Here is a 55,741-nt window from a genome sequence, read left to right as displayed (position 1 = left end):
TGAACGTGGAGGTGCTGTCCAGCGACGGCATGTCCATCGAGATGCGCGACACCGACGAGGACGTCTTCCGCGCGGCAGAGGAACTCGGCATCGACCTGTCACGCCGCCCCAACGAGGGCACCCTCACCATCGACGAAGTCTGACCCACCCCGGCGGCCGCTCCCCCGCGGCCGCCCCTCTTGCCTCGCTTGGCGTCGCCATGTTTCGGTGGGTTTCGTGGCGGCCGGCCGTACCGGTCCTGTCAGGCGAGGCTGAACTCCCACCCCGGCTGCCAGTCGAACGGCGCGTCCACCAGCTCCTCCAGCGGCACCCCCGCGAGCAGGTTCTGCAGCGCCCACCGATTGGCCGAATGGGCGATCACCAGCACGGCCATGCCCTGCCACTGCTTGGACAGGTCCTCAAGAAACCCCGCCGTCTCCGCCACAACCTGCCGATAACTCTGCCCGCCCGGCCACGGCGTGTCGATGTAGCGACTACGCAGCATCGCCACCTCACTCACGGGCCGCCCGTTGTATATCCCGTAGTCACACTCACGCAGCCGCGAATCGAGCCTGATCTCCTTGCCACCGTCGAACGCGATCTCAGCGGTCTGTACGGCACGCCGCAGATCGGAGGAGTACACCACGTCCACGTCGCGCCGCCGGGCACCCATCTCCTTGGCCAGCTCGCGCCCCGACCTGGACAGCTCACCCGGCAGCCATCCCGTGGCGATCCCCGTCTCGTTGTCCACGGTGATCGCATGCGTCTCATAGATCAACCTGACCGCCATGCCAAGACGCTACCCGCCACACCACTCCCCCGCCCCGAGAAAATCTCACGTTCCCGATCGCCCATGGCGAAGACATCGCGCAGCGCCCACATGCAGGGGTGGGAGCATGGAATGATGTCCTAGCGGGATCCGAGCCCTAGCGCGGGGCAGCCTCAGATGCTCTACCCTTAGCCAGCACGCTCGATCCACGCACGCACAACTGAATCCAGGGGCGGTAGCTCAGCCGGTCAGAGCATCGGACTCATAATCCGTGGGTCGTGGGTTCAAGTCCCACCCGCCCTACCGACATCGCCGCAGGTCAATGGCCTGTTTTGGACGATGCCAGCGGGTCGCTAATGATCACCTCAAGATCATGTTCCCCCGATGTTCCCGCATCTCGCCATGCGGCAGTCGACATTTGATCATGCTCCGCGCGTCCCGCCACCCGCCATCCCCTGCGTCCGTCACCATGCCAACAGCACGTCAAGGGGGCACAGGTGGCGAGAATCATCGAACGCACGGCCAAGAACGGCGCGAAGTCCTGGCTGGTCAAATGGCGCATCGGCGGCGGCAGGAACAGCAAAGAAGACTTCGAGACCTGCTACGACCGCCAGGTCGCCGACAACTTCTCCGCGCTGGTCACGCTCAGCGGCGAGAACAGGCCCCACGGCTACCCCAAAGGCTGCCACGGCATCGAAGACCCTAACTACGACCCCACACACGACCCTGAGATGCCGAGCTTCGAACACTACGCCCGCCACAACTACGCCACCCGCCTCGGCGCCTCCCCCACCCAACGCGCCACCTACCTCGCCGAAGCCGAACGCCACGTCTTCCCCCGCTTCGGACACCTGCCACTCGACCAGGTCACCCGCCGCGTACTGCGGGAATGGGTCGAATGGATGCTCACCAAACCCTCCGCCGGCAACCAGCACCAACCCCGCCCACCTCTGTCCAACGAACAAGCCGCACGACGATGGGCACGAGCCAACAACATCGCCGTCAAAACGACCGGCCGCATGTCCCCCGAGGTGCTCCGCCAATGGCAATCAGCAGGCTCACCCCAACCTGCAACGCCGGACGAGGGCACACTGTCGGCCGCCACAGTGGCGAAGGTGTACCGGGGAGCGATCAAACCCGTCTTCCGCGCAGGCCTTCACCAAGGCGAAGACGGCGAACCCCCGCTGCTCACCTCCTCCCCCTGCTCCGGCTTCCACCTGCCGACCGCACCGGTCGCCACCCGAGCCGTGCTCTACGGCCCTGAAGTGGCCCTCTACCTCACAGCCGTGCATGACATCGACCCCGACACCGCCCTGTTCATCATCACCGAAATGGCCACCGGCCTCCGCTGGGGCGAAACCGCCGGCCTCCACGTCACTCACCTTGATTCGGCAGGCCGTCAACTTCACGTCGTCCAGACCTACGCCTACCTGCTCGACGAGAACACCGGCCGCCGCCGATGGCAGATCAAGCCCTACCCCAAGGGCAAGAAACAGCGTGTCGTCCCCCTCGATCCGCATCTCGCAGCCCTGCTGACCCGGCACACAGAAGGGTGCCACGCCGACCAGCCGCTCTTCCGGAGCCGTACCGGCGGCTACACCGATTACAACAACCAGCGCAACCGCGCCCTCCAACCAGCACTCACCCTCGCCCGGGAACGCGGCCTGGCCAAACAGATCACCCCACACGCCCTCCGCCACACCATGATCACCATGCTCCGCGACGGCGGCGTCGCCCCCGGCATCATGCAACTCATCGCCGGCCACGCCTCCTACCAAACCACCGCCACCTACTCCAGCCAGCACACCCCCGCCCAACGCACCCTCATCCTCAACGCCGTCCAACCCGTCATGACTGCAGCCGACGCGCTGTTCGGCTTTCCAAGGGCCTAATCTGTCTGCCCAGATGAACGACTCTCGGATGGAAAGTCCGCAGAGTTAACGGTTGGCCTGCTGGCGGCCACTCAGCAATGACCGGCAATCCCCCCAATGCCGCACGGTGTCTTCACTTGGGAGCATGTCCGCCAAAACGGGAAAGGCGCAATCAGCCCTGGGAAGCAGACATCTGGGTGACCACTGCGGACGCTGCCAGCACAGGCTCGTCCGTTACGAGCAGGACCGCCGCGCCCGCGCAAGTCTTCGCTGCGAGTACGTGGCCTGCGGGCCATAGCTCCCGATGAGCCGAGAAATACTTCCTTGCCAGGACCGCCTCAAGTCTCGTCGAGTGTCAGTCCCATCCTCTAACGTAACCGCCATCGGGCAGCCTTCTGATCGGCTTGTACCGGCAGCTACCCATCGGCCGAGGTATCCCAAATACTCCCTTACCCCCGAGGAACTATGAAAGCGGACACTCGTACACCTGCGGAAATCTTCAGTGGTCACGTCAGGTACGTCATCCCGCTTTTCCAGCGACCGTATGTCTGGAATCGGACCGACCAGTGGGAGCCCTTGTGGAGCGATGTACGCACGGTCGCCGAACAGGTGCTCGAGACGTTGGCGGCGTACGGTGGGGAGGAAAAAATTCCGCCACACTTCCTGGGCGCCATAGTCCTCGAACAGCAGTGGATTCAGACCGGGTTCATCTCGGTGCGCAACGTCATCGACGGCCAGCAACGACTGACCACCCTCCAGATCCTGATCGACGCCGCTCAACTTGTGGCCGAGCAGTACGGGCAGCCCATCGATGCCAAGGGTCTTGAGGCGATGGTCCTCAACCCGGCCGATCTGACACAGCACCCCGACGAGGTCTTCAAAGTCTGGCCGACCGACCGCGACCAGGACGCTTACCGTTCAGCGATGGACAACGGTCAGCAGGTTCCGGAGGATCTGGCCAACAGCAACATCGTTCTCGCCCACGGCTACTTCGTGAAGGAAATGATGGAGTGGGTGGAGCCCGACGGCGACGAGGAGAAACGCCGGCAACGGATCACCGCCCTGACGTGGACGCTGCACAGGCACTTGAAGCTGGTCGTCATCGATCTTGAGCCTGGCGACAACGCGCAGGTCATCTTCGAGACGCTCAACCACCGTGGCACGCCTCTCCTGGCCGCCGATCTGATCAAGAATCTGGTCTTTCAGCTCGCGACTCAGCAGAAGGACGATCTGAAGGGCCTCTATGACCAATATTGGAGGCCATTCGACTCGAACAGGTGGCGACGGAACGTCCGGCAGGGCCGGCTCTACCGGCCCTACGTCGACATCTTCATGAATTACTGGCTGGTCACGCGGCTGCTCAGCGATGTACCGGCCGATCGCGTCTTCACCGAGTTCCGTGACCACGTCCGGCGCATGCAGTTGTCGGCCAGGGAAATCATGCGGGACATCGCTGCCGACGCCGACGTCTACGCCGGGCTGGAGCACCTGCCCTGGGACTCCCTGGAAGGCACCTTCTTCTACCGGGTGATCTCCGTGATGGAGGCCTCCATCGTCGGCCCCTTCCTGCTGTGGATCCTGCGCTGGCCGGAGGAGCGGATGCCGGTCGAGCAGCGGCACAAGGCGCTCAGCACCATGGAGAGCTGGCTGGTCCGCCGCATGTTGTGCAAGCTCACGACGAAGAACTACAACCGGATCCTGCTCGAGCTTCTTCGAGAACTCGACCAGGCCGGCCCGGAGCTCGCGGGTGACGCGACAGAGAGCTACCTCACCAGAAGCACTGCCTCGGCCGTCTACTGGCCTTCCGACGAAGAGGTGGTCCTGGCGGCGCAGACCATCAGGATCTACAAGGATCTGACCAGAGGACGTCTCCGGATGCTCCTCGAAGCTCTGGAGGACAAGACCAGAGACAAGTACAGCGAGCACCCGCACTGCCCGCGCGGGGTACTGACGGTCGAGCACATCATGCCGCAGAGCTGGAGCCGGTACTGGGACCTGCCCCCGCAGGATCACGAAGGCCGGCACCGCCGGGACATCCTGGTACAGACCCTCGGCAATATGACCCTGGTCAACGAGTACTTGAATCCCAAGCTGTCCAACCGTCCCTGGACGGATACGGCCGCGGTCTCCGAGGAGGTGGAACCAGCGTTCGGCAAGCGAACGCTGCTCACCAAGTACAGCTTGCTGAAACTGAACGCCGAGATCGTGGAACAGCATCACGAGTCATGGACGGACGCGGCGATCCTCGAACGCTCGACCATCCTGGCGCAGCGCGTCATCCAGATCTGGCCACGACCCCCGATGGAGCCCCCAGAGTAATCACCCGGGCGCTTGACGAGATCGAGCAGCGCCCGGCCGACCGGTCGAGGTGCCCAAGCGACCACGCGATCGGCCGAGCCGGGATGCCCTCGAATGGCCTTTGATCGAGGTATCCCTCAGGAGTTGATCGGCTCATGCACCCGGAGGTGGACACTGGGCTTCGTCACCGCGTACGACCCGCTTCCGTGCGGGCGACGGATGACTGCGACGCCGTGCCAGCCGCCGTCCCGCCCTTGGCGCCATTCTGCAGCACCGCGGCGGAGTGCCAATGTGCACCGAGCCGCACGTGGCATAGTAGGTACGTGAAATTGCTCTTGTAGCGCCGCGCGCACATCGGGCACGCCGTAAGCGTCTGGAGAGCGCGTTCGAGCTCGATCGCAACAAGGCTGCTCTTCAGCCCAAGGCTCTCCACCAGTTCCAGCGTCCGCCACAGAGCCTCGCACTCGCGGGAGAGGTGGAAGGCCGACCTCGGCCTGGCGCCGGGGACGGTGTAGGCCGTACGCCAGGAGTTCGGCGGGGGAACGTGGGTGTCATAGAGCTCGGCGTGAGGGTTGCGCGGGGCCTGGGCGTCGAAACGGCGAGTGAATTTGCCTGCCATCGTCATGCCTTTCGTACATGTCGCAGCTTGATGTGGGCAGCCTCATCGCCACCACAGTTAGTGATCACCTGGAAATGAGCTGCGTTAAGCACGCCGACAAGGGCGGAAACGCGCCGCAGCTAACTCAACGAAAGGACGTACGGGACGTCGCTGAGGATTCGGATCAGAGGGAAGGCCACGATGCCACGACAAGCATCTCTTCGTGTAGGCATCCTTGATCTCACTTACGACTATACCCCCAAGGTCTGGCGCTTCCACAAGTCTTGACACGTCGCTACGGTTGAAGAAGATCTCGTATGCGGCGGTCCTGGAGGCAGGTTCTGAACGGCGAGTGGTACTTCGAGCGGCGCAACCACCAGGGGTGGTACGGCGAGTGCTTCGTGCAGGCCCTGGCTGGCGCCGCCGGGCTGCAGATGGGCAAGCCGTACCCGGACGTCACAGGCATCGATTACGACTTCACCTTGACCTGGGAGGTCGACGGGGATTTTCCTTGCCTGAAGGCACAGGTCAAGTCGTGGTCGGCACCGAAGCTGGTGGATGGCTTCTGGAAATACCGGGGCTTAACGGAGAAACAGTTCAATGCGCTCGCCGGGCAACGACGTGTTCCCCGCTACCTCTTCGTCGTGGTCGTGCCCGACGATTTGACCACGTTCATCCACGCCGACAAGCACCGGTTGCAGCTCAAGCAGGCGGCCTACTGGATCTCCCTGGCGGATCGGGAGAGAATCGCCGGTGCGCGTGCTGATCGCAAGGTCGAGGTGCTCATCCCCGAGGACAATCTGCTTACGGTGGATCGCCTGCTCGGCCTGCTCGACCCGGGAAGGGTGGTGGAGGCGCTATGAGCGAGCCCACGTCCACCGTCAATCCCGAGGAACTGAGCGGATATCTCGCCAGCCGCGGCTGGAGACGCGAGGGCACCTGGCGCGGAGCCACCGTATGGAGTCGTGAGAGCGCTGGCCGGGTGCTCATCCCTAGCAGCCTGGAGTATCCGGACGATAGTGAGTTGCTCGATGAGGCGGTCCGCAAGCTGGCCATGTTCGAGGCTCGGCCACAGGAGGAGATCCTGCTCGACATCGCCGAGCCCCTGGTGGACGTGCAGTCCTATCGCCTCCAACCCGAGACGCCGTCCGGCACGATCCCCCTGCCCTCGGCCGTCAAGGCGGTGCAGGGCATTCATGACGTGCTGAAGTTCTCGGCCAGGACGGTGGAGGCGGGTCCTCAACTGCTCTTCCGCGACCGGCGCAGCAAGGAGGTCGACGGTTTCCTACAAGGTGTGCGTCTCGGCACCACTACACCCGGCAGTTACATATTCCACGCGCGGGTGCCGGTCGCTCCTCCCGGTCCCGATCCGCTCTTCGGCGCGCCGGTCGTCGGGCGTCACGTCCTGACCGTGTTGCACACGGCGCTCCAAGCCGCGCGCCAGGCCGCTGCGCAGGTGGTGGAGCTGGACCGACCGCCGGGCGTGTTCGACGACTATGTGGAGCAGGGCGTGTCGGCAAACCTGTGCGCGGCGCTGGCCGGCCTGGGCGGCGCCGGACGCAATCAGCCGTTCGAGGTGACCTTCTCCTGGGCTCGGGACGAGCCCGTCAACCTGTCCCCCGCACCGATCGCCTTCTCCGCTCCGATGGTACGGGCCATTTCCAAGGCAAGCAGCGAGCTGGAAGCCCTGGCGAAGTCGGAGACGGGGACGATCACCGGCAGGGCGGAGACGCTGCGCGGCAGGGTCAGGGGTGAGGCGCCGCGCATCAAGATCCAAGGGGAGCTGCGCACGGCGTCGGGGGTCTACCGCAGGGCCGTGTGGGTGGTGGTCGGGGAGGCCGACTATCAGCGGGCCTTCCACGCCCAGATCAACGAACGCGTTCTGCGCGTCAGCGGCCGGCTCGTGCCCGATCAGAAGCGCCTGGAGCTGCGCCCGGACGGCGGCCTGGAAATTCTCCCCCGCCAATAGGGCTCACCCGGCAGCCGACGTGACCCGGCGCACCGGCTTGATCTTGTCGAGGTATTCCCCCACCACGTCGGCCGGCCGCACCGCGATCTGGGTGAGCGCGTCCCGCAGCAGCGCGGCGTCCGCCGGAGAGATCTCCAGAAGCGGCCTGCGCAGCCGGATCGACCAGGCTCCGTCACGCTTGTCGGGGAACGCCGCCAGGCGTGGGACGAACGGCACCAGCTCCACGCCCGTCAGGTAGGGGTGAGGAGGTCGAAGGTGAGATCGCAGCCCCTGGTGAACTCACGTTCGGCGATGGTGATCGGCGTTTCGTACGTCCGGACGGCGGAGGTCACGTGCGCCCGGCCGATCACGCGGGTGCGGTCGCGTCCCGGGTTGTGCCAGCAGCCCCGTGTGGTCACCACGAGCAGCTCGTCGCCGATCTTCAGGCCGTTCACCTCGCGGCGGGCCGTCGGGGGGAAGGCCATCCGCGACTCCCGTAGCACCCAGGCCACGGCCTCGCGTTCACCGAGGATGAGCAGGTACGGGGTCATGCCAGCCACCGTAGCGGGTTCCGGTGAGTGCGCAGATTCCCATCCTTCTGGCGCAGAGCACGCCGTTGCTGCTTGCCGAGCAAGGGCGCGGACTGCCGCTGGTCCGGGGGCTGTCTCAGGGCTACTGCCGGACCTATCCGACGATGATCACCGCTTACGCCGCCCCGGGCAAGGCCGTCGCCTTCGCTCTTCCCACCCGGTCGGGGACGCGGCTGATGTGCCCGTCACTGCTCGATTTCGGCCGCCGCCTCCGGTCTTCATGAGCGGGGCTGGTGACGCGGCCCCTGCCCCGGTGGAGGGTTCAGCATTGTCTGGTACGGCTTACCGCCCGCGATGGCGTCGCCCATCAGGTCGTAGATTTCGAGGATGGCCTTCTTCGTGCGGACGAAGCGTTCGGGGGCGTTGTTCTGGAAGGCGCGGAAGGAGTCCATGATGTATTTCACGTCCTCTCGCTCGACGCCGTAGAGGTGGAAGTACGCGGCATCCAGCTCCGCTCGCAGCCAGAACCGGCGCTCATCGTCCCAGCGGTACGGCGGCCCTTCGTCACCGTGGTCGCGGGCGAATGCCTCCACCTGGGCGGAGGTATGAGAGAGCTCCAGTGATCGCGTCTTGGTCCACGACTCCAAAACATCGCTAGGCAGCCATGGACAAGGACCCTTATATGTCGTAGGCGGCAGCATAGGCATTTGCTTGAACAGGAAGAAATTCAGGGACGTCCCAGCCATTTTTTGGCGGGCAACGAAGTCGAACACCATGGCTGTCAAGTTGGCCTGCAAGAGAGGCGCAGATGTCGGCACAAGCGCGATGAGGAACTTGTTGTTAACGGCTACTCGCGGTATGACGCCGGCGATGACTGTGCGTTCGTCGGAGCTTCGGCAAGTTTCTCGCCAGCCGAGGAGCCAGCCCTTGCCCCAGCCCTTGGCGTTGAGGCGCTTGTCGACCTCCGCTTCCTCCACCCAGTACCGAGGCAGCACGACATAGCTCGGATCGTCCTTCTCCTCGGGCGTCGACCGAGGCAGGGTGCCCATGTTGGCCTGCGCCTGCGTCTGCCCCTCGTAAGTGCCGAGCCGGTGGTCGAAGTGATGGACCATCTTCGCCTCATACAAAGGCAGCATGCGCTCACGACCGTGCACGAAGACATTGCCTTCGAGCCGCCAGCCCGCCGTTTCCAGCGTCTCGCGCTCGTGGAAGATGTCGGAGTCATTAGCCATGTGCAGCATGGCCATGAACGACAGCCGCCAGGGGTTCCCCTCCGGGCTCTCCTTCCACAGCACCGGAACCCGCTTGTAAATCTTGAGCGTGATCTCGGCATTACGCCGATAGTCGAACACCGGGCAGGTCCCGGTGTTCGGATTGAGCAGCGTGATGTCCTCGGGAGTGAGCGTGAAGCTGCGCTCCTCGACTTGAGGCACCTGCCGCAGCCGGAAGGCCAGGCTGATGCGTTTCTGCTGGGCTTTCCTGCCTGCTGCCGACCAGAGACAGAAACGCACCCGGTGATCAACGTGCGGGAAGATCTTCTCCTCGTTCTCGAAGTCGTAGATCGAGACCAGCGTCCGCGAAGTGACCAAGTCCTTGAAGAAATACTGGGTGGTGGCGTCGGTGGCGATTCCGGTGGGCAGCACCATGCCGACCCGGCCCTCCGCCCCCAGGATGATGCGCCCGGTCTCGGCGAAGACCGCGTAGGTGTTGATGTCGCCGCGTCCGGTAAGCGGGTACCGCCCGGAGGTCCGCAGCACATGGCTCCACCCCGAGGCCACCCGCAACTCGTCCTGGTAGTCGTCCCACAACGCCCGGTCGCGCAGTTCCTCACTTTCGGCCAGTGCCGCAATCATCCTTTTCCGCTGCGCCGCATTCTTGGCTCCGGCGATCTCCGGATCCCGCGCGGCGAAGAACTCCTGCTCCTGCAGCTTCACCCGCTCCCATGGCGGATTCCCCAGCACGCAGGCGAACCCACCCCTCCACCCCGCCGCAGAGTCCGCCCCACCATCGGACGCCTCCTCGAAGACCTCGGGAAACTCCAAATGCCAGTGGAAGAACCGGTACCGCTTCACGATCTCCCGCAGCTCCCCCGCCACCGCCTTGGGCAACGTTCCGCCATCGGCGAGCCGCCGTACCGTCTGGGTGGTGATCGCGGCAGGCGCGTCGGCGTGCTTTCGCCACACAAAGGCCGCACACCAGGCGTCCGCGACGAGACGTTTCCGCTCGGCCGCCTCCTCCATGGCCAGGAACCGCCGCTCCTGCTCCCGCACGTCGGCCACTGACACCACCGGCACGGCGGCGAGCGCCCGCGCCCGCCCGGCGAGGTCCTGGTTGCCCACCCGCACACCGGTCTCGTCGAGGAGCGTCTCCTGCCCGCCCCGCTCGCGGGCGTTCTGCTTCTTCAGGGACGAGGCGACCTTGCGGTCGTCACCTTCGATCGGCTTGAACGCGTCGTCCGGGATGCCCGAGGCGAGCAGAGCCGGAGTGACACCGAGCAGGGAGTTGCCCACCTTGATGTGGGCATCGAGGAAGGCCAGCGGCCGGCCCGGGTCCAGGGACTCGATCCACAGGGACACCTTGGCCAACTCGGCGGCCAGCGGGTTGACGTCCACCCCGTACACGCAGCGCGCCACGACCTCCCGCATCGCCTCCCGCACGGCTGAGGGCACCGGCTCGTCCTCGCCGGTTTTGATCGCGGCCAGGCGTTTGGCGATGCGGCGGGCGGCGGCGACGAGGAAGTGGCCCGATCCGCAGGCCGGATCGCAGACGGTGATCTTGAGCAGGTCCTCGCCGCCCAAGACGTACCGGTCGATGACGGGGTCGAGGGTGGTGTCGAGGAGGGACTCGATGAGCGACGAGGGCGTGTAGTAGGAGCCGGTGGTCTTGCGGTCGTTGCCCGCGACCTTGTCCAGCAGCGCGAACTTCGGCTCGGCGAGGTCGGGGTCTGGCACCAACTCCAGCAGAGATTCGTACACGCTGCCCAGCTCGGCCGCGCCCAGGTGCTGGAAGTCCACCTCGCGGGGGCGGCCGTCCTTACCCCTGACGGTGGACATGTTCCTGATCGCGGCGAGCAGCCGGTCGTTGGGCAAGTCGCAGGCCAGGAGCTGGTCCGGGTGCGGGTCGGCGGTGAGCGGGTCGATCGTGGGCGAGGTGCGGAAGAACAGGCCACCGAGGCCGGACAGAGCGAGCGAGGGCAGCCCGTTGTCGTCGCCGAGCGCTGCGACGACCTTGACGAGGGTCTTCCAGAGGTCGGTGTGGCGGTCGCCGGTGCGCTTGGCGGCCAGGCGGCGCAGGCGGCGGGTGGAGAAGTAGGTGGTGTAGCGGTCCTTCGCCTCCTGCGGAGCCTCGGGGAACAGCAGAGCGGCGCGGTCCTCGGCGACAAAGATGAAGATGAGCTGGTAGGCCAGGCGCAGCAGCTCGTGGTGGAACTCGTCAGGATCGAGGTCACCGGCTTCGAGCTGGTCTCGTAGTAAGGGGTTGGCGATCAGGAAGCCGGTGCCCAGCTCCTCCAGCGCCCGCTGGACGCCGAAGCGCATCTGCTCCCGGGCCTGCATGCCGGTCTCGGCCGCGTAGGCGCGCCAGCGTTCCAGCCAGCAATCGGCGGGCGTGGGTGACGACCCGTCCTGCCGTACGGGCAGCTCGAACCTGGAGGCGTGCAGCAGCGTGTAGAGCAGGACGAACTCAGCGTACAGTTCGCCCGCGAACATTGCCTCCAGATCGAACTCAACGTAGGCGGATCCGATGAGCGAGGTGGAGTCGCGCAGGATGCGCAGGCGGCGCCCATTGGACAGGATGCCCCACAGATGGTCGTCGGACAGGTTGAGGAACTCCTGCAGCATCGACTGCGGCGCGCGCTTGGTGACTCCGGAGGTGGCCCGGTCGAGCTTGACGTTCCAGCCCACCAGGTGGACGGGGACGTGCTGCCACAGATGGGAGACGGGGAACTCCTTGTCCCCGGCCCGCATGCCGCCCCGCACGTATGGAATCTGGCCGAAGCCCAGCTCGCTGAGCAGGATCAGCGACCAGCGGTCACGGGTGAGGGCGGTGGCGGGCTCGTCCTCCGGGACCCGGTCGTGGAAGGCCCGGTACGCGCCCAGCAGGTAGTCCCATTTGCGGCTGGCCGCGTCGCCGAGCCGCTCGGACGCGGCCAGGTGGTAGTCCTCGGGCCGGATGCCGGGCAGGTCCCGGTCGGCGACACCGATGCGGGACAGCACGTCGTGCGGGATGAGGCCGCCGGCCACGTCGACGGTCGAGTAGGTGGTCTCCCTCATCGGGCACCGCCCATGGGCAGGTAGACGTACATGCCGAGCACGTCGGCGGGGGTCGTGGCGGTCACCTTGAGCCCTCTCACTCCGGCGCCGGAGGCGCCGCGTACCCGCAGGTGGGATGCGGCCAGGCGCTCGGCGATCGCCCGGCCGTGCTCGTCCAGGTCGGTGAGCACGTCGTCCAGTTCGGCCACGACGCGCTGGGCCATGCGCTCGATGAGCTCGCGCATGGTGTTCTCGGGACGGGCGGACAGCAGCGCCGTCACCTCGTCCGGTGACAGCCATTCCCTGCCGGACGAACCGTTGCGATAGGCGAGAGTCTGGGCGTCCTCGGCGACGACCGCACGGTCGGAACGGCCCGGCAGAGTCAGGTGGAAGCGGTAGCGGACCAGCAACACCGTGGTACGTGCGGCGACCGACGCGGTACGGACGACCCCGCAGCGGCGGGCCGGCCCCTCAGCATCGAGGGCGGAGTCCAGGACGGTACGCGCCAGCGTGCGGACCATGGGATCGGTGCGCACCAGCGGATGTCTGCCGGGCGGGGCGGGAATATCGAGGTGGAAGGCCAGCCGGTCGGCTCCGTTGAAGCCGAGCGCGTGCCGTACCGAGAGAGGTAGCTGGCGGGTGTCGGCGTCGAACCCGTCAGGGCGAGCGTCGATGATCGCGCCGAAGCCCGAGAGTGCCTCCCTGACGAAGCGGAAAATGTCTCCGGGGGCGCCCAGCGCGGCGCGGATGTCGGCGACCTCCCGCTCGACCTCGTCGAGCTTGACGCCGGAGTGGGCGTACTTCGTGACGGCCTTGGATTCACGCTCGGCGGCGCTCTCCCAGGAGCGGTGGAGCTGGTCGCGGGTGCGGGTGACGCCGAAGTCAAGGTCGAGCTGTTCCTGGGCGGAGTCGTCGCGCAGCAGCAGGCCCTCCACCAGCGCCTTGACGACGTCGTCGCCGCCGGCGGGCACCGGGACGGCCACGCCGGTCTGGCGAGCGATGGTGCGGTGCTTGCGGATGAGCACGTCCAGAACGACACCGTCGATGCCGTTGTCCAGCCCGTACATGGTGAGCGCGCGGACGATCTGCTTGCGCTGGCCGAACCGGTCCACGCGGCCTTCGCGCTGCTCGTGCCGGGTCGGGTTCCAGGCCAGGTCGTAGTGAATCACCGCCTGGAAGTGATCTTGGAGGTTGATGCCCTCGGACAGGCAGTCGGTGGCGACCAGGACGTGGTGGCCGGGCTCGGTCCCCAGCTCCTCGATGGCGGCCACGCGCGCGGCTGGCGGGAGCTGGCCGGTGACATGCCGGACGTTCGCCTTCTTCCCGAGCGCGACGGCCAGGTGCTCGGCGACGTACTGGGCGGTGGGAATGAACCGGCAAAAGACGATCGGGTCGTAACCGTCGGCCAGCAACGCCTTGACCTCGGCGATGAGCGCGGCGAGCTTGGCGTCGCCGGCCGGACCCTCGATCCTGGCGAACGCGCGGGCCAGGCGCTTCAGGCGTTCGCGGTCGGCGGGTGGTTCGTCGTCCTCGCCGGTCCTGCCGCCGGCGGCGGCGTCGATGCCCTCGATGGCCTCGTCGTCGGTATGGTCGAGCACGCTGGAGCGGCCCAGTTCGTCGGCCTCCTCGCGGGTTTCGGCGGCGACCGTGACTGAGCGAGTGGTGAGCGTGGCGGCGGCGGCTCTCGGTGAGGAGGCGACCGCGCGGAGCAGGGCGAGCGCCGACCACCAGGAGACGCGTTGGCGCAGCCCGGTCCCCGGCCGGCGCACGGTCTCTCTCGCGTAGGCGAGCACGTTTCCGGCGAGCTTGGCGTACTCGCCGGTCAGGACGTAGGAGATGTCACGGGTCTGGCGGTCCTGCGGGAAGGGCGTGTCCTGCTGGTACGAGGTGCCCTGCAGATAGCGCCGGATGTCGACCCGGCGGCGCTGGACGAAGTTCCTGGCGAGCCGCTCGCGGCCCTTGGCGCTGTCGAGATCGACGTCGCGCAGCTCCGGGTCGAGCAGGCCGATCAGGTCACGAAAGGCGTCCTCCTTTCCGCTGTGCGGCGTCGCGGTCACCAGGATCAGGTGGCGATGCGGATCGGCAGCGAGTTCCTGCAGGAGCCGGTAGCGGAGCTGGCCCTGACGGCTCGCCGAGCCGGCCGACACGCAAGTGTGCGCCTCGTCCACGATCACCAGGTCCCGGCAGGTGCGGACGAACTGCTGGTAGCGGCGGTCGCTTTTGATGAAGTCGGTGGACACGACCGTGTACCGGTGACGCTGGAAGATCGACTCGTCGATGCGGAGCGCCCGTTCGAGCCGCCCGGCGGTGGAAGGCAGCACGAGCGTGGCCTCGATGCCGAACTTGTCGCGCAGCTCGGCCTGCCACTGCTCGGCCAGTGCCGGAGAGCACAGGACGGTGAGGCCGCTCGCCTCGCCGCGTTCCAGGAGCTCCTTGGCGATCAGGGCGGATTCCACGGTCTTGCCGATGCCGACGTCGTCGCCGATCAGCAGCCGCACGGTCGGCATCCGTAAGGCCAGCAGCATGGGGACGAGCTGGTACTGGCGCGGCTCCACGGCGATGGAGGCCAACGCGCGGAACGGCCCAGCACTGGAGGTGAATCCGATGCGCAGGGCGGTGCGCAACATTCCGGCGGCCACGCTGTCGCCCACCTGGTCGGGACGGGGCGGCGGGAACGTCGCGGCGGACACCTCGTCGGCGAACAGGCACGCCTCGAAATCGGTGTCGCCGTTGAGTGGCCGGGCGAGCAGGAAGTCCGCGTCCGCGGACTGCACGACCCATTCCCTGCCGCGGGCCGCCACCAGCGAGCCCGCGGTGTAGCCGCTCATCGGCCGCTCCGGCCGCTGCCGAAGACGCTCGGGTACCTGCGCACGGTCTGTTCCCACTCCTCGTCGTACCGGAATCTGATGACCAGCCACCCCAGCTCCATGAGGCGGTCCTCCGCCTGTTCGTCGCGCTGCGCTACATACGCGGCGTCGTGGTGCGGCCCGTCCACGAAGATCGCGACGTCGCCGGCCTGGGTGTGGTAGGCGAAGTCGGGCCTGGCCCTGGCGGTGGCCACGAGTTCCTGCGCCGCGTCGGGGAGCCGGTAGTCGCCCTGCCGCAGGAAGGCGAGCAGATCGCGCTCCAGCACGCTGCCTGCTGATTCGCGCAGACCCTCGATGTGCTCGTCCTGCGTGCGCCGGTCGTGGCCGCCGCGGGCGTGCGCGCCGGCGAGTTCGAGCAGCAGATCGCGGGCGCTGAGGCGATCGATCTGAGTGTGATAGCGCTGGTTGGTGTAGGCGAGCAGGCAGTCGTAGCAGCCGCGCTCGCATCTCTCGCGGGCGTCGGGGGCGTGCTCCTCGTCTTCGCCGGTGTCCGGGTCGACGTGGATGATCTGCAGGGCCTGGCGGGCGACGGCGGCGATCGCGCCCGGCTCGTCGCGCAGTCTACGCAACACGCCCGCCCCGCCTTCGGCGCTCTCGATGAACAGCATGCGGCCGCGACGCTCGCGGTCGGGCAGCTCCTCGCTGGTGAGCTCGCTGTCCTCGAGCTGGAATTCGGCCTCGATGCCGCGTTCGAGGGCGTAGCGGAGCGTGGTGGCCACGTGGTCGGGTACGGGCTCGGCCAGGCGCAGCACGAGGATGTTCTTGTGGTCCTCGACGAACGGGACGACCTTGACCACCCGGTTGGCGCTCTCCTCGGAGACCAGCCCCTCCTCCTCGGGGGCTCGGTCGGCCGCTCTGGATTCCGGCTCCCACTTGCCGCGTACGGGGTCGAGCCAGTAGCCGATGTCGTCGCGGTTGCGGCGGCCCTTGAAGCCCCGGTTGATGAGGCGGACGGTGGCGGTGTCGCCGTACACGAGATCGGCCAGTCGGCCACTCTCCCCCTGGACTTCGGCCTCCAGGCGCCCGGAGCGGGCGCCATGGCGGCTGAACTCGTAGGTCGTGATGACCTCGAAGCCGGCGCGGCGGCGCTCCTCCTCGTCGGAGGAGATGCGCTGGCGCCGGATCGTCTGCACGGTCTGGAGCTGCATCAGGTTGGAGAGCAGGCCCGACAGCTCCGAATCGCACTCACCGCAGCGCTCGTTACCCGCCTCCCGCTTGTGCCAATAACCGCAGTTGTGACAGATCCAAGCCTCGGACGTGGCCACGTCCCCGGACTCGCCAGCCGGAACCTGGACGTTGGCCACCTGATAGCGCTGCCCCTCGTGATAGATCAGCGCGCCGGGCCCGAACTCGCCGATGGCGATGAACCGGGGCCGCTGGATGTAGGCGCCGCGCTTGCGCTGGCCGGGAATGTAGGCGGCCAGCGGCAGCCGAGGGAAGGAGTAGCCGGGCAAAAAACCCTCGGAGGCGAAGTAGCGGTAGGTGTAGAAGTCGCTGAACTGCTGGTCGTTGTCCTCGTTCTTGAGGAGCCTGAGCTGGTTCTCGGCCTGCATGCGCCGCGACTGGGCGCGCCGGATCGTCTGCGGGCTAGAGGCGTGGTCGAGCACGCGCCGGTTCTGCTCGGCCTGCTCGTGCAGGGCCGCCCGGTACAGGCCGCGCCACCGGTCACAGGCCGCGTCGAACCGCCGGGCGGCTCCGCGTACGGTGTCCTCCAGCCATTCCTCCGCCCACCACAGGCTCTGCCCGAGCCCTTCCTTCTCCAGGAGGTCCTTGAGGACGGCCCTGGCCCGCGGCACCGCGCGCCGACGGGCGTTCTCGTCGGCGAGCTGGCTTCCAATGTGGTCGTGGACGGGCAGGTCGGGCTGGGAGACGTCGAGCACGTCCGTCATCTGCCTGCGCAGGTTGGCACCCGTCTCGGCCAGCCAGATGGCGTGAACGTGGGATTCCAGCAGATCCTTGTTGGTCAGGTCCAGCCGGGGTGGCTGAACGCTGCCCGCGACCATCCGCTCGCTGCGGCGGAAGTAGTACTGGTCGTGCGCGTTGCCGGTGGAGCAGTACGTGGTGATGAGCGCCGGCTGGCCGCTGCGGCCCGCGCGGCCCGAACGCTGCGCGTAGTTGGCCGGTGTGGGGGGCACATTGCGCATCGCGACCGAGTTGAGCGTGGCGATGTCGACGCCGAGCTCCATGGTCGGGGAACAGTAGAGCAGGGGCAGATCCCCGTCACGGAAGAACTTCTCGCGCTCCTGGCGGTCCTCCGCGCGCACTTGCGCGGTGTGTTCAGCGGCGTGCAGGCCGGCGAGATCGGTCGCGACGTGCGCATACAGATTCTTGAAGAACTCGTTAACCCTGGCGCCGACCGCCGGATCGACGGTCTTGCGCAGCGGGTCCGACGCTCCAGACGTGCCGTCTCCGGCCCGCCAGATCATCGCCGACGCCTTGAGACGGTATCCCCCCTCGTAGTCGATGAGCAGGTCGTACTCCCTGAGCGTGTCAAGGAGGCCGGTAATGACGTCCTGCGCCTCGTCCACCGTGAGCCGTGGACCGTTGCCGGGGCGGCGCAGGTAGCGTCCGAGCGCGGAACGGCCGGTGAAGTTGACCCGGTCGCGGCTCTCCCCCGGACGCCCCGGCCGCGCGAACACGGTGCGCGCGGTGTCCCGGCTCCCGTCCCCGAGCGACCATGGACCGGTCAGGAGCTGCTCGGACTGGTTGTAGACGCGCTCGAACCCCTCCTTCGTGAGCGCCTCCACGTCAACGGCCAGTGCCCGGCGCATCTCGTCCAGCACGATGCGGGACAGCTCCGCCCGTCGCGCCGGTTCGGCATCGCGCAGAACGGGGTGCGCCTTCGGCCAGTGCTCGTCGTCCGCCGCTATTTCGTCGAGGGCCACGTAGTCGAACTTGAGGAGCCCGGTCTGTTCCAGGTTGGGCATGGTGATGCGCCAGCCACGTTCGAGGTCGAGGTAGATGAGGTACGCCAGCACGCCGCGGAACGCCTTGAGGACGGCCTCCTTCTGGCCGAACTTGACCCCGGGGTTCAGGGCGAACGCCTTCAGCGGCAGGTCCATGGCCTTGGCCACCCGCTGAGCCACTTCGTCGTAGGCCAGTCCCTCCGCGCCCGCAGCGAGCGCGGCGCGGTAGAGCGCGCCGCGAAGCTGGGTCACCTGGACGAAGTCGTTGAGGTGACCGGCCTGAAGGCTGGCGTCCTGCCGGTTGTCGACGAAGGTCAGCAGCTTCCTCGCCTGCGGGTCGATCTCCTGCCCGCGAAGGCTGCGGACGATGCTGGTGCTGATCAGCGAGACCGCGGAACTACGGCCCTCGGCGGCGAAGGTGGCCAGCTTGGCGAAGTCCCTGCCTCTGACCTGCTCGTAGGAGACGCGGCAGCGCAGGCAGAAGCGGAAGGGGGACGGCACGTACCAGGCGGGCACCCCCTCACCGTCCGGGCGTTCGGTGCCGTCGGGGGCCAGCCACACCTGCCCGGGCAGATAGTCGATCAGGTTCGGGCGGACCTGTGTGCCGCCGTCGGAGGACGGTTCTAGCCAGGTGTCGGGCAGGCGGCCGGCTTCGATGGGATCGGCAGGCCAGGGGCGTTCCTCGCTGATGTACAGGTAGCCGTTGACGCTGTCGCCGCCCTCCACGATCTGCTCCTGACGGGCGACGAAGCTGCCGTCCCTTCGCTTGACCACCACGAGATACTCCTGGCCGCATTCCCGGCAGAAGGCTAGGGGCAGGAGGATCTTGTCGCGGTGGCCGGGAACACTGATCTGGTATTGGCTGGTGATGTGCCGCTCTGCCTCGGGCTCGAGGCTGACGTAGCTGGTGTCCCCTTTGGACAGGAACTGGTGCAGCCGGAAGGCGAACAGGGGCCGGTTCGTCGTGGGGTGCCGGGTCCTGGCGCCTTCTTGCAGCAGACGCTCGATGGCCTGCGCGCACTCCTGCTCAGAGCGTCCGGTCAGGTCGGCGAGCTCGGCGGCTGCGACGGCGACCTTGGTTGGCGTGCGGCGGATGAGGCGTCCGCCGGTCTCCGTCGTCAGGCCGAACTCCGTCTCGACCCAGCTCGCCAGCGGGTCGTCGGCGAGCTCGGCGTAGGAACGCTCCAAGGAGCCTGCCCTGATGATGCTCTCCGCCAAGCCTTTGGCGTGGCTCAGCTCCGTCGTGGCGCGGACCAAGGTTTCGCCGATGACGCGTTCCTCGGCGACCGGCACGCCGAACAGCCTGGTGGCGACGCCGGCGACCACTTGCCTGGTCTCGTGGAACGTGTCGGAGGTGGCCATCGTGGCCGAGGTGCCCACGCACTGGAGATCGGGGGCATCGCACGCGTCACGCAGGCGGCGGACGAGCAGCGCGACATCGGCTCCCTGCCGGCCCCGGTAGGTGTGCAGTTCGTCCAGCACCAGGAAGCGCAGCCCGCGAGCGGCGCTGATGAGGTCGCGGCGTTCGAGCGGCCGGGTGAGGAGGTATTCCAGCATCACGTAGTTCGTGAGGAGAATGTCCGGCTTGTCAGCGAGGATACGAGCGCGCTCCTCTTCGCTCTCCTGACCGGTGTATCTGGCGAAGGTGACCGGACGCGCATCGCGGGGCAGGCCCCATTGCAGGTAGCGGGTCAGCTCGTGCAACTGGCTGTTGGCCAGGGCGTTCATGGGATAGACCACGATGGCCTTGACACTGCCGGGCTGCGGGTCGCGTAAGACCGAATCCACGATGGGCACCATGTAAGTGAGGCTCTTGCCGGATCCGGTACCGGTCGTCAGGACGTAGCTCTGGCCGTCTCTGGCGGCCTCCACAGCCTCGCGCTGGTGGCGGTGCAGGGTGATGGGCCGCTCCCCCGCGTCGTCCGGGTTGGTCTTGACACGGAACAAGAGCTCGCATGTGGGATGAAGCAGACCGTCGCGGACGGCCTCCGCGATGGTGCCGCCTTCGGCGAAGCTTGGATTGAGCGACACCCAAGGGTGCGGCCAGCGAACCCGCTGGTTGCGTTCCTCCTCCAGGTGCACGGCAATTCGGTCATCCCGAATATGCACCAAGGACATGGTGAAATCTTCGTAGTCAGCGACAAGACGCTCATGCAACTGAAAAACATCCATGTCCTACTTCTTCACCGTATGTCGTTTTTTTCGTGCTTGGGCGAGATCACCGCCGTACATATCTATCATTGATGGCCCCAGGATCCGAGAGCCCTACAGATGTTCGTTCTGTTATGTTCACAGAACGGTATGTGACGACGGAGGAGTGCATGGCGAAGCTCGGCATCTATCGCGATTTCCTCCGTACGTTCGTCAAGCTTGAGAAACAAGTCCAGGACCGCGTCGCGGAAGTGTTCTCGAAGTTCGAAGGCGCGACATACGCCTCGCTTCATCTGGAACCAGTCAAAAACGCCAAAGATCACCAGATGCACACAATCCGCATAAACGATTTCTGGCGTGGGGTCGTTCTCGCACCGGCCAAGGGCGACACTTACGTTCTGCTCAACGTGCTCCCGCATGACAAGGCATACGAGTGGGCCAAGCGGCACCGGGCCACGGTCAACACCGTCACCGCGACCATCGAGTTGCGGGATGTCGTGACGCTGGAAACCACCTCCACTCCGGCGTCCTCAGCCGGAGCCGGCGGCGGCGCCCCACTGTTCGCGCATGTGAACGACGCCGACATGGCGCGACTCGGCGTGGACGCCCAGGTCCTGGCCTGGGCCCGCACATTGACCGCCGAAGACCAGCTGACCACCGCCGGGTTCCTGCCCAAAGCCCAGCATGATGTGCTCACCGGCCTGGCGGCCGGGCTGACGCCTGACCAGGTCTGGGCCGAGCTGCCCATCGGTGCCGAATCGTTCGACACCGAAGACGTCGCCGCCGCCGTCGAGCGTTCCGCCGGGCAAATCCTCCTGGTGCGCGGCCCTGATGAACTGATGCGGGCCTTCACCCAGCCGTTCGCTCTATGGCGTGTCTATCTGCACCCTTCTCAACGCGCCGTGGCGTACGGATCCTTCAGCGGCTCCGCCCGAGTCACCGGTGGTCCAGGCACCGGCAAGACCGTTGTCGCCCTGCACCGGGCCAAGCATCTGGCAGAGCAGGGTGACGGTCCCATTCTGCTCACCACATTCATCAGGACGCTGCCCGCGATCCTGCAGACCGCGCTTGGCAGCCTCATAGAGGACGGCGAGGTCCGCGAGCGAATCCAGGTCAGGCATATCGACGCGGTCGCGCACCGCCTCGTCACCGGCGGCAGCGGCAGACTCGCCATCCTCGGACAGGACGAGGAGAAGGAGCGGTGGGCCCGGATCGTCCGCACGCTAGGCCTACCGGCGCGGTTCAACGAGACATTTCTCGCGCAGGAGTGGCGGCAGGTCGTCCTGACACAGGGGATCGAGACCTTGGAGGGTTTCCAGAGCGCTCGGCGGCATGGACGCGGGCGTGCCCTCGGCGCGTTGCAGAAAGCCCAGGTGTGGGCGGCGATCAGCGACTTTCTCACCGACCTGCGCAATGACGGCGTCTGGACCTATGAGACCGTGTGCGTGGAGGCCACTCGGCTGTTGCATGAGCGCGGGCTGCGACCGTACCGCCATGTCATCGTTGACGAGGCGCAGGACCTCAGCCCCTGGCAGTGGCGGTTACTGCGCGCCGCCGTCGAGCCGGCACGGGACGACCTGTTCCTCGCGGGCGACACCCACCAGCGTATTTACGACAACCGGGTGTCACTGCGCAGCGTCGGGATCGAAGTGGCCGGACGGTCGAGTCGGTTGCGGATCAACTACCGGACCACGGCGGAGATCTTGCGATGGAGCCTGTCGCTGCTGCGCGGTGAGCAGATCGACGATATGAACGAAAGCTTGGAGAGTCTGGCGGGCTACCGCTCTGACATTCACGGTCCCGAGCCCCTGTTGATCAGCGCCAGCGTGCCGCAGAGGGAACTGGACTCGCTCGTACAGTCCGTCCGCGAGTGGATAGATCAAGGAATTCCTCCCGGCCAGATAGGCGTCGCGGCCCGCTCCAACCACTATGCCGATCAAGCACTGGCCTGGCTCAAGGCCGCTGGCATCCCCGCTGCCTCGCTGGCCAGGAAGAATACCGACTCGGAGGTCGGCGTCGGCACGATGCATCGGATGAAGGGATTGGAGTTCCGCTGCGTGGTTGTGATCGGCCTCAACGAGCATGCCGTCCCGCCGCCTTCGGCAGTCACCCCTGCCGCCGACGACGAAGCCTCACATGATCACGACGTACAGCGTGAGAGATGCCTGCTGTTCGTCGCCTGCACCCGCGCACGTGAGCAGCTCACCATTTCTTGGCACGGTACCCCCAGCACGTTCCTTTCTGATACCTGAGGAGAAGTGTCGTAGCTTTACTGATCTAAACGAGAGCCGAGCGCGGCCATAGATACCCTGATTTTGAAAGCACACATTCCGAGAGGTCGGTCAGAGTGGTCCCTCATCGCGCCTTCGAGGCTCAAGGAGAATGGTGGCTGCCCGGTCGCGAAGGTCGGCGAGTTGCGGGAGTATTACGGTTCGATCCGGATGCCGGCTCCGAGCTACGGCTAATCGGCACCTTCCGCGGCATGGACGAAGAAGGGGAGCGGACGGAACGCCGAGGCGCAGTTGTGACCATCACTTATTCGCGCGACTCACTGGAAAACGCCGGCACTTACCCAAGAATCTTGGGACGAGCAGGCGGAAATTCTTACACACTGGAAGACTGTGTACGCAAAAGCGTCCGCAGATCCCTCACCGGCGGCGGCGGGACCGAAACAGTCAATGTCAACCAGATCTATCGAGGCGCCAATTTCGGAGACAGCGAGCTTCCCACGGCAAATTCAGTATCTGTTGACCTTCGTTACCTAACGCAGTGGATCGGGCGACCCGCCATCAAAGAATCCTACACATTCCTTTCCGAGTCCAACCCTGATCTCAAAGCAATAGACCTCAAGGTGGTTCCCCTCGACGATCAAACCGCACTGCTTGCCGACGGCACGCTCCGACTCACTCATAGCATTCGGGTTAGCGGCGACCGTATCACTGGTCGGAGTCTTGCTCAAAAGTTCTACTTCCGGATTGACTCTACACGCGTCGCAGGTACGCAAGACCTGCTCGAGCGCATCAGTGATCTACAGGATCTCGTGTCGATCGCCACTGGCCGGACAGCGGAAATCGATGGATTGCGGTACTGGAATTCCGCCCTGGCTAACCATGAGCGGGATGATAATGCCCATCCCCGACCGGTGGAATTTTTCGCAAAATGGAACAATCGAGACACTAGTAAAACCCCCGGCTCCATGCGCCTCCAAGACATCTATTTCACGTTCGAGCAGTTCGGTGGCGTTGAAGGTGTAGCCCGATGGCTCGACCAGGTCGAGCGCTACCGCAGCGCCCTCGGGCGGGTGGTGAGTAGTCGATACGCGCCCAGCATGTTCACTTCAGATCGCCTGCTCAGCTACGCTGCCGCTCTTGAATTCCTCGATCGGGTTAACCACACAAGCGGCGTTTTCGCACAACGCATGGCACGCTGCGCCACCTTGGCAGGGAGCCCGTTCCTCGCTCTCATCGGCGGCGACGTTCAGCGGTGGATCAAAGCGGTCAAGGATCACCGGAACGACATTGCGCACCATGGCGGGACCCATGTCAAGCAGAGCAACTCCGCGCAGTTCTTCCTTGCCAGGTCCCTGTATTGGGTTTTCGTGTTGTGCATACTGCGAGAGGCGAGAGCCCCCGAGGCAGTTTTTCAGCAGATCACCAAACATGACGCCTTCAATGGACTGGGGCCGAGGCTCCGGGCCACACTCCCACCTCTTTGATCGAGGCCACGTACCGTCGTCCTGATCGTGTGATGGCGACTGTCGGCGATGCTGCTGACCGAGGATGCCAGCGAGGGCGGCGCGGTGATGGTGGACGTGGAGGAAGCGACACTCCGCTGCCTAGGGTGAAGATCGGATTGGTCGGTAGCCTCCGCCCCCTGGCAGCCGGCGCTGCGCACGCTCATGCTGGCGCAGCAGCCGCAGGGTCTCCGGATCGAGTGCCAACGTCCGCCAGCTCGCCACGCATGACTGCTCGGTGGTTGCTCGTCCACGTTTGGCCGCCTTGCGGGTCGAGGCCTCGCGGCAACACATAGCCGCGTCGAGAAAGGGGCGAATGGCACATAATGGCGATGGTCAAGAACACATGGTTGCTCGGTGGTTGCTCGCGTGTACGCGATACAGCACGGCATCCATCATCACTTCGCGACACGACGGCGGGGAGAATTCCGTCCACAACGATAGAAGGTGTCAGTCCGCGGCACCGGGCGACACTGAGGGAACCGACTCATAATCCGTGGGTCGTGGGTTCAAGTCCCACCCGCCCTACTCTCATACACCCCATCCGACCTGCGATTACTCGGTTCTCGCGAGCCTCCGACCTCGTTGTTGATCATGGTTGGTTGCTCGGTGGTTGCTCTTGTGTACGGACCGTGTATCGCGGTAGATCATTTAGACCGCCATCGTTTCAGTCCCGCGGGTGAGCCCCTTCCAGGGAGAGCCCGGCCCGTGGGGCTCTCCCTGGCATAGAGCTCAGCCGGTCGAGGCCACCGCCTCGCGGGGAGAGCTCAACTTGACGGGAGCTCTCCCCTTGCGGGAGTTCAGATGGCCGGGCAGATGGGTGAGGGGTCCGGGGTGGCCGGGTCTGTTACGGCTGGCCGTACCATGTCGCGGAAGTCTAGCGTCAGGGGGTTGGCGCAGCCGGGGCGGAAGATCTTGATGAGGCCGTCGTGGCCGGGGGACCGGAGGAACTCGCCGTCGGCCAAAGGCCAGACGGTCAGGCTGTCGGGCTGCTTCACCCCGTCTATCTCCAGAATCCTGTTCAGGTACTTGTCGCCGAATCGGTGCAGTTGGAACCGATAGGTGTGATCGTCCGGAGCGTGGAAGGTGTAGGGCGTGGTGACGTCCAGGTTCCGGGGAATGCCGGTGTTGAGCTCCTTGATCTTTGTTGCGAAGGTGCTGAACGGCATCTTCGACTTCTCCAGCGCGTAGAAGAACCCGGCGTTCTCGTAGACGCCCGGCTGGACGCCGTTCTTGTTGATCTGGATCGCCACGTGGAAGCCGAGCCCCCCACACTTGTCGGAGTCCAGCAGCAGCCACTGCCCATCGGACTCCGGCCCCAAGCACCGCTGCCAGCGTTCGGGCACCACGCCCTGGAGCCCGCAGGCGAAGCCTCCGGCCACGCATGTGTTGACCACGTCCCGGTCGGGAGGCGTGTGGCCCGGACGGAGGCCGCCGTTGAAGCGGATCAGATCGGCGAAGTTCAGATTTGCCGCGGTGGGCATCAGCGTGGTCGCCTGCCCGTTGCCCCGATGCCGGTAGCCGGTGAACTCGTCCATCCGGTAACCGCTGTTGAGGAACACGCCACCAGCGCTGATCAGGAACGAGGGAGAGCTCGAGTAGATCTCCACACCCCCTTCCGCCCGGTCCGCGTCCGGATGGATCTTCGGCCGGTCACCGTGGTAGAAGCGCTCCTCGTACGGCGTGCCCTTGTTCATGGCCAGCTCGTAGGCGGCGCGCGGCGGCCGGTATTTCGACAGTCCGGCGATGGAGGCCTCGATCCGCCAGTGCCCGGGCAGCTTCCCATCCGTGAACTCCGACAGACCGGTGTAGAGCAGGAAGAACCCGGTCTGTGGGTCGGAGCCGCCGCTGTAGTAGCTGCCGTTGGCCGCGTCGGTGTTGGCGGCCAGCCGCCGGAACGGCCCGGCCCGGCGCAGCTTGTTGCTCGACACGGCGAACTTGGTGGTCGCGTAGTCCAGCAGGATCCGCGCCGCCGCCCGCATCCGCGGTTCCTCGGCGAAGTCGTACAGATTCAGCAGCGCGTTCAGCGAGTAACGCTGGTACGGCCGAGCGTTGAACTCCAGGAAGTCATGCTTGGAGATGGTCTGCAGGAACCGCAGCAGGTAGACGTCCATGCCGTTGACGTGGTTGTCCCAGATGGCGTCCTGCGTCTCGGCGAAGAAGATCTGGTTGGTGAGGTAGCGGGCGCTCTCGATGAGCAGGATGTGGTTCTCCGATTCCGGCGAGACGAAGGCGCAGATCACCTTGCCTTCCTCGCTGACCCGGTGCGGCCCGTTCATCGTCAGCAGCTCGTGGGTGATCTTCTGCCAGACGTCGTTGTCGAGGAGCCAGCGGTCCCGGTAGGCGATGTAGAGGAGACCCTTGAGGAAGGTGTCGTAGTCACCCAGCGTCTTGGGCTCGACCGGGCAGTCGTCGGATTCGGTGCCGACGGGCTTGGTGGGCATGTCCCGCAGGATCTCGTTGACCAGCAGACGGTTGGGCAGCTCGCCGGCGCAGGCGTCGGCGTTGCCCTCGAGCTGGACCCGCTCCATCCGGGTGACCATCGTGGCCGCCTCGTCTTCGCCCGGCTGGGTGCCGTCAAGGTCGACGATCTTCTGGCAGGCGAGCTGCTCGACCACAGCCTTGGTGCGGTTGTCGTGCGTGGCCAGGGCAGTCGCGGGATCGGTCGCGGACATCGCCGAGATGTCCACGTCCTCGCTGAACGAGGTAGGGGTGAAGCCGACCGGGATCGTCCAGCCTTGCCGGCAGGTGGAGCCGCCGATGCCCGTGTCGCAGCCCTCCACGACGAAGGTGATCGGTCCCCAGTTGGGCGGCAGGCCGACCCGGATCTTCCCGCTGGTCCGGGAGCCCTTGATCTCCCGCTGGCCCAGGTTCCTGCCGTTGCTGTCCCACCGTACGATGAAGACGTCGTAGTCGAAGCGGGGCTGGCTCGGCCCCCACTCGAAGACGGCCTGGCCCTCCTGCTGGTAGGCGGCCACCACCATCTTGTCGCCCTGGTCGGGCGACCAGGCGATCTGGCCGTGCTGGTAGTCCTGCCGCTTGCCCCGCCTGCCGGACACGTCCTGCTCGGGGCCGGTCGGGCAGCTCAGCAGGCCGGCCGAGCCGCGCAACTCCTGCCAGCGCTCGCCGATCAGCCCGCCGGCCTGCTGCGTGCAGGCGGCCTGGCCAGGCTGGGCCTGGAGCGTGACGTGGACCGGGATCGTCCAGCCTTGCCGGCACGTCGCCCCGCCGAGGAAGCCGCCCGCGTCGCAGCCCTGGACGACGAAGGAGTACTCGCCCATGCCCTGCAGCCGCCTGGTCCAGCGGCCGAGGTCGCCGTCGCTGGGCGACATGAGCCTGGCCTTCAGCTCGTCCTGGCCCAGGTTCGCGCCGTCCTTGTCGTAGCGGATCTGGAAGAAGTCGTAGGTGAACGGCGTGGTCGGACCCCAGTCCACGCTGACCCTGTTGCCCAGCAGGTAGGCCGCGACCGTCATCTGCGCGCCCTGGTCGGGCGACCAGACGATCTCACCGTGCTCGAAGCGCTGCCGCTTGCCGTGACGGCCGGGCACGTCCTCCGCCGCCGCGACGGCACAGCCCAGCGGGCCGAGTTCGTGGCCCATGCTGTACCACTTGCCGTAGATCTCGCCCTCCCAGGCCCCGATGAAGCATTTGGGAGAGATGCCGTCGTGGGTGCTGCCGGACAGGTCCACGTGCGCGGTGACCGGGATCGTCCAGCCCTGCCGGCACTTGGATGAGCCATAGCGGGGCTTGTCGCAGCCTTCCACGACGAAGACGTAGTCGCCGCTCTTGTCCGGGTTGACCCTGTGCGAGCCGGTCGTCGGGGTGACGAACCTGGCGCTCTCCTGGCCGAGGTTCTGGCCGTCGCGGTCCCAGCGCACCAGGAAGTGGTCGTAGCTGAAGGGGTTGGCCGGGCCGAACTCCACGACCGCGGACTTGCCGAGCTGATAGGCCGCGACGGTGAGGTCCTTGCCCTGATCGGGTGACCAGGCGATCTGGCCGTGCTCGAAATCCTGGCGTTTACCATTGCGGCCGGGCACGTCCTGCTCGGGGCCGGTGGCGCAGCCGAGTGGGCCGTCCTTGCCGTCGAGGAGATCCCACCGGTCGTGGATGAGGCCGATCGGCGTGATCGTGCACGGGCCGCCGGACGCGGTCGCAGCCTGGGCGGGCGGACCGATGACCGCCAGCATGGCGGCGAGCATGGCGAGCAGCGTGAGGAGTCGGGTGAGCATAGCGCCGATCGTGAAACCGGAGCCGGCCCGGCGCCAGAGTAGGCCCTACTCAGTCAGACGCCCGGGGGTCCGATCGTGACCCCTTCAGGCCGGTGTGAGTGACGAAGGCGTCCAGCAGGCTGGATCGGAACTACATCCGCGTACGAGGTCTCCTGACCCGCGGCGAAGAACGGCTGGTTGGTGAGGGGGTTGATCAGGGTGAATTCCAGGCGGGCGTGGAGTTCGGGTGCCGGCCACCACAGGTCGAGGAGTTCTCCCGGGCCGGCCGTAGCACCAGCACGCGGATGGACAGGACAGTGCGCGGGCGTCCCCGCCGCCGAGCAGCACTGGCTGCGGCGTGCCTGCGCCGCAGCAGATCACGATGCCAGCGCAGGATCGTATCAGGGCGGACCAGCAACGTGAGACGCCGCAGCCCATAGGCAGACGATGCAGCAGCCGCGCGAGAGGGAACCGATCTTCCCGTGTGAACGCGGGCTTGTTCACCTGCCGTTGCAGCGCGGTCAGCTGATGCCGGAGCACCAAGATCTCGATGTCCTTGGCGCGATCGCCGGTGGACAGGTTCTCTCGCGCCATCCGAACGATCAGCGCCTTGATCGGGCGGCGGGTGGAGGGGCGTCCTGGGCGCCGCCTGCCAGTGAAGGTCCACTTCCGCGCCACGAGGTTGCGATGCCAGCGCAAGAACGTCGCAGGGGCGACCGGGAACACCTCGGCCCACCGGCGGCGCTGGATCAATCGAGACAATGCCGCGAACCAGAGCCAGTCGGCACGACCCCACCGCGGCCGGCCTCCGAGTTGACGGCGGAGCACCTGGTTCTCGTGACGCAGCACCAGCAGCTCAGCCTCCCTGGACGCATCAGAGCGGACCAGCACCGCCACAAGCCCGCATAGGCACCGAACCACCCGGTAGATCAGCGATAACAGCACCCCGCGATGGTGACAACCGCCGTTCTGATCGCGCAGCAGAATCCCAGCTCAGAGCCCGGACCGTGTTTTAGAGCGGGACACGATCCGGGTGCTGGTCGCCCACGACCAGGCGCCGGTACGGCAGGCGCTCCGCCTGACGCTGGACAGCGAGCCAGACATCGAGGTCGTCGACGAGGCAGCCAACAGCGCCGAAGCGGTGCGCAAGGCGCTCTGGCGGCGTCCCGACGTGGTCGTGATGGACCTGCGCCTGCCGTACCTGGACGGGGTAGTCGCGATCCGGCAGCTCACGGGCACTGAATCTCCCGGGAACTGTCGATCGAAGAAGGCACGGTGAAGACGCACGTAGCCCGCGTCCTCGCCAAGCTAGGCCTGCGCACCCGGGTTCACGCGGTCATCTACGCCTACGAGCAGGGCCTGCCGTACCTCAAGGATGCGCAGCCGCCTTCGGCTTCTCGCTTCCGCGCGGGCTCCAGAGCTCACTCCATTCCTCGGGCCGAGACGCCCAGGCGATGGCCGCCATGATCGTCAGATGTATCGGCGCCGAGATGCTGTTCATGAGCGAATCCTGGCTGATGATGTGCGTGAGCACCGCGCCTACCAGGATGACGACCAGGAGCGCGGAGGCCAGGAATCTGAACCGCCTACGTGGGATGACCAGCAGCACGGCGGCGACCAGTTCGCCGGCCCCGATCACGAAACGGAACCAGGACGGATACCCCCAATTCGCAAACTTCACCGAATACGCTGGGCCGAAGAACGTCGGACCTGGCCAGAACTTTGTCACCGCACCGACGGCGAACTCCAGGGCCAGTAACAGGCACAGGCCGATCAGCAGCCGTTGCCGCCACACAGGGGCCATGTTGTACTCCTTGAGTTGATCGAGAGAACGACGAGATCCCCGTCGGCCACCGGTGAGATACGGCGCGACGGGAGAGTGTGACGTCAGGCGACGCCGTACCGCATGACGGTTGTGGCACTCGCGCCGCCTGGCGTGGGTCAGCCCCCGGTGCCGCCGGCCACCTGCCTGGTGGTGGCGTTGAGGCGGTTGAACAGGTTGGTCACAGCGATCATCAGGATCAGGGCCGCGAGCTGCTGCTCGTCGTAGTGCTTGGCAACCTGGTCCCAGATCTCGTCGGGGACCGGGTCGGGTCGGTCAGCCAGCCGGGTCGCTGCCTCGGCGAGCGCCAGCGCGGCGCGTTCGGCGTCGGTGAAGCAGGACGTCTCCCGCCAGGCCGCCACCGCCCACAAGCGCTCGTCGCTCTCGCCCGCCTTCTTGGCGCTGCGGGCGCCGGAGTCCACACAGGCGCTACAGCCGTTGATCTGGCTGGCCCGCAGATGGACCAGCTCCAGCGTCTGCTGTGGTACGCCACCGGTGAACGTCGCCTTGTACAAGGCCTGAATAGCCTGCATGGTGTTGGGAAGGACCATCGCCGGGTTCTTCATCCGTGCTCCCATGACCGCTGTCCTTTCGAAGGTTTTGAGTGGTCACCGCCTTTCGCGCACCCGACCGCGGATATCGCGATCACGTGGGACGAAAAGGCGCTTTCGGACAGCCCCAGCCTCCGATACAGCCTCTAGCAGCATCAACGTCAGCCGACTCAATGTGCGTTAATCTCAGGCTTAACGTCCAAAGGGGGCGCTCGTGGAGCTACGGGACATCCAGATCTTCCTGACGCTGGTCGAGGAGCTGCACTTCGGCCGCACCGCCACCCGGCTGTACATCACACCAGCGCGGGTCAGTCAGGTGATCAAGAAGCTAGAGCGCCTGATCGGCGGCGAACTCTTCGAGCGCACGAGCCGTGCGGTACGGCTCACGCGCCTGGGCGAACAGCTCCGCAACGACCTGCATCCGATCTACCACGGTCTGAAAGAGAGCATGGAGCGGGCCAGGCTGGCCGCTCAGGGCATCACCCAAGTGCTCCGCATCGGCATGATCCCGAGCAACGCTCACGACCTGCGCCCCTTCTGGGACACCTTCCGTTGCCGCCACCCGCACTGGGGCCTGCGGATCCGCCACAACTCCTTCGTCGACCCGTTCGGCGGGCTGCGCAAGGCAGAGATCGACATACTGATCGCCTGGCTGCCCGTCGAGGAACCAGACATGACCGTCGGCCCCGTCATCTGCACCGAACCCAAAGTGTTAGCGGTGGCCACCGGCCACGAACTGACCGATCAGGGATCGGTCTCGCTGGAGGCGCTCGCTGACTTCGGCGTCCTCGCATCGGTCATGCCCGTGCCCGACTACTGGGAGAACGCGTTCGTTCCCTTCCACACACCCAGCGGTCGCCCGATCGAGCGTCTCCCGATCATCACAAACCTTGACGAGCTATACACCATTGTCGGCACTGGCGAGGCCGTCAACTCCTTGGGCAATCACGTCACCCGTTATCACGCCCGCCCCGGCATCACCTACCTGCCCATTCACGATGCCCCTCTTCTCAGATGGGGCCTGATCTGGCGCAGCGACGCCGAGACCGACCTCATCCGCGCCTTCGCCCAGGTCGTCCGCGATCTCGGCACTTTTCAGGAATCGTGACCTTGAGACATCGACCACGTCTTCATGCCGGCGCGCCAGCCGTACGGGCCCATCGAGCCTGCGGGTGCCTATTAATCATCCGGCCTGGTCAAGCCGCGTAGCGGTACTCGTTCAAGATTCCGCCGAGTCGCTCATGCCGACGGATATCGAGCGGTGTGCTCCATGCCGGGTCAGTGCTGGAAGCGGGAAGCGGTAGGAGCGGAGCTGCCTGCCGAAGAGAGCGGTGTGGCCTGTGCTCGTGGTAGAAGGTCTCGAACTCCTGCAGCGCGTGCAGAAGGTGCTGCTGGTTCCAGATCAAGTGCCCAGTCGGGTGTGCAGTGACGCCGAGGACGCGGATGCGGCGGGTGGCGTGCTCGATGATCGCCAGCACGTGCAAGCGCGCCCAGTGAGCGTGCGGACCTCGAAGAAGTCGCACGCCCGCAGGGCACCTTGTGGGTGCCAAGAACTCGGCCGCCGTATGCGACCTGCGCGTATTCGTGGATCAGCCCGCCGAGGGCGGTCACGTCGAATGACCTTGATATCGTCCTCGACCGGGTCGGGAAGGGCTCGCAGCGGAGCGGCCTGGCTCAGCGAGCGATGTGGGCGATGCTCGTTGAAGTGGGTCTCGTAGGCGGCCAGCACGCGTCGTAAGTGGCGGGCGTTGACGATGAGGATCCGATCGAGGAGTTCTCGGCGCAGGCCGCCGATCCAGCGCTCGGCGAACGCGTTGGCTCGCGAAGCCCGAGGCGGTGTCTTGATGGATGCGGACGCCTGCGGCGGTGAAGACTTCGTCGAACATCGTGGTGAACTTCGTATCCCGATCGCGGATGAGGAACCTGAACCCCTCCACCCTGTCCCCCAGTTCGATCATCAAGTTCCTGACCTGCTGCGCAACCCACGGCCCGGTCGGGTGCTCGGTGACACCGAGGACGTGCACCCGGCGGGTACCGAGCTCCATGACGACCAGGCAATACAGGCGCTGGAACAGCACAGAGTCGCAGTGAAAGAAGTCGCACGCCAAGATCCCCGCAGCTTGAGCACGCAGGAACTCACTCCAGGTCGGTCCCACGCGTCGCGGTGCGGGGTCGATGCCGGCCTTCTTCAAGATCAGCCACACCGTGGAGGCCCCGACCCGGTAGCCCAGAGCCGCGAGTTCCCCGGCGATCCGCCGATATCCCCACAGCGGATTCTCCCGGGCCAGACGAAGTACCAAGGTCCGGATGGAGACGCGGATGGGAGGCCGACCATGGCTGCGGCGCTTGAAGGTCCACCGCCGCCGTACGAGATCGGCGTGCCAGCGCAGCAGCGTGCCCGGCGTCACGAACAACCGCCGACGACCGGCTCGGGACAGCAGCCACGCCAGCGCGCTGATCACCGCCCGATCCGCCCACGACGGCCGAGGCCTTGCCACCTGCCGACGCAACACCGCGAGCTGATGACGCAAGACGAGGATCTCCGCGTCTTTCGACCTCTCCGAACGACCCAGCAGCACCACCCAACCCGAGGATCAGATAGAGCAACCGCAACGCCATGGACAGCGATCATGCCTGCCAGAACGGGAACACCAAACCCCAGGTCAGCCCCGACGGCCGAGTTTCGGGCACCCACAGGATCTCACCCTCGGGCGACCCTGGCCTCAGGCGAACAGGGCCGAGACCGGACCCTCGCGGCAACGTCGACGGTTCGGCCGTCAGGGGCTGACCGTCGGGTGTCGTGGGTTGAGGGCGGGCATACCAGGCGCGGGGATACCGGGCGCTGGCTCGGTGTCAATCGCCGATAGAGCATGGTCCAGAAGCCGCGGCGCTCATGCTTCGGCTCTACTTTCCCCTATCCCCGGCGGCCGACAGGATCGCTGGCCGCCAGGGGGGCGGAGCCGCCGGTCAGCCTGCGGCCTTCCGGTTGCAGAACACCTCCTTGAGGAGCCTTTCCACCACCTTCGGGTACAGCGCTGCCGGGTCGGCTGCGGCGTCCCCGGTGGTCAGCGAGACGGTCATGGTCTTCTTGCCGTCGGGCGAGCTGTACATCAGCGTCCCGTAGCCCGCCGGAGGGCTGCCGTTGTGCTGGTAGACGGTGCCGCCGCAGTTCGGGCCCAGGTCCTGCACCCACAGCCCGAGGCCGTAGCCGAGCTTGCCGTACGGCTTGCGCATCTCGGCCAGCAGCGGGGCCGGCAGGAGCTTGCCGCCCATCAGCGCGGAGATGAACGTCTGGAGATCCTGGGTGGTCGAGATCAGTGCTCCGGCGCCGGCCAGCAGGGAGACGTTCTGGCGGGAGACGTCGACCACCTTCCACTGGCCGGCGTCCTGGTAGCGGAGGTAGCCGTGGGCGTGCGGGCCGGGGATCTGCGTCCGGTCGCCCGGCACCACGGTGTTCCGCATGCCGAGCGGTCGCAGGATGCGCCGCTTCATCTCCTCGGCGTAGGGGCGGCCGGTGACCTTCTCGATCAGCAGCAAGGCCAGCGTGTAGTTGGTGTTGGCGTATCTCTGGTCCGTTCCCGGCTCGAATCGGGGCTTCTTGGACAGTGCCAGCCGTACCAGCTCCTCCGGTTGGTAGCTGTGGAAGCGGTTGTCCAGCCACTCCTTGCCCTGGCCGGGGATCCCCGGCTCCCACTTGCCGTCGGCGTCGAAGTCGCCGGTGTAGTTGAACAGGCCGGTGGTGTGCTGCAGCATCATCCGTACGGTGATCCGCTGATCCAGCCCGAGCTCGGGCAGGTAGTCGGCCACCGGTTTGTCCAGCACGACCTTGCCCTCGGCCACCAGTTGCAGCACCAGGGTCGCGGTGAGGGGCTTGTTGACGCTGCCCGTCCAGAATCGCCCGTTGGTCGGCGGCTTGGCGGGCTGGCCGAGCTTGCGCACCCCGGCGCTGCCGGCCCAGTCGCCCCGCTCATCGTGAACACGCAGCTGCACCCCGGCGAGACCGAGATCGACGATGTCCTGGATGGCCTTCTGCAGCTGCGGACGATCCTGCCCGGCGGCGACCTTCGACACGGCCCCGCTGTCCGCTACAGCCACCGCGGGGGTGGCCGCCCCGGCCAGCAGCGCGGCCGCCAGTGCCGCGACTGCCACTCGCCGGGAGACCCGCGGCGTCGGGACCCTGTTTTTGACGGTGTGCAGGGATTTACCCATAACCATTCCTCACTTCGCGATAGTACGTGTTTTATGCAACTCGAAAGCTACGTTGCATTCGAAATAGCGTCAAACGCCAGAGAAGGATCAGCCCAGGTAGGAAACGATAAATTGATGCAATGACGCTGCGCTCGAATGCAATGCAGAGTTGCAATGAATGACGGCGAAGGCAATACTGGCGGCATGCCGGGAGAACGATTGACCCAGCGGGACCGCGAGCGCATCGCGGCCGGGCTCGCCGACGGGCTCTCCTACGCCGAGATCGCCAGGCGGCTCGACCGGCCGACCTCGACGATCACCCGGGAGATCGGACGCAACGGCGGCCCCGGCGACTACCGGCCCCAGCAGGCGCACCAGGCGACGGCCCAGCGTGCGCGGCGCGGCACACCGGCTCCACCCCGTGCGACCGGATCGCCGGGCGGCGGCGCGGAAGACGAGCTCGTCGAGATGGCGGTCAGGTCAGGGCTGCCGAGGATGACCGCGCGCGTGCACATCGACCTGCTGCTGTCCGAGGACGGCAGGCGCACCGCGGCCGAGCTGAGCCACAGACTGAAGATCAGCCCGGCCTCCGTCTCCGTCGCCGTGAACTTCCTGGTCGAGCAGGGGTTCGTCCGCCGTGAGCGCGATCCGCAGCGGCGTCGCGACATCTACGTGACCGACGACAGCACCTGGTACAACTCGATCATGATCAGCAGGCGGCAGACACTCGAGACGGCGCAGGCCACGATGGCGGCAGCCGAGACGTACGGGCTCGACAGCCCCGTGGGGCAACGGCTGGCCAAGGCGGGGGCGTTCCTGGAAGGAATCAGCCTGGACATGATCGAGTCGGCCGACCGCCGCCGCGCCCTCCTGGCGTGACAGGGCTCAACCGTACCACCAAGGTGTACTTGGCCATGAAGCTGGCCTCGCACGGCGATAACCCACTCAACGCGATTCAGACAATTGGTGCATAGTGTCGATGGTCAAGAACACACGGTTGCTCGGTGGTTGCTCGCGTGCACGCGATACAGCCGGGCGCGCATTGTCACTACCCGGCACGACGGCGGGGATAGTCCCGTGCGCAGCGGCAGAAAGCGACACTGCGCGACACCAGCCGGCATTGATCAAGGCGACAAAAGATCCGCTGCTTCTCGCAGCGGCCCCCGGACCTATTCACCACGCAGCTAGGAGTCGATCGGCTGCACGATCTGCGCGATAGCCGTTGAGGGCACGCAGCTCGCCCGCCGGGGATCGGCAGGCGATCACTCCCATCCCTGCGACCTGCACGGATGAATATTCGGCACCCACAACGCGCAGCGCGGAACCGCAGCACGAGGGGCGACCGCCGCAGCGGCCGCCCCCGCGTCATTTTAGACCGCGCTCACGGTGTGATCTTGACCGTCGTCGTCACCTCAACGGCCTTACCTCCAACCCGGTGGACGACGTAGACGTACGCGTCGTGCGTCATGTCCGGGAACCTGGCGCCCTTCGCATCAAAGCGAGTCGTCGCGAGCGGCTCGAAGGTCGCGGGCTTGCCGCTCTTGGAGACGTAGAGGGTGTACTCCGTACCACTCGCGTCGCGGATGGGGAAATTGATCATCGTGAAATGACCATTGCGCGTGACGGTCGCATCGAGTACCGGAACCGTCGCCTGGTAGGTCGCGGCGATCGACACGTCGTGATCCGGCATCACGAAAGTCGTGGTGGCCGCGTACGGATTCGCGACCTCGACGCCTCCCGCCTCCCAGGTGTCGAACACGTAGTAGTCCGGTGCCGCATCAGCCGTGATCGTGACCACGTCGCCCGCGCGAGCCTTCGACGGTGACGCCGAGCCCTGATCCACCTTGATCGCGTAGGTCGGCTTATGCGGGCGGAGCTTGTACGTCTGGCCGCGCAGGGTGTCGAAGGAGACCGTCGCATCCGTGTCCCAGTTCGGGGCGGTGCCCGCGGCCGTGCCGACCTGCGCACCCGTCGAATCGAAGACATCCGTGCCTTCGGGCCAGGGGGACGAGATCGTCATTCGTTGCCCTGCCTCACTCGTGACCGTCACGTCGCCCACGCGGCCCGCGGAGCCGTCGTATGCAGCTGAGACGACGAAGGCGCCTTCCGCGCGCAGCCGCGCGAAGGATGCGTCCTCGCCGGCCACCCAGTTCGGGAACACCTTGACGACGCCACGATCGCTCGTCAGCAGCATGTTGTTGATGGCGGCGGTCGCCCCAATCTTCTCGACGCCGTGCACGCCATCGCTGATGCGTAGGTTCGGCTGAATCTGGGTGTTGATGGTCTCGGTGAGGTTGTCGAGCACCACCTTCGCGGGGTAGCGCGTCAGGACGGCATCGTTGAAGATGCGCGGGAAGTTGTTGATCTGGCGCCAGGCGCCGGATCCGAACACGTCGATGGTGTTGCGGGCGATCTGCTGTTCCTTAGCCGAGGAGTAGTAGCCGAGCTGGCCCCCGGGTACCACGATGTCGAGCGGAATGATGTTCCCGTCGCCGGGAACCGGGTTGGCCAGCGGAACCCACTGCCCGCCCTTCCATTCCTTCTCCGCGAGTGAATACACCTCCTTGCCGTTCCACGTGCTCGTCGGCTGGGGCGCGAGGTGATCGTACAGATCCTGCCAGTGCGCACGGCGATCCTTGTCACGACCCAGTAGCACGCTGGCATCGATCAGTTCGCGGAGCACCTTCTTGAGCGCCGCAAGCTCGACGGCGGGGTTGGTTGCCCAGGAGCCTTCGTTGTACCCGGCATACAAGGTGTACAGATCGCCGCTCTTCTGCAGCCACGCATCGTAGAAGTTGACACAGCGCACCAGGTAGTCGTAGACCTTCTCGGACAGGAACTTTTTGTCCTGTGTGTAGTGGAAGTATTGGATGAGCGGGTATGCGCTGTACGGGGCGTTGAGGGCTTCCGCGTGGTAGGTGTCGTCGGTCACCGTCCCCCACGGGCCGATCCCCACGGGGAAGAGAACCGCGTCGCGAATGCCGTCCTGCAGATCGGGGCGCGAGTCGATGAACGCGCTGTTTATGCGTCGGAGCTGCGCCGGGTCTGCGGCGCGTGCTTCCCCGTTCGGCAGGAAGTCGAGCATGGCATCGACCGCCGGCAGCGAGAGCTTGGGCCGGTTGCTTGAGTTGGTGCCGTAGAAGGTCGCGATGAAGTTGTAGTTCAGGTGGTAGTCCGACGACCAGTTCGGGTTGTCCGTCGTGTGCCACAGCCCGTAGAGTCCGGGCGCGAGGTTGCCTGCGCGGGAGGTGCTGCCGAGCAGGTACTGCGCACCGTAGTAGTAGCGCATGACCTCGGGCCGGTTCGGAAGATCGATGTAGGAGGCCGACCAGAAGTTCTTCCACCACTGCGCCTGCTCGCGCCTCAGCTTATCCAGCTGTGCGGGTTCGGAAGCATCCGCGAGAAGCGCGAGCGCTTCTGCGTCCGGATCCTCGCCGGGGAGAGCTCCCCCGGCGTCATAGGTCTTGCCGCCGCCGCCGACCGTGGTCACGATTTGCACGGCCGTGGCCGGTTCGAGCGTGAACCCCGTGTAGCTCTCGCCCTTCGCCGGGTCGGCCGTGACTTTGGTGTCCGCTCCGACTACGGTCGTCGCGAGCGTCGCCTTGGAACGCCATGACAGCGGGTTTTTCGGCGCGTTGTTGAAGGTGGCGCGCGAAGCAGTCGCGATCCCCTGCTCCACGCCGCTGGTCACCGGGTAGTGGGCGTTGCCGCTTTTGCCCCAAGTAGTGACCTTCAGGTCGACCGGTTTCGAACCTTGCGACGTGACCTCAGAGACCATGATGTTGTGGTCGGGTGCCAGCCATGTCCGCATGGAGACCGGAACACCGCCCAGCGCCATGGTGGTCTCGATCCGTGCATCCAGGATGTTCTGGGTCTCCTTCGTGGTCACTGCCTCGCCGGCATCCTTGGTCGTCTCGTACAGTTCGAACTGTCCGATGCGCGCACGCGGGTTCGGGTCCGTGTTGGTCCGCTGGAGCGGCTCGGTCACGAGGAGTCGGAAGTGCGCACCGGTCACGGGCGCGTCGAGATTCTCGTCGAAGACATCCTTCGTGTTGCCCTCGACGACGGAGACGTCTGTCCACGTTGCGCCCGACCCGCCGGTCTCGCCGACCTGCAGGCGGAAATCGCTCGTATTGTTCATGCTGTACCCGCTGCGCACGGCGCCATCGTTCTTGACGACCCATCTCTGCACCGTGATGGGCTTGGGGAACGACAGCTCGAGCCAGTGCTCTTTGCCGATTGCGGTCACCCAGCCATAGCCGTTCGGAGAGGGCTGCATATTGCCGCTGACGGCGGTGCGCGGCTGGAAGTCGTCGTGGGACGAGCTCGCGGTGACCTCGGAAGCGCCGGGCGCGAGGTTGATCGCTTTCGTGTCCTCGCGCGCCTTGAGGGTAACGCCGCCGATGGGAAGCGGCTTAGTGAGGTTGTCGCCGCTGTTGAAGACGCCCTTGAGGTCGCCGGCCGAGACGAAGTCGGACTTCGAAACGAGAAAGGTCTTCTCTCCGCCCGCGCCTGCCGACGTCACGCCGAGATCTCCGTTGCCGAGCAATGCCGTGTTCGGTAACGAGTTCGAGTACGCGCCGCCGTACGCGTCCCCTGTCCACTTGCCGGTGATCGCGCCGATCAGCTCCTGGATGTGCGCCCACTCCGGCGACGATTCCTTGGGGGTGCTCACCTCGGATGCCACGACTGCCTGAGCGGTCGGCGCGATGGCACCCGCGCTAACGCACGCCGCGATCGCCACAGCGCTCATTCGGTGCAGAAATCTACGTCTCATTCGTATCCTCCTGATTCGTCTCGGTGTCATTGCATGGGCTGGCGAGTCATCGTGCGCAGCTGCGAGCATGCGTGCTCAGGACGGCGGGAGGGAGCCTTCGCCCGCACCGCGCCCGTTCGTTGTCACAGGCCAGACGATGGGTGCGTGCGCGACGTCGTAGGCGTCCCGACGCAATACCTCGGCGTCGTGATGCGCGTACGTCTGGAAGCCGAACCTCAGTCGGACGATGCCCGCTTCCGTCAGCGGGTAGTTGGTCATCCAGTAGTTGTTGTACGCCCACGCGAGCAGCCGTGGATTCCGCTCCCGTGGCACGGTGTCCAGCGGCGGACCGAAGTGGAACGTGCCGAACTGGACGAGCGGTGTGTCCGGGGTGAACAGCGCGTGCGTGCGGGTGCTGTCGCCGAGTGCCGCGAACGATTCGACGGTCGCCCAGCCCCGACACGCGCCCTTCAGCTGATCCGTGTCCAGACCCACGATCTCGCCTGCGTTGTCAAACGAGCCCACCCATCCGGCGTCCGCCCGCAGCGGCACGACGAAGTACACTGCCTGCGGCGAGGTGTCGGGTAGGAGCTCAAAGTCGACGACCACCTCGATGAGCGCCGACCGGCTCGAGAACGTGAACCGCTGCGTCAGGTGCCTGACGCCGTCGGCCTCAAACCTGCGCGTCATGATGACCTGATCGTTTTCGACGAGGACCGTGCACCCCAACGGACGACGCGCACGTTCGCGGATGGGACGCCATGCGTCCCATCCGCTGGCGTCGAACTTCTCGCCGTCCAGGTCGCGCTTGTAGAACGCCTCGCGCGTCCCGTCCACGAGCGCATCGGCGCGTTCTCGGACGTACTCGAAGAAGTCGAACTCGTCCTCGATATTGAGGACCTCCGACTCCGACGTACGATCCCACAGCGAGAGGATGCGTCCGGTTCGCGCGTCGTACCGGACGCGGTGGAACGGTGTTTCGATCGTTCCGGTGACCCGTGCCAGCTCGGAGAATGCATCCCAGCTGGGTGCCCCGAAGGTTGGGCTCTCCTCCAGCGCGTGCGAGACGGCGTCGTGGTCTTCCCGGGACGGCAATTGGTCCAGCGGAATGACCCGCCAACTGCGCGCAGGCATCTCGATCGGGCCAACGCACCGCACATCGTCTTCGGGCAGGCGCACCCGCCACGGCCGCGCGTCGTACGCCATGCGTTGAGCGCGGTACGTGCGCTCGCCTTCCGCGCCGACGTTGCGGAACCACGCGTTCGAGATCTCCGGGTACATCGTGCGATCATGGGTCGCCGCGTTGACGACGAGAACACCGGACAGTCCGCGATCGGCCAGGGGATTCTGCGCGAGGGCCTCGAGACCGGACATCACGGCAAACCCGGCGAGTTCATCCGCCTCATGCGCGAGCGACTTCTTCAACAGTTCGGTCGTGACCGCCTGCGGGTTCGCCGGGGAGGGGTCATAGAAGCCCCACGTGTGCTCATCGAAGAGGTCGCCGCGCTCCTGCGCCAGGATCACGACATCGGGGCGGTCGGTGCCCATGACCGACGCTTCCTGCAGCCGCGCCTTGGCCAGGCGAGAGGTCGCCGTAGCTGTGGGGGTGCTGCCGGCTCCGAACGTCCAGTAGTCCGTCCAGTCGCCTCGCTGCACCTCCAGCGACGCGTCTGGGACGATGCTCGCTGCCCGGAGCAGATCGTCGAAGGTGGCGTACCGGATCGTCGGGCCCTCGCCGCGATCGTTCCACCGACGGATGAGGTCGGGCAGGAACGGGCTGGGTGGCGCGTTGTCCCACATGACCGGGGAACAGGTGCTAGACAGGTACACGAACGGCAGGGAGTAGTCCATGCCGCCCAGGTGACGGGACAGCCCCGCCCACCCCTGTGCCATCCGCTCGACAGAGTGGTCCCAGGAGAACAGCAGCTGGTCGAACATCGTGTAGTGGTGCCCGTTGAACACTCGCAAGGTGCGTCCGCTGGGCGCCTCCCAGAGGAAAAGGCCCGGCCTCGGATTGATCGGCCGCCCCGAGTGCAGGTTCGCGCCCATGACGAACATCTCCACGCCGGCATCGAGCAGGACATCGGCCAGCGCCCACTGCGCTCCCGGCACGTCGTGCTGACAGGCGACGGCGACGCGGGTGTCGAGGATCTCCTCGAGTTCCCCCTTGCCCGCGATGAGCCGTTCGAGTCCTCGCCGATCCGGGAGGGCGCTGATGTTCCACCGCAGCGCCGCGAGGCCGATGCGCCCCTGCCGGTGCAGTGCCCGGAATCGCTCGACGTCGGCGGATGACGCTCGGCGAAGCCAACGTAGGACCGGCTCATACGCCTCGCACGTCCACTTCGGGCGCGCGCCACCCGGGAGGTCTGCTGTCGATTCGAGCCAGTCGATCGCTTGCGAGATGTACTCCCCTTGAAGCTCCCAAACGACGGGCTGCGAGTGGGTGTAGCCGACGTCGAGGTGGCTGTGGTGCAGAACCAGGATCTCCTCGACCTCGACCTCGGACCCGATGTCGGCGGGGTTCTGGCTCACTTAGTGGCTCCTGTGGTGAGTCCGGCGATGAACTGCTTCTGCAAGGTGAGGTAGCCGGCGACCGGGATGATCGCGGCCAGGAACATCACGCCGAACAGCTGCGCGTAATTGGTGGAGTACTGGCCCAGCGACAAATACAGACCGGTGGTGACGGTCTGGCCGCGCAACGGGCCGAGGATGAACTGCGGATTCATGAAGTCGTTCCAGATCCACAGCGACAGGAAGATCGCGACGGTGGCGGTGGCCGGCCGCAACAACGGCATGACGATCGTCCACCAGATCCGGAGCATCCCTGCGCCGTCCAGAGACGCGGCCTCGACGATCTCGCCGGGGACGGCACGCAGGAAGCCGGAGTACACGAACACCGCGAACGACAGATACCCGCCGCCGACGTTGGTCAGGATCAGCCCGGCGTAGGTGTGGTCCAGATGCAGAAATGTCAGGATCTTGATGGTAGGTAGCAGGACCACCGCGGGCGGGATCATCAGTCCGGCGGCGAAGGCGGCCAGGACGATCCGGCGCAGGCGGGCCGAGCGGCGGGTCAACCAGAAGCTGAACGCCGCGCCCAGCGGGATCACCAGCAGCACCGAGGCGACGACGGTGAGCGTGGAGTTGGCCAGACCGATCTGGACGATCTTGTCCGACCGGGACAGCGCGTCGGAGATGTTGTGCGTCGTCGGCGGCACCGGCGGGGCCGCCGGGTTCTGGATGATCTGGTCCTGGGTCTTGAAGGCGTTGACGATCGTCAGGTAGATCGGGGAGATGAATGCCAAGGTCAGCAGCCCGGCGGCGGCCAGGTAGGCCCGGCTGGTCCAGACCCGTCGCGCCGACGCCGCCGTCGGCGCGGACGTGAGCGGCACGGCCGGGCGGCGCCGGGTGGTCAGCGTGCTCACAGGTCCACCTCCCGGCGACGCAGCAGGCCGGTCACCAACAACGCGATGACCGCCGAGACGGCCAGCAGCAGCATGGCCACCGCGGAGGCGTAGCCGAACCGGCCACCGGTGAAGGCGAGCTTGATGATGTACAGCGCGGTGGACTGCGTGGAGTCGGCCGGACCACCCGATGTCAGGGCCGCAATGATGTCGTAGAGCTTGAGCATGGTGATCAGCGAGATGGTGACGCTGATCGTGGTGCCGGGGGCCAGCATCGGGAAGGTGATCCGCCGGAACCGCTGCCAGCGCCCCGCCCCGTCGACGGTGGCGGCCTGGTACAGCTCGACCGGAATCGACTGCAGCGCGGCCAGGTGCACCACGGTGGTGAACCCGGTGAGGACCCACCCGGCGACCAGCCCGACCGAGAACATCGCCAAGTGCGGGCTGCCGAGCCAGGTGATCGGCTTGCCGATGATCCCGGCGGAGATCAACAAGTGGTTGAGCAAGCCGTCCTGAGCCAGGATGTAGCGCCAGACGAACCCGACGATGACTCCGGACAGCACCTGCGGCAGGAACGCCGCGGTGCGCATCGCGCGGTAGCTCAGCGACGTCCGGTTCAGCAGCATCGCGAACCCGATGCCGGCGGCGTTGGCCACCACGGTCACCACGCCGGCCAGCACCAGGGTGAATCCGAGGCTGGCGGCCAGGGCGTCGTCGTGGACCATCTCGGTGTAGTTGGCGACGCCGACGAAGTCCGAATGCGCCAGCAGCGGGTTCTCGTTCGTCAGGCTCTTCCAGGCGCTGATGCCCACCGGGACGATGATGAACAGGGCGTACAGCCCGAGTGCGAGCACTGCCAGAGCGCCCAAGGCGAGGTCGCCTCGCGGTCGATGGGCATGGGTGGTCATGAAGGCCTCCCTGATGTCGGTCGGTCGGAAGGAGGTCCGCGGCGCTACTTGGTCGCGGCGTCCCAGGCGGAGTCCAGCTTGGCCATCTGGCCGGCGACGTCGTCGGAGGAGAACAGCGCCTGGCTGGCCGCGTAGAAGGCCTCGTTCAGCCCCGAGGGCATGGAGTCGTCGTTGGTCGCCCAGCCGAACGACGAGACCTTCTTGTTCTCGTCGGTGACGTAGGCGTAGGAGTCCTTGAAGACCTGCGTAACGGTGACGCCGTAGTCGGCCAGAGTCTTGCCCTTGAGCATCGGGAACGCGCCGTCCCCCTCGATCAGGGCCTTGTAGTTGGCCGGGTCCAGCGACCAGGCCTGGGCGAAGGCGGTGGCCTTGTCCGGGGCCGCGGTCTTTGCGCTGATCGCCATCGAACCGCCGACGGCGAACGGCACGACCAGCGACCCGTCGTCGGTGGGCGTCATGAAGGAGCCGAAGTCCGCGGCGTGGTCCTTCGGCACTGCGCCGAGGAACCAGCTGCCCATCATGTACATCGCGGCCTTGCCGGAGGTGAAGTTCGTGATCGAGTCGGCGTACTTCACGCCGAGCGCCCCATCCTCGAAGTACCCATGCTTGGCCAGCGTCCGGTACTTGCCCACCGCCGCCTGCACGTTCGCGTCGGTGAACCTCACCTTGCCGGCGTACCGCTCCTGCAGCCAGTTCGGGTCCTTGCCCAACACGTCCGCCGACAGGATGCCGACCAGCGGCATGGAGGCCGCGAACGGGTCGCCGCCGCCGAGCTCGATCGGGGTTATGCCGGCGGCCTTGAGCTTGCCGCAGACGTCCAGGAAGTCTGCCCAGGTCTTCGGCGGCGCGCTGATGCCGGCCTTGGCGAACAGGGTCTTGTTGTAGAAGACCATCGGAATGATCTGCGAGTTCGTCGGCGGGATGTAGACCTTGCCCTTGTAGGCGTTGCCCTGCGGCAGCAGGAAGTTCGCGTCCACCCAGCTCTGGTCGTAGGGCTTGAGCAGCCCGGCCTGGACGAACGTCGAGGGGGTGATGGACGCCAGCAGGTCGGGGAACTGCCCGGAGGCCTGCAGCTGCTTGGCGTAGGCGTCGCGGTTGGTGCTGGGCGCCACCAGCTTCTTGACGGTGACGCCGGGAGCCTGCTTCTCGGCGTTCGCGATCGAGGCGTCCCAGAACGAGGCCGTCAGGCTGGGCGTCTCGAAGGTCAGGTAGGTCAAGGAGGTGCTGCCGCCCTTCGCTCCGTCGGAGGAGGCCGCCGAGCAACCGGTGAGAAGGGTGAGCCCTACGGCCAGGCAAGCCGCGAGCAGACGTGGGTGCCGCATGGAACTCTCCAGAGGGGAGGATGTGACCCGGCCGACAGTGATGGTTCGACACCGGAGCACCTACGGGATAACGTTATCGCGAGGATAAGCGCATGTTGCGGGACGGTGTCAAGAACCGATCCGGTAACGACGCGGAAACACAGGGGCCGACACAGGCGCGGATACACCGCCCGACGACTGCATGACGACAAGGGAGAAGCGCGGATGAGCAAGGGACGGGGCGGCAGCGGCGGCGAGGGACGGCCCAAGCGCCCGACCATGGTCGACGTCGCACGTGAGGCGGGGGTGGCGCTGCGCACGGTGTCCCGCGTGGTCAACGACGACCCGACCGTCGGCCCCGAATACGCCGCCCGGGTCCAGGCCGCGATCACGGCCCTGAACTTCCGCCCGGACGAGCGCGCCCGCCAACTGCGCCTGGGCGTCAGCGGCACCATCGGGGCGGCGGTACGGCGCATCGCCGAGACGAACCCGGCGCTGGCCGCCATCGAGCGCACCGCCCGCGACGCCGGCCTGACCCTGCTGGCCTCCTCCACCGACTTCGACGACAAGCGGGAGCGGGAAATCCTGGTGTCGATGTGCCGTCAGCGACTGGACGGCATCATCGTCGAGCCGATCGGCGAATCCCACTCCTACCTGGAACCCGAGCTTGCTGCCGGTATGCCGCTGGTGGCGATGGACCGGCCGATGAGCGGGGTCTCGGTGGACTCGGTGATGTCCGACAACGCCGCCGGCATCGGCATGGCCTTCCGCCACCTGCACCAGCACGACCACCGCCGCATCGCCTACATCGGCCACGAGGAGCGCGTCTACTCCGGCCACGAGCGCGCGGCGGCGTTCCGCGCATGCCTGCTCGCCCACGGGCAGAGCGTCGACGGCCTGGTGTTCCCCGGCGAGACCACCCCCGAGCGGGTGGCCGCGGCCCTGGACGCCGCCCTGCACGGCCCAGACCCGGCCACCGCCCTGGTCACGGGCAACATGGACACCACCCTCACGGTGCTGCGGCGCCTGGGGCCCACCGCGGCCTCGCGGCTGGCGATCGTCGCCTTCGACGAGGTCCCGCTGGCCGACCTGCTGCAGCCGGCGCTCACCGTGGTGGCGCAGGACACCGCTGCGATCGGCCGCACCGCCGTGGAACTGCTGCGCGCCCGCATCGCCGACTCCGGCCGCCCGGTGCAGAACGTGGTGGTACCGGTGTCGCTGACGGTACGCGGCTCCGGCGAGCTGAGCCGGTAGCGGCGATCCACCAGCCGGGCCGACCGGCTCGATCCGGTGTCGCACGCGTTGCCCGCAAGTTTCCGGTCCATGACTGGTGCTTGACACCGGGGCTCAGAGGTCTATTGTTTCGAGATAACGTTATATCGGCACTACCCTCATCTTCGTCGAAACCCACAAACCGCGAGAAGATGGGTATGGTTCGTGCCCCAGAATCGTCGGCCATACAGACGTCTGATAACGATGGCCTTGATCCCGGCGCTCAACGGCGCCACGCTGTCGGCACTGGTTGCGCCCGCCGACTCCGTCACGGCGAACCAGACGCTGCGGATCGTCGGGAAGTACCAGGGCGTGTGGAACTCCCGCCGACCGTGCTGAGCAACGGCGAGACCACCTACGCCCCGCTGATGGGCAATGACGACTTCGGCGCCGCGGTCGGCGGCGCCATCGACAGCCAGACGTTCTACGTCGGCAAGAACGACTTCTCCTCCACCACCGCACACGGCATCGAGCCGGTCGGCCGGATCGTGCTGGCGGTGCCCGGCCTGGTCGGCGCGAGCTACCGCGTGGTCCAGGACCTCGCGCACGCACAGGTGCAGGGCACGTACTCGCTGGGCGGGTCCACGCTGACCGCCACCACCTGGATGTCTGCCACCGAGAACGCTCTGGTCACCTCGCTGAGCCTGACGGGGCCGGCGAGCCAGAGCGCGACGATCACCGTCGAGGACGGCTCCGGCGCCGCCCCGACGATCTCCGGCTCCGGCGGCGTGCTGGACGCCGACGTCACGGTCGGCACCGCCGCCGCCGATCCGCGAGTGCGCATGGCGTCGTGGGTCGTCGGCGGCACGTCGAGCATCTCGGCAACGTCTTCTCGCTGCCCCTGACCCCGGCCACCACCTCCACGCTGGTCACCGGGTTCGGCGCCAGCACCGAGAACGCGGCCGGGTGGCAGAACGCCGCCGACGGGCTGGTCGGCTCGCTGACCGCCGCGGACGTGACCAGTCGGAACACCGCGCATCAGTCTTGGTGGCAGTCCTATGTCGAGATCCTCGAACAAGGCGGTCGAGAAGAGCTGGTACCGCTCTACCTGTTGGGCAGCACCGCGCGCTTGAGCCCACTCCACGACGCAGAAACACCGTCGGCACGGACAACAGACGACGCACGACAGATAGATGGTCGAAAGGTTCACCCACCCATTCCATGACAGTAGAACTGCCCGTACCCGGCCGCGCTGACCAGCGAGGTTGTGCTTCCGATCGGTACAGGCCCGAGGCACGTCGCGGGTCCCGGTCGCACGTGCCGCGGTCCCCGCCGGCACGGCGGGAGCGGCGGAGTTCTGGTCAGTCGGCGAAGTAGTCGGGATATCTGGCCATGAGGGCGGGGGCTTCCGTCGACGCTCGGCTCGCGTGCCGCTTGACGTGGGCACGGGCCGCCAGTGGGTCCCCGGCCTCCAGCGCATCCACGATCGCGGCGTGTTCGTCGATCAGGGCGCGGACCGTCGCCTCGTCCGGGAGGCTGAGCCGCCTGATGCGGTCCAGGTGCATCTTCGTCGGCTGCATCAACTGCCAGGCGCCGACATAGCCCGCCAGTGCGAAGACTTGTTCGTGCAGCGCCTCGTCGGCGGCGAAGAAGCCGTCGAGGTCGTGGATCTGGAAGCAGCGCTCCTGCTCGGCGAGGAGCGCGCGCAGCCTGCGGACGTCACGCTCGGGCCTGGCGCAGACCGCTTCGGCGGCCGACGCCTCCAGGCTCTCGCGGACGAAGCGGGCCTGTTCGACATCGTGCAGCCGGATCGGCTCAACCCGGGTCCCGACCTGCGGAACCACCGACACCAGGCCGGTCTCGACCAGGCGTGCGATCGCCTCGCGCAGCGGAGTCCGGCTGACTTGCAGGCGCTCTGCCAGGTCAGTCTCGGACAGGGCGGAGCCGGGGAGGATCCGCATGTCACGGATGGCGGAGGCCAATTCGTCATAGACCCGGTCGGAGATGCGCTCGCGCTTGCGCACGCGCCCCACCGACGCCAGTGCGGGGCTGGCGTCGGTGAGTTCGTCGACTGGCTTCACGACGCCGATGGTTTCACACTGGGCTACTTGTATGCATCCGAGATGGTCGGTTTGACGGATCACCGACCCACCGCAGGAATCCGGCCGGTCAGTGACACGAAGTCTTCGGGAACCCCGCGCAATCGCGATCCGTCAGTCGAGCCCGAGCCCGTTGAGGACGCCCTGAAGGTAGCCGATCGCGTGCGCCCGCCCGCGGCTGCAGTAGGCCTCCGACGAGATGTCCATCCACGTGTCCGGATCGCCGATCATGGCCGGAACGTGATCGTCGATGAGGAATCCATCGAAGCCGACGTCGTTCAGCCGCCGGATGACGCGCGCCGGACTGTAGTTGCCCTCCCCCAGGAAGCACTCCCGGAAGGACGGCACCGTGCCCTGGACGTCGCGGAAGTGCACGTAGAAGATCGCCCCCGCCGAGCCGAGGGTGTCGATGACCTCGTTGACCGCCTCTTCCCCGCCCATCTCCGACACCGTGCCCAGGCAGAAGTCGAGGCCCCAGGCCGAGCTGTTTCGGGCTTGGGCGCGCGCCGCGACCAGCGACGCCGGAGTCGTGAAGATCCGGGCGGCGCCGCCGAGCGGCACGTCAACCGGCGGGTCGTCCGGGTGCAGCGCCAGCCGCACCCCGACCTCCTCGGCGACCGGGAGGACGGCGTCGAGGAAGTACTGGTGATTGGCCCACATCTGATCGGCCGAGATGGGCTCGGTCAGCGGCTCGGCGGGCGAGAGCCGGTAGGAGGCCAGGGCGTTGCCGGTGGCGGCCGCGTCCAGGTCGAAGGCGGTGACCAGGGCCCCGCCACGGCCAGGCTCGGCCATGCCGGTGCGCCAGACGTAGGTAGGCAGGAAGTTGTAGCCGAGCAGGTCGATGCCGACCGCCGCCATGTTCCGCAGGGTCCGGCAGTAGTTCTCGATCTGTTCGTCGCGGCCGGGCAGGCCGCGGTGGATCTTCCAGATGTGCGAGTACGGAACGTTCTCCAGGCCGTCGATCCGCAGGCCGTCGGCGTCGCAACGCTGACGCAGGGCCTTGAGTTCGGCCAGGCTCCAGTAGCCGTCCTCACCCGGGAGCAGGTTCGGGGTGTGGAACTGCACGCCTGACAGGCCGAGTTGATGGGCGAAAGCAGCGGTCCGCTCGTCGTAGACGTCGATGTGTCCCAGGGAGAGTCTGATGGTCATGCGCGAGCCACTTTCTGCGTCTGGCGGCCGATGCGTTCAATCTCGACCTCGATGAGATCGCCCTCGGCCAGGTATGGGAAGCGGCCGGACACCGCCACGCCCTCGGGGGTTCCGGTGTTGATGACGTCGCCGGGTTCCAGGACCGTGACGTGGCTCAGCCGATGGATCAGGGTGGCGACGTCGAAGATCATGTCGGCGGTCGTCGAGTCCTGACGCCGCTCGCCGTTGACCCACGAGCGAAGCCGCAGGGACTGCGGGTCCGGCAGTTCGTCGGCGGTCACCAGGACCGGTCCGAGCGGGTTGAACGTCTCGCAGCTCTTGCCCTTCGACCACTGCCCACCGCTGATCGCGAGCTGGAAATCACGCTCGGAGACGTCGTTGGAGATCGTGTATCCGGCAACATGATCGAGGGCCCGGGCAGGCGAGTCGAGATAGCGGGCTCTCTTGCCGATCACAACCGCGAGCTCGACCTCCCAGTCGGTCTTCGCCGACGCTGGAGGCAGCAGGACGGTGTCATCGGGACCGACGACCGTGTTCGGGGCCTTGTAGAACATCACCGGGTGCTCCGGCGGCGCTGCTCCGGTCTCGGCGGCGTGCGCTGCGTAGTTCATCCCGATGCACAGCACCACGCACGGACGGGCGATCGGCGGCCCGACGCGGAGTCCGGACGGATCGATCCGGGGCAGCGCGCCCGAGGCGAGCGCGGCGCGGACGCGCTCGACCCCGTCGGCCCAGAAGGCGCCGTCGATGTCGGCAGTCACGCCGTGGAGGTCATAATGGTCGCCTTGTTCGGTGAGCAGGACCGGTAGCTCCCTGCCGGGCGGTCCCAGTCGCATGAGTCGCATGTAGTCCCTTCTTCGGTCAGCCGGCGAGCAATCCGCCGTCGATGACCAGTTCGGTGCCGGTGATGAAGGCGGCTGCGTCGGAGGCCAGGTACAGTGCGGCGTCGGCGATCTCCCCCGGCTGTCCGAGCCGGCCCATCGGCTGGCGCGCGACCAGCCCGGCGCGCGCCTGCTCTGGGTCGGCGGCGGCGGCCAGCAGGCGGCCCACCCACGGCGAGTCGACAGTGCCAGGACAGACCGCGTTGCAGCGCACGCCGGTTCCGGCGTATTGCACGGCGACCTGCTTGGTGAACGCGATGACGGCGCCTTTGCTGGCGCAATACGCGGCGCGGTCCTTCAGGCCGACGAGCCCTGCCGCCGAGGCGGTGTTGACGATCACGCCGCGGCCTTGGGCGAGCATGGTGGGCAGGGCGTACTTGGTGCCGAGGAACACGCCGCGGGCGTTGACGGCGAAGACCCGGTCCCATTCTTCGGGAGTGCAGGCCACCGGGTCCGTGGTGGACGAGGCGCCGGCGTTGTTGCACAGCACGTCGAGCCGCCCGGTCTGCCGGACCGCCAAGTCGATCAGCGCCGACACCGACTCGGGCTCGGTGACGTCGGTCTGAACGCCCACAGCGCCATCGGGGACGCCGACGGGGTCGAGATCGGCCGCGAAGACAGCGGCTCCCTCGGCGAGGAACCGCTGCGACATCTCGTAGCCGATGCCCGACCCGGCGCCGGTGACGATCACGGTCTGTCCGGTGAATCTGTTCATGCTGTCTCCTTTACGGGCCGACCGTCCGGCCATGGCCCCGCGAACACGGTGTCCTCGCACGCCTCCAGCTCCAGCAACCGGTTCCATTTGGCAGTGCGCTCGGAGCGATGAGTGGACCCGACCTTGATCTGTCCGGCGCGCCAGCCGACGGACAGGTCCGACAACCAGGAGTCCTCGGTCTCGCCGGATCGGGCGGAGACGACGGTCCGGTAGCCCGCCGAGCGGGCCAGGGCGATCACGTCGGTCGCGCCGGAGACCAGGCCGTTCTGGTTGACCTTCACCAGCACCGAGTTGGCGACGCCGTCCCCGATCCCGCGGCCCAGTAGCCGCGGAGAGGTGACGAACAGGTCGTCTCCGACGAGTTCGACGCGCGGGCCGAGGACCTCGGTGGCGTACCGCCAGCCGTCCCAGTCGTCCTCGGCCAGCACATCCTCGACCGAGACGATCGGGAAGCGGTCGCACCAGTCGCCGACCTCTGCGACGAGTTGCTCGGAGGTCAGGTCGCGGTCCTCGCGCGCGAATCTGTAGCGGCCGTCGCGCAGGAACTGCGTAGCGGCCACATCGATGGCGATGGCGACCTGCGCGCCGGGGGTGTAGCCGGCGGCCTCGATCGCGTCGATGAGCAGTTCCAGGGCGGCGTGGTTGGTCTCCAGAGGCAGTCCCAGCCCTCCCTCATCGGCCACCAGGACCGCTTGCCCGTAGCCGCGGGCCAGAGCGATGCGGGTCGCGGTGTCACGGACTGCGCCGGACCATTCGATGGCCTCGGCAAAGCTCGCGGCGCCCACGGGGATGGCCAGGAAGTCCTGGATGTCGAGCGCTCCACCAGCGTGTGCTCCCCCGGACAGGATGTTGACCATCGGCATCGGCAGCAGGAGCGGACCGTCGTCGCCGGCGAGGTAGCGGGCCAGGGACCGGCCGTGCGCTGCGGCGGCGGCGCGGTGCACAGCCAGCGACACGGCGAGCACGGCATTGGCCCCGACGGTCGTGAAGGAGGCGGACGAGTCCGCCGCGGCCAAAGCCGCGTCGACCTCGGCGGGTTCGAGCCCGACCACGCGTGGGGCGAGCACGGCCGTAATGTTCGCGACCGCCGTGCGCACCCCTCGGCCCGCATAGCGGGAGCCGCCATCACGCAGTTCGTGTGCTTCGTGGGACCCCGCAGACGCTCCAGACGGGACCGTGGCGACGCCCTCGGACCCATCGTCGAGCACGACACGGGCCGCAACGGTCGGGCGGCCGCGGGAGTCGAGGGCCTCCCACGCTTGGATCTTCTCGACGGCTGTCAAGACGCCTCTTTCACGTAGTTCCAGAGTTCTGTGATCGACGGCTCGCGCTGTCCGAGTACCGCGAGCGCGATCCGTCGGACGACCCCGGCCGTGCCGGGCGACAGGTAGCCCACCGGGGACATGCCGTCCACGCGAGCGAGCAGCAGGCAGGCGACGTGCCGGCTCAACCGCTCCGTGGTCGCCTGCCGGGACTGTGGGCAGGCGCTTTCATAGGCGCCGAGGAAGGCCGCGGCCGCGTCGGCGAACCGGTCGGCGCGCGCCGGAGCGTTCAGGGCCTTGAGGATCAGGTGGCACTGCAGGAAGGCCACGTCGAAGACCGCCGCGCCGACGTGGGCCACCTCGAAGTCAAGCACCATCAGCCCGTCCGGTCCGACCAGGATGTTCTTCGGGGAGAAGTCACCGTGGACGAGGCAGTCGCGGCTGGCGAGTAGGTCCTCGCCGAGCTCGTCGACGACGGCGGCGGCCCTCGGATGAGCCGCGGCCACCGCGCGGTGGAACGGGGTGATCCGCAGCTGGTCGAACGCCTCGTAGTCGGCGAAACGGGCGCGGACGTGCTCGTCGCCCCAGGTCCGACTGTGCCAGGTGCCGAGGACGGCACCCAGGGCCGCCGCGGTCGGCGACATCCCCGCCGTCGGGTCGGGCTCGTCGCCGAACAGGACCGCCTTCCAGGGCACCCAGTCGGCCGGGGCGGCGGTCATCACGACGGTGTGCCGCCGCGCGTCGACGGCGCGCAGCTCAGGGGTCTGATCCGGGGTCAGCCGGTGCAGGGCCTCGATCGCGGCCGCTTCGGTCTGCGCGCGCTCCGGCTTCGCCGTCCACTCGGCGGCGACCAGGAGGCGCGGCAGCGCCCGTTTGACGACCAGCCGGACGGATCCGGACTCGACCAGGAGCGTCTCGGCCGAGATGCCGCCGGACAGCCGGGTCACCCGCGGGCGGGCGAGCAGTTCGCGGAGGTACAGGTACTCGACCACATCGAGCTCCTGCTCCGGCTCTTCGTATATATCGCCCGCGGTCATGTGCCGAAGTACCCCGGGTGCTTGGCCCGCAGCACGGGGCCGTTCTCCAAAGCCCGCCGGGCGTGGGCACGGATGTGCGCGCGCCCGCCTTCGGAGTCTCCGGCCTCGAGCGCGTCGACGATCGCCGTGTGCTCCGCGATCAGGCCGCGCACTGTCTCCGGCTCCGGCAGGCTGAGCCTCCGCAGCCGGTCCAGGTGTATCTTGACCGGCTGCATCATGTGCCACGCGGCCTGATGACCGCTGAGCGCGAATATCTGCTCGTGCAGTGCCTCGTCGGCGGCGAAGAAGGCCGCGAGGTCGTGTGCCTCGCAGGCGTCGGCCTGCCGCGCCAGTAGCTCGCGAAGCGGTGCAACGTCGCGCTCCGGCTTCTCGCACGCCGCGCCGAATGCCGCGGTCTCCAGGCTCTCCCGCACGAAGCGGGCCTGTTCGACACTTTCCAGCCGGATCAGCTCGACCCGGGTCCCGACCTGCGGGACCACCGAGACCAGCCCAGAGTCGACCAGCCGGGCGATCGCCTCGCGCAACGGAGTGCGGCTGACGTGCAACTGGTCGGCCAGATCGGTCTCGGACAGCGAGGCGCCCGGCGGGATCCGCAGATCGCGGATCGCCGCGGCGAGCTCCTCGTACACACGGTCCGAGGTGCGCTGACGCACCCGGGTCCGGCCCACGGACGCCAGCGCACCGAACGCACTTGCGTGGTTTCGATCGGTTCTCACGAAAACGAATCCTTGCATACCAAAATACTTGTATGCAAGGATCCTAGATTACAACAGGAGGTCATCCGCATTACCGGCAGATGCATCAGACCTCACACCGCATGTGGGGTTGGAGCCGAGAGAGGAATCTCGTGCCTACTCATCAAGCGAACCCGATACAGGATCGAGCGCATGGCGCACAGGCGCCGGTGCTGTCGGCCGTCGGGATCTCCAAGCACTTCGGGCACGTCACGGCTCTCACCGACGTGTCCCTCGAGGTGGCGCCCGGCGAAGTCGTGGCCCTGATGGGCGACAACGGCGCCGGCAAGTCCACCCTCATCAAGATCCTGTCCGGGGCACTCGCGCCGGATGCCGGCGAGCTGCGCGTGCGCGGCGAGCGGGCGCACTTCGCGTCGCCCTCCGAGGCGCGCGCCGCCGGCATCGAGACCGTGTACCAGGACCTCGCGCTCGCCGACGATCTATCGGCGCCCGCGAACCTGTTCCTGGGCCGCGAGCACCACCGCCCCGGGCTGCTCGGCAAGCTCGGCGTCCTGGACGTCAAGCGCATGCAGGCCGAGGCCGAGGAGCACCTGCGCACCCTGGGTGCGCGGGTTCCCGACTACCGCGCCCCGGTCCGAATGTTCTCCGGCGGTCAGCGGCAGAGTGTCGCCATCGCCCGGGCCGGGATGTGGGCCCGGGAGCTGATCATCATGGACGAGCCCACGGCGGCCCTCGGCCTTGTGCAGACCGAGCAGGTGGCGCAGCTGATCAAGCGGACCCGGGACCGGGGCATCGCGGTCATCGTGATCAGCCACAGCGTGCCCTTCGTGGTCGACGTCGCCGATCGCATCGTCGTGCTCCGTCTCGGGGCCAACGCCGCGACGCTGTCGCCGAAGTCCACCTCCCACGACGCGATCGTCGCCGCCATCACTGGCGCCGAGACCGGATCCGCCCATCGTCCGCAAGGGAACCAGCCATGACCCCGCTCATCACGACCGCCACCACACCATCGGGACCCGGCCCCGCAGGCGCGGGGGCGCGGACGCGCCGCGCCGCCGGCGCCCTGACCGGCAGCTGGGTCTTCCTGGCCCTGATCGTGCTCGTGGTGTTCTTCTCCGTGATGGCCGGAACCACGTTCTTCGCCGCCGACAACTTCCGCAACATCGCCTTCAATGCCTCCGGCACGATGATGCTGGCGGTCGGCACGGCCTTCCTGATCATCGGCGGGCAGCTGGACCTATCGATCGGCTCGGTGCTGGTGTTCAGCGAAGTGATCGCCGCCAAGGTGATCGTCGCAATGGCCGGTGCACCCGAGCGGCACTACCCGCACGCCACCGTGGCGATCCTCGTAGGCACCGCCGTCAGTATCCTGGTCGGCGCGGCGTGGGGTCTGCTCAACGGAGTGCTGGTCACCCGGCTGAAGATCCCGTCGTTCATCATCACCCTGGGAACCCTGGGCATGGCGCTGGGCCTCGCGCAGGTCATCACCAAAGGCACCGATGTCACCGGCCTGCCGCCGCAGATGGTGACCGACCTGGGCATGAAGCAAGTTCTCGGACTGCCGCTGCCGGTGTGGATCGCGGTCGCGACCGCGGTGCTCGCCGGCCTCGTCCTGGCCAAGACCCGGTTCGGCCGCCACACCTACGCCATCGG

41 protein-coding genes and 1 tRNA gene are annotated in these 55,741 nt (G+C 66.9%); 18 read left to right on the top strand and 24 right to left on the bottom strand.

The genetic code is table 11. From position 1 onward, the window contains the following. Nucleotides 1-241: 241 nt before the first annotated feature. Complete coding sequence (locus tag KIK09_RS31625) at nt 242-769, bottom strand: histidine phosphatase family protein (protein ID WP_214323076.1); 528 nt, start codon at nt 767-769, stop codon at nt 242-244. 208 nt (nt 770-977) lie between these two features. Between KIK09_RS31625 and KIK09_RS31620 the strand changes: the two genes are divergently transcribed. The 3 genes from KIK09_RS31620 to KIK09_RS31610 all read left to right on the top strand — a co-directional run bounded on the left by KIK09_RS31620 (nt 978) and on the right by KIK09_RS31610 (nt 4,938). Beyond that, nucleotides 978-1,051 (top strand) — tRNA-Ile (locus tag KIK09_RS31620). 194 nt (nt 1,052-1,245) lie between these two features. After that, the gene (locus KIK09_RS60190) at nt 1,246-2,640 is read left to right on the top strand and encodes a tyrosine-type recombinase/integrase (protein ID WP_214323075.1); all 1,395 of its coding nucleotides are present in this window, start codon (nt 1,246-1,248) and stop codon (nt 2,638-2,640) included. A 444-nt stretch (nt 2,641-3,084) separates the two neighbouring features. Continuing rightward, nucleotides 3,085-4,938, top strand: a complete 1,854-nt coding sequence (locus KIK09_RS31610) for a DUF262 domain-containing protein (protein WP_214323074.1) — start codon at nt 3,085-3,087, stop codon at nt 4,936-4,938. A gap of 163 nt (nt 4,939-5,101) precedes the next feature. Here the strand turns inward: KIK09_RS31610 and KIK09_RS31605 are convergent, their stop codons facing one another. Beyond that, complete coding sequence (locus KIK09_RS31605) at nt 5,102-5,542, bottom strand: hypothetical protein (RefSeq protein ID WP_214323073.1); 441 nt, start codon at nt 5,540-5,542, stop codon at nt 5,102-5,104. 290 nt (nt 5,543-5,832) lie between these two features. Here KIK09_RS31605 and KIK09_RS31600 point away from each other — a divergent pair, with 290 nt between their 5' ends. Both KIK09_RS31600 and KIK09_RS31595 read left to right on the top strand, forming a co-directional pair. After that, on the top strand, nt 5,833-6,378 hold the full coding sequence (locus tag KIK09_RS31600) for a DUF4365 domain-containing protein (protein ID WP_214323072.1): 546 nt from the start codon (nt 5,833-5,835) through the stop codon (nt 6,376-6,378). Then, nucleotides 6,375-7,484: a hypothetical protein gene (locus tag KIK09_RS31595; RefSeq protein WP_214323071.1), complete on the top strand. Its 1,110-nt coding sequence runs from the start codon at nt 6,375-6,377 to the stop codon at nt 7,482-7,484. The genes KIK09_RS31600 and KIK09_RS31595 overlap by 4 nt, the downstream gene beginning before the upstream one ends. Nucleotides 7,485-7,487: 3 nt before the next feature. On the opposite strand, the gene KIK09_RS58130 is transcribed toward KIK09_RS31595, so the two are convergent. Continuing rightward, nucleotides 7,488-7,709, bottom strand: a complete 222-nt coding sequence (locus tag KIK09_RS58130) for a hypothetical protein (RefSeq protein ID WP_250574102.1) — start codon at nt 7,707-7,709, stop codon at nt 7,488-7,490. Nucleotides 7,710-7,714: 5 nt separating this feature from the next. After that, the gene (locus KIK09_RS58125) at nt 7,715-8,014 is read right to left on the bottom strand and encodes a hypothetical protein (protein WP_250574101.1); all 300 of its coding nucleotides are present in this window, start codon (nt 8,012-8,014) and stop codon (nt 7,715-7,717) included. A gap of 23 nt (nt 8,015-8,037) precedes the next feature. Between KIK09_RS58125 and KIK09_RS31585 the strand changes: the two genes are divergently transcribed. After that, nucleotides 8,038-8,277 (top strand): hypothetical protein, encoded by a 240-nt coding sequence (locus tag KIK09_RS31585; protein ID WP_214323070.1) that lies wholly within the window; start codon nt 8,038-8,040, stop codon nt 8,275-8,277. Here the strand turns inward: KIK09_RS31585 and KIK09_RS31580 are convergent. The 3 genes from KIK09_RS31580 to KIK09_RS31570 are packed head-to-tail and all read right to left on the bottom strand — an operon-like array spanning nt 8,272 to nt 19,963. After that, entirely contained in the window at nt 8,272-12,264 is a 3,993-nt protein-coding gene (locus tag KIK09_RS31580) for an Eco57I restriction-modification methylase domain-containing protein (RefSeq protein WP_214323069.1), read from the bottom strand. The two genes, KIK09_RS31585 and KIK09_RS31580, sit on opposite strands and share 6 nt — an antisense overlap. Then, on the bottom strand, nt 12,261-15,071 hold the full coding sequence (locus KIK09_RS31575; protein ID WP_214323068.1) for a DUF8741 domain-containing protein: 2,811 nt from the start codon (nt 15,069-15,071) through the stop codon (nt 12,261-12,263). Before KIK09_RS31575 ends, KIK09_RS31580 begins: the two co-directional genes overlap by 4 nt. Beyond that, entirely contained in the window at nt 15,068-19,963 is a 4,896-nt protein-coding gene (locus tag KIK09_RS31570) for a DEAD/DEAH box helicase (protein ID WP_250574100.1), read from the bottom strand. The genes KIK09_RS31575 and KIK09_RS31570 overlap by 4 nt, the downstream gene beginning before the upstream one ends. 15 nt (nt 19,964-19,978) lie before the next feature. On the opposite strand from KIK09_RS31570, the gene KIK09_RS58120 reads away from it, so the two are divergent. From KIK09_RS58120 to KIK09_RS31560, 3 genes are all read left to right on the top strand, one after another. Next, on the top strand, nt 19,979-20,260 hold the full coding sequence (locus tag KIK09_RS58120; protein WP_250574099.1) for a hypothetical protein: 282 nt from the start codon (nt 19,979-19,981) through the stop codon (nt 20,258-20,260). 77 nt (nt 20,261-20,337) lie between these two features. Continuing rightward, nucleotides 20,338-22,419 carry a 3'-5' exonuclease gene (locus KIK09_RS31565; RefSeq protein ID WP_214323066.1) on the top strand — a complete coding sequence of 694 codons (2,082 nt, stop codon included), beginning with the start codon at nt 20,338-20,340 and terminating at the stop codon, nt 22,417-22,419. A 95-nt stretch (nt 22,420-22,514) separates the two neighbouring features. After that, entirely contained in the window at nt 22,515-23,882 is a 1,368-nt protein-coding gene (locus tag KIK09_RS31560; protein WP_214323065.1) for an ApeA N-terminal domain 1-containing protein, read from the top strand. Nucleotides 23,883-24,700: 818 nt separating this feature from the next. On the opposite strand, the gene KIK09_RS31555 is transcribed toward KIK09_RS31560, so the two are convergent. Further along, entirely contained in the window at nt 24,701-28,129 is a 3,429-nt protein-coding gene (locus KIK09_RS31555) for an LGFP repeat-containing protein (RefSeq protein ID WP_214323064.1), read from the bottom strand. Between the two features lie 1,012 nt (nt 28,130-29,141). Here KIK09_RS31555 and KIK09_RS31550 point away from each other — a divergent pair. Beyond that, nucleotides 29,142-29,387, top strand: coding sequence for a response regulator (locus KIK09_RS31550; protein WP_214323063.1), 246 nt, complete (start codon nt 29,142-29,144; stop codon nt 29,385-29,387). 90 nt (nt 29,388-29,477) lie between these two features. On the opposite strand, the gene KIK09_RS31540 is transcribed toward KIK09_RS31550, so the two are convergent. Both KIK09_RS31540 and KIK09_RS31535 read right to left on the bottom strand, forming a co-directional pair. Then, the gene (locus KIK09_RS31540; RefSeq protein WP_214323062.1) at nt 29,478-29,903 is read right to left on the bottom strand and encodes a DoxX family protein; all 426 of its coding nucleotides are present in this window, start codon (nt 29,901-29,903) and stop codon (nt 29,478-29,480) included. Between the two features lie 146 nt (nt 29,904-30,049). Further along, nucleotides 30,050-30,508, bottom strand: coding sequence for a carboxymuconolactone decarboxylase family protein (locus KIK09_RS31535; RefSeq protein WP_214323061.1), 459 nt, complete (start codon nt 30,506-30,508; stop codon nt 30,050-30,052). 187 nt (nt 30,509-30,695) lie between these two features. On the opposite strand from KIK09_RS31535, the gene KIK09_RS31530 reads away from it, so the two are divergent. Continuing rightward, the gene (locus KIK09_RS31530; RefSeq protein ID WP_214323060.1) at nt 30,696-31,589 is read left to right on the top strand and encodes a LysR family transcriptional regulator; all 894 of its coding nucleotides are present in this window, start codon (nt 30,696-30,698) and stop codon (nt 31,587-31,589) included. Nucleotides 31,590-31,883: 294 nt separating this feature from the next. Here KIK09_RS31530 and KIK09_RS60690 read toward each other — a convergent pair whose 3' ends face one another. Both KIK09_RS60690 and KIK09_RS31520 read right to left on the bottom strand, forming a co-directional pair. Next, complete coding sequence (locus KIK09_RS60690) at nt 31,884-32,267, bottom strand: integrase core domain-containing protein (RefSeq protein ID WP_372455703.1); 384 nt, start codon at nt 32,265-32,267, stop codon at nt 31,884-31,886. Nucleotides 32,268-33,448: 1,181 nt separating this feature from the next. Further along, nucleotides 33,449-34,690 carry a serine hydrolase domain-containing protein gene (locus tag KIK09_RS31520; protein WP_214323059.1) on the bottom strand — a complete coding sequence of 414 codons (1,242 nt, stop codon included), beginning with the start codon at nt 34,688-34,690 and terminating at the stop codon, nt 33,449-33,451. Nucleotides 34,691-34,873: 183 nt separating this feature from the next. Here KIK09_RS31520 and KIK09_RS31515 point away from each other — a divergent pair, with 183 nt between their 5' ends. Further along, on the top strand, nt 34,874-35,548 hold the full coding sequence (locus tag KIK09_RS31515) for a GbsR/MarR family transcriptional regulator (RefSeq protein WP_250574096.1): 675 nt from the start codon (nt 34,874-34,876) through the stop codon (nt 35,546-35,548). 502 nt (nt 35,549-36,050) lie between these two features. Here the strand turns inward: KIK09_RS31515 and KIK09_RS31510 are convergent. The 5 genes from KIK09_RS31510 to KIK09_RS31490 form a co-directional block, all read right to left on the bottom strand. Next, nucleotides 36,051-39,422 carry a glycosyl hydrolase family 95 catalytic domain-containing protein gene (locus KIK09_RS31510; protein WP_214323058.1) on the bottom strand — a complete coding sequence of 1,124 codons (3,372 nt, stop codon included), beginning with the start codon at nt 39,420-39,422 and terminating at the stop codon, nt 36,051-36,053. A gap of 99 nt (nt 39,423-39,521) precedes the next feature. Further along, the gene (locus tag KIK09_RS31505) at nt 39,522-41,957 is read right to left on the bottom strand and encodes a glycoside hydrolase family 38 N-terminal domain-containing protein (protein WP_214323057.1); all 2,436 of its coding nucleotides are present in this window, start codon (nt 41,955-41,957) and stop codon (nt 39,522-39,524) included. Then, on the bottom strand, nt 41,954-42,850 hold the full coding sequence (locus KIK09_RS31500; protein WP_214323056.1) for a carbohydrate ABC transporter permease: 897 nt from the start codon (nt 42,848-42,850) through the stop codon (nt 41,954-41,956). Before KIK09_RS31500 ends, KIK09_RS31505 begins: the two co-directional genes overlap by 4 nt. Continuing rightward, nucleotides 42,847-43,737: a carbohydrate ABC transporter permease gene (locus KIK09_RS31495; protein WP_214323055.1), complete on the bottom strand. Its 891-nt coding sequence runs from the start codon at nt 43,735-43,737 to the stop codon at nt 42,847-42,849. Before KIK09_RS31495 ends, KIK09_RS31500 begins: the two co-directional genes overlap by 4 nt. Before the next feature lie 44 nt (nt 43,738-43,781). Beyond that, nucleotides 43,782-45,059, bottom strand: a complete 1,278-nt coding sequence (locus KIK09_RS31490) for an ABC transporter substrate-binding protein (protein WP_214323054.1) — start codon at nt 45,057-45,059, stop codon at nt 43,782-43,784. 204 nt (nt 45,060-45,263) lie between these two features. Between KIK09_RS31490 and KIK09_RS31485 the strand changes: the two genes are divergently transcribed. The 4 genes from KIK09_RS31485 (at nt 45,264) to KIK09_RS31475 (ending at nt 47,475) form a co-directional block, all read left to right on the top strand. Further along, nucleotides 45,264-46,292 carry a LacI family DNA-binding transcriptional regulator gene (locus KIK09_RS31485; RefSeq protein WP_214323053.1) on the top strand — a complete coding sequence of 343 codons (1,029 nt, stop codon included), beginning with the start codon at nt 45,264-45,266 and terminating at the stop codon, nt 46,290-46,292. 222 nt (nt 46,293-46,514) lie between these two features. Continuing rightward, entirely contained in the window at nt 46,515-46,649 is a 135-nt protein-coding gene (locus KIK09_RS59470) for a hypothetical protein (RefSeq protein ID WP_275956341.1), read from the top strand. Beyond that, nucleotides 46,625-47,155 carry a hypothetical protein gene (locus KIK09_RS31480; protein ID WP_214323052.1) on the top strand — a complete coding sequence of 177 codons (531 nt, stop codon included), beginning with the start codon at nt 46,625-46,627 and terminating at the stop codon, nt 47,153-47,155. Before KIK09_RS59470 ends, KIK09_RS31480 begins: the two co-directional genes overlap by 25 nt. Continuing rightward, entirely contained in the window at nt 47,101-47,475 is a 375-nt protein-coding gene (locus KIK09_RS31475; RefSeq protein WP_214323051.1) for a hypothetical protein, read from the top strand. Before KIK09_RS31480 ends, KIK09_RS31475 begins: the two co-directional genes overlap by 55 nt. Nucleotides 47,476-47,611: 136 nt before the next feature. Here KIK09_RS31475 and KIK09_RS31470 read toward each other — a convergent pair whose 3' ends face one another. The 7 genes from KIK09_RS31470 to KIK09_RS31440 all read right to left on the bottom strand — a co-directional run bounded on the left by KIK09_RS31470 (nt 47,612) and on the right by KIK09_RS31440 (nt 54,109). Continuing rightward, complete coding sequence (locus KIK09_RS31470) at nt 47,612-48,331, bottom strand: GntR family transcriptional regulator (RefSeq protein ID WP_214323050.1); 720 nt, start codon at nt 48,329-48,331, stop codon at nt 47,612-47,614. Between the two features lie 132 nt (nt 48,332-48,463). Beyond that, nucleotides 48,464-49,498, bottom strand: coding sequence for a mannonate dehydratase (locus KIK09_RS31465; protein ID WP_214323049.1), 1,035 nt, complete (start codon nt 49,496-49,498; stop codon nt 48,464-48,466). Beyond that, complete coding sequence (locus tag KIK09_RS31460; RefSeq protein WP_214323048.1) at nt 49,495-50,343, bottom strand: fumarylacetoacetate hydrolase family protein; 849 nt, start codon at nt 50,341-50,343, stop codon at nt 49,495-49,497. Before KIK09_RS31460 ends, KIK09_RS31465 begins: the two co-directional genes overlap by 4 nt. A gap of 16 nt (nt 50,344-50,359) precedes the next feature. Beyond that, nucleotides 50,360-51,094, bottom strand: a complete 735-nt coding sequence (locus KIK09_RS31455) for an SDR family NAD(P)-dependent oxidoreductase (RefSeq protein ID WP_214323047.1) — start codon at nt 51,092-51,094, stop codon at nt 50,360-50,362. After that, nucleotides 51,091-52,377, bottom strand: coding sequence for a phosphopyruvate hydratase (gene eno / locus KIK09_RS31450; protein ID WP_214323046.1), 1,287 nt, complete (start codon nt 52,375-52,377; stop codon nt 51,091-51,093). Before eno ends, KIK09_RS31455 begins: the two co-directional genes overlap by 4 nt. Further along, complete coding sequence (locus KIK09_RS31445; protein WP_214323045.1) at nt 52,374-53,393, bottom strand: phosphotransferase family protein; 1,020 nt, start codon at nt 53,391-53,393, stop codon at nt 52,374-52,376. Before KIK09_RS31445 ends, eno begins: the two co-directional genes overlap by 4 nt. After that, a complete protein-coding gene (locus KIK09_RS31440; RefSeq protein WP_214323044.1) occupies nt 53,390-54,109 on the bottom strand; it encodes a GntR family transcriptional regulator in 720 nt (239 codons plus the stop codon). Before KIK09_RS31440 ends, KIK09_RS31445 begins: the two co-directional genes overlap by 4 nt. Before the next feature lie 188 nt (nt 54,110-54,297). On the opposite strand from KIK09_RS31440, the gene KIK09_RS31435 reads away from it, so the two are divergent. Continuing rightward, complete coding sequence (locus KIK09_RS31435; RefSeq protein WP_214323043.1) at nt 54,298-55,068, top strand: ATP-binding cassette domain-containing protein; 771 nt, start codon at nt 54,298-54,300, stop codon at nt 55,066-55,068. Further along, nucleotides 55,065-55,741 (top strand): ABC transporter permease (locus KIK09_RS31430; protein WP_214323042.1); only part of this gene is annotated, 677 nt, incomplete at its 3' end. The genes KIK09_RS31435 and KIK09_RS31430, both read left to right, overlap by 4 nt.

The organism is Nonomuraea sediminis (assembly GCF_018531495.1).
Classification (GTDB): Bacteria; Actinomycetota; Actinomycetes; order Streptosporangiales; family Streptosporangiaceae; genus Nonomuraea; species Nonomuraea sediminis.
Note: the sequence above shows the minus strand (reverse complement) of the source record. Positions and strands in the feature narration are given on the sequence as shown.

Bases quoted from the DNA above. Each gene is read 5' to 3' on its own strand.
- KIK09_RS31625 (WP_214323076.1), bottom strand. From the start codon at position 769: ATGGCGGTCAGGTTGATCTATGAGACGCATGCGATCACCGTGGACAAC.
- KIK09_RS31610 (WP_214323074.1), top strand. From the start codon at position 3,085: ATGAAAGCGGACACTCGTACACCTGCGGAAATCTTCAGTGGTCACGTC.
- KIK09_RS31605 (WP_214323073.1), bottom strand. From the start codon at position 5,542: ATGACGATGGCAGGCAAATTCACTCGCCGTTTCGACGCCCAGGCCCCG.
- KIK09_RS31600 (WP_214323072.1), top strand. From the start codon at position 5,833: ATGCGGCGGTCCTGGAGGCAGGTTCTGAACGGCGAGTGGTACTTCGAG.
- KIK09_RS31595 (WP_214323071.1), top strand. From the start codon at position 6,375: ATGAGCGAGCCCACGTCCACCGTCAATCCCGAGGAACTGAGCGGATAT.
- KIK09_RS58125 (WP_250574101.1), bottom strand. From the start codon at position 8,014: ATGACCCCGTACCTGCTCATCCTCGGTGAACGCGAGGCCGTGGCCTGG.
- KIK09_RS31580 (WP_214323069.1), bottom strand. From the start codon at position 12,264: ATGAGGGAGACCACCTACTCGACCGTCGACGTGGCCGGCGGCCTCATC.
- KIK09_RS31575 (WP_214323068.1), bottom strand. From the start codon at position 15,071: ATGAGCGGCTACACCGCGGGCTCGCTGGTGGCGGCCCGCGGCAGGGAA.
- KIK09_RS58120 (WP_250574099.1), top strand. From the start codon at position 19,979: ATGAAGCAGACCGTCGCGGACGGCCTCCGCGATGGTGCCGCCTTCGGC.
- KIK09_RS31565 (WP_214323066.1), top strand. From the start codon at position 20,338: ATGGCGAAGCTCGGCATCTATCGCGATTTCCTCCGTACGTTCGTCAAG.
- KIK09_RS31555 (WP_214323064.1), bottom strand. From the start codon at position 28,129: ATGCTCACCCGACTCCTCACGCTGCTCGCCATGCTCGCCGCCATGCTG.
- KIK09_RS31535 (WP_214323061.1), bottom strand. From the start codon at position 30,508: ATGGGAGCACGGATGAAGAACCCGGCGATGGTCCTTCCCAACACCATG.
- KIK09_RS31520 (WP_214323059.1), bottom strand. From the start codon at position 34,690: ATGGGTAAATCCCTGCACACCGTCAAAAACAGGGTCCCGACGCCGCGG.
- KIK09_RS31515 (WP_250574096.1), top strand. From the start codon at position 34,874: ATGCCGGGAGAACGATTGACCCAGCGGGACCGCGAGCGCATCGCGGCC.
- KIK09_RS31510 (WP_214323058.1), bottom strand. From the start codon at position 39,422: ATGAGCGCTGTGGCGATCGCGGCGTGCGTTAGCGCGGGTGCCATCGCG.
- KIK09_RS31495 (WP_214323055.1), bottom strand. From the start codon at position 43,737: ATGACCACCCATGCCCATCGACCGCGAGGCGACCTCGCCTTGGGCGCT.
- KIK09_RS31490 (WP_214323054.1), bottom strand. From the start codon at position 45,059: ATGCGGCACCCACGTCTGCTCGCGGCTTGCCTGGCCGTAGGGCTCACC.
- KIK09_RS31485 (WP_214323053.1), top strand. From the start codon at position 45,264: ATGAGCAAGGGACGGGGCGGCAGCGGCGGCGAGGGACGGCCCAAGCGC.
- KIK09_RS59470 (WP_275956341.1), top strand. From the start codon at position 46,515: ATGGCCTTGATCCCGGCGCTCAACGGCGCCACGCTGTCGGCACTGGTT.
- KIK09_RS31465 (WP_214323049.1), bottom strand. From the start codon at position 49,498: ATGACCATCAGACTCTCCCTGGGACACATCGACGTCTACGACGAGCGG.
- KIK09_RS31460 (WP_214323048.1), bottom strand. From the start codon at position 50,343: ATGCGACTCATGCGACTGGGACCGCCCGGCAGGGAGCTACCGGTCCTG.
- KIK09_RS31455 (WP_214323047.1), bottom strand. From the start codon at position 51,094: ATGAACAGATTCACCGGACAGACCGTGATCGTCACCGGCGCCGGGTCG.
- KIK09_RS31445 (WP_214323045.1), bottom strand. From the start codon at position 53,393: ATGACCGCGGGCGATATATACGAAGAGCCGGAGCAGGAGCTCGATGTG.